This window comes from Pseudomonas sp. SMV7 (assembly GCF_052041995.1).
In the GTDB taxonomy this organism is placed as follows: domain Bacteria; phylum Pseudomonadota; class Gammaproteobacteria; order Pseudomonadales; family Pseudomonadaceae; genus Aquipseudomonas.
Window position 1 is genome coordinate 225123 of the sequence record NZ_JBKGGT010000003.1, and the last position, 54727, is coordinate 279849.

At 61.0% G+C, this 54727-nt stretch carries 61 protein-coding genes (2 of these 61 only partly in view); 46 read left to right on the plus strand and 15 right to left on the minus strand.

What is annotated here, in order from left to right; translation table 11 throughout:
• On the minus strand, positions 1-251 hold the 5' portion of the coding sequence (locus ACLEJP_RS05775; protein WP_440804833.1) for an NAD(P)-dependent oxidoreductase. 367 nt of this gene lie to the left of the window's left edge; 251 of the gene's 618 nt are visible here — the first part of the coding sequence; the start codon lies at positions 249-251; its stop codon lies off the left edge, out of view.
• Positions 252-303: 52 nt separating this feature from the next.
• Between ACLEJP_RS05775 and ACLEJP_RS05780 the strand changes: the two genes are divergently transcribed.
• Positions 304-636: a DOPA 4,5-dioxygenase family protein gene (locus ACLEJP_RS05780; RefSeq protein ID WP_296235134.1), complete on the plus strand. Its 333-nt coding sequence runs from the start codon at positions 304-306 to the stop codon at positions 634-636.
• A gap of 120 nt (positions 637-756) precedes the next feature.
• Here the strand turns inward: ACLEJP_RS05780 and trpA are convergent, their stop codons facing one another.
• Together trpA and trpB are read right to left on the minus strand one after the other, a co-directional pair.
• Positions 757-1566: a tryptophan synthase subunit alpha gene (trpA, locus tag ACLEJP_RS05785; protein ID WP_440804834.1), complete on the minus strand. Its 810-nt coding sequence runs from the start codon at positions 1564-1566 to the stop codon at positions 757-759.
• Positions 1563-2780, minus strand: coding sequence for a tryptophan synthase subunit beta (trpB, locus tag ACLEJP_RS05790; RefSeq protein ID WP_440804835.1), 1218 nt, complete (start codon positions 2778-2780; stop codon positions 1563-1565). The genes trpA and trpB overlap by 4 nt, the downstream gene beginning before the upstream one ends.
• Positions 2781-2890: 110 nt before the next feature.
• Between trpB and ACLEJP_RS05795 the strand changes: the two genes are divergently transcribed.
• Positions 2891-3787, plus strand: a complete 897-nt coding sequence (locus ACLEJP_RS05795; RefSeq protein WP_440804836.1) for a LysR family transcriptional regulator — start codon at positions 2891-2893, stop codon at positions 3785-3787.
• Here ACLEJP_RS05795 and ACLEJP_RS05800 read toward each other — a convergent pair.
• Positions 3784-4107, minus strand: a complete 324-nt coding sequence (locus ACLEJP_RS05800; RefSeq protein ID WP_440804837.1) for a DUF883 family protein — start codon at positions 4105-4107, stop codon at positions 3784-3786. The two genes, ACLEJP_RS05795 and ACLEJP_RS05800, sit on opposite strands and share 4 nt — an antisense overlap.
• Positions 4108-4257: 150 nt before the next feature.
• On the opposite strand from ACLEJP_RS05800, the gene ACLEJP_RS05805 reads away from it, so the two are divergent.
• A complete protein-coding gene (locus ACLEJP_RS05805; protein ID WP_170027603.1) occupies positions 4258-4473 on the plus strand; it encodes a dodecin in 216 nt (71 codons plus the stop codon).
• A 100-nt stretch (positions 4474-4573) separates the two neighbouring features.
• Positions 4574-4795, plus strand: coding sequence for a DUF1161 domain-containing protein (locus ACLEJP_RS05810; RefSeq protein ID WP_440804838.1), 222 nt, complete (start codon positions 4574-4576; stop codon positions 4793-4795).
• A gap of 121 nt (positions 4796-4916) precedes the next feature.
• Here the strand turns inward: ACLEJP_RS05810 and ACLEJP_RS05815 are convergent, their stop codons facing one another.
• Positions 4917-5921, minus strand: coding sequence for an LLM class flavin-dependent oxidoreductase (locus ACLEJP_RS05815; RefSeq protein ID WP_440804839.1), 1005 nt, complete (start codon positions 5919-5921; stop codon positions 4917-4919).
• A gap of 155 nt (positions 5922-6076) precedes the next feature.
• Here ACLEJP_RS05815 and ACLEJP_RS05820 point away from each other — a divergent pair, with 155 nt between their 5' ends.
• The gene (locus tag ACLEJP_RS05820; protein WP_440804841.1) at positions 6077-6502 is read left to right on the plus strand and encodes an OsmC family protein; all 426 of its coding nucleotides are present in this window, start codon (positions 6077-6079) and stop codon (positions 6500-6502) included.
• Positions 6503-6575: 73 nt separating this feature from the next.
• The gene (locus ACLEJP_RS05825; RefSeq protein WP_440804842.1) at positions 6576-6809 is read left to right on the plus strand and encodes a DUF1161 domain-containing protein; all 234 of its coding nucleotides are present in this window, start codon (positions 6576-6578) and stop codon (positions 6807-6809) included.
• 36 nt (positions 6810-6845) lie between these two features.
• On the opposite strand, the gene ACLEJP_RS05830 is transcribed toward ACLEJP_RS05825, so the two are convergent.
• Together ACLEJP_RS05830 and ACLEJP_RS05835 are read right to left on the minus strand one after the other, a co-directional pair.
• On the minus strand, positions 6846-7259 hold the full coding sequence (locus tag ACLEJP_RS05830; protein ID WP_440804843.1) for a PA0061/PA0062 family lipoprotein: 414 nt from the start codon (positions 7257-7259) through the stop codon (positions 6846-6848).
• Between the two features lie 55 nt (positions 7260-7314).
• Positions 7315-7728, minus strand: coding sequence for a PA0061/PA0062 family lipoprotein (locus ACLEJP_RS05835; RefSeq protein WP_440804844.1), 414 nt, complete (start codon positions 7726-7728; stop codon positions 7315-7317).
• A 66-nt stretch (positions 7729-7794) separates the two neighbouring features.
• Here ACLEJP_RS05835 and ACLEJP_RS05840 point away from each other — a divergent pair, with 66 nt between their 5' ends.
• Entirely contained in the window at positions 7795-8931 is a 1137-nt protein-coding gene (locus tag ACLEJP_RS05840) for an aminopeptidase (RefSeq protein ID WP_440804845.1), read from the plus strand.
• A gap of 45 nt (positions 8932-8976) precedes the next feature.
• On the opposite strand, the gene ACLEJP_RS05845 is transcribed toward ACLEJP_RS05840, so the two are convergent.
• Both ACLEJP_RS05845 and ACLEJP_RS05850 read right to left on the minus strand, forming a co-directional pair.
• Entirely contained in the window at positions 8977-9627 is a 651-nt protein-coding gene (locus ACLEJP_RS05845; protein ID WP_440804846.1) for an HAD family hydrolase, read from the minus strand.
• Positions 9628-9749: 122 nt separating this feature from the next.
• Positions 9750-10298, minus strand: coding sequence for a gamma carbonic anhydrase family protein (locus ACLEJP_RS05850; RefSeq protein WP_440804848.1), 549 nt, complete (start codon positions 10296-10298; stop codon positions 9750-9752).
• 66 nt (positions 10299-10364) lie between these two features.
• Here ACLEJP_RS05850 and prlC point away from each other — a divergent pair, with 66 nt between their 5' ends.
• From prlC to ACLEJP_RS05995, 29 genes are all read left to right on the plus strand, one after another.
• Positions 10365-12452: an oligopeptidase A gene (gene prlC / locus ACLEJP_RS05855; protein ID WP_440804850.1), complete on the plus strand. Its 2088-nt coding sequence runs from the start codon at positions 10365-10367 to the stop codon at positions 12450-12452.
• On the plus strand, positions 12449-12730 hold the full coding sequence (locus ACLEJP_RS05860) for a YheV family putative zinc ribbon protein (protein WP_225779870.1): 282 nt from the start codon (positions 12449-12451) through the stop codon (positions 12728-12730). Before prlC ends, ACLEJP_RS05860 begins: the two co-directional genes overlap by 4 nt.
• Positions 12731-13158: 428 nt before the next feature.
• The gene (locus ACLEJP_RS05865; RefSeq protein ID WP_440804852.1) at positions 13159-14217 is read left to right on the plus strand and encodes a PA0069 family radical SAM protein; all 1059 of its coding nucleotides are present in this window, start codon (positions 13159-13161) and stop codon (positions 14215-14217) included.
• A 462-nt stretch (positions 14218-14679) separates the two neighbouring features.
• Entirely contained in the window at positions 14680-15636 is a 957-nt protein-coding gene (gene trbB, locus ACLEJP_RS05870) for a P-type conjugative transfer ATPase TrbB (RefSeq protein WP_440804854.1), read from the plus strand.
• A 14-nt stretch (positions 15637-15650) separates the two neighbouring features.
• Complete coding sequence (gene trbC, locus ACLEJP_RS05875; protein ID WP_440804856.1) at positions 15651-16046, plus strand: conjugal transfer system pilin TrbC; 396 nt, start codon at positions 15651-15653, stop codon at positions 16044-16046.
• A gap of 3 nt (positions 16047-16049) precedes the next feature.
• Positions 16050-16361 carry a conjugal transfer protein TrbD gene (locus ACLEJP_RS05880; RefSeq protein WP_186671603.1) on the plus strand — a complete coding sequence of 104 codons (312 nt, stop codon included), beginning with the start codon at positions 16050-16052 and terminating at the stop codon, positions 16359-16361.
• Complete coding sequence (locus ACLEJP_RS05885; RefSeq protein WP_440804858.1) at positions 16358-18916, plus strand: VirB4 family type IV secretion/conjugal transfer ATPase; 2559 nt, start codon at positions 16358-16360, stop codon at positions 18914-18916. The genes ACLEJP_RS05880 and ACLEJP_RS05885 overlap by 4 nt, the downstream gene beginning before the upstream one ends.
• The gene (locus ACLEJP_RS05890; RefSeq protein WP_186671599.1) at positions 18913-19677 is read left to right on the plus strand and encodes a conjugal transfer protein TrbF; all 765 of its coding nucleotides are present in this window, start codon (positions 18913-18915) and stop codon (positions 19675-19677) included. The genes ACLEJP_RS05885 and ACLEJP_RS05890 overlap by 4 nt, the downstream gene beginning before the upstream one ends.
• 10 nt (positions 19678-19687) lie before the next feature.
• Positions 19688-20578 carry a P-type conjugative transfer protein TrbG gene (gene trbG, locus ACLEJP_RS05895; protein ID WP_186671597.1) on the plus strand — a complete coding sequence of 297 codons (891 nt, stop codon included), beginning with the start codon at positions 19688-19690 and terminating at the stop codon, positions 20576-20578.
• A gap of 1 nt (position 20579) precedes the next feature.
• Positions 20580-21023 (plus strand): conjugal transfer protein TrbH, encoded by a 444-nt coding sequence (locus ACLEJP_RS05900; protein WP_186671595.1) that lies wholly within the window; start codon positions 20580-20582, stop codon positions 21021-21023.
• 6 nt (positions 21024-21029) lie between these two features.
• Complete coding sequence (locus tag ACLEJP_RS05905; RefSeq protein WP_440804861.1) at positions 21030-22421, plus strand: TrbI/VirB10 family protein; 1392 nt, start codon at positions 21030-21032, stop codon at positions 22419-22421.
• A 23-nt stretch (positions 22422-22444) separates the two neighbouring features.
• Positions 22445-23257, plus strand: a complete 813-nt coding sequence (gene trbJ, locus ACLEJP_RS05910) for a P-type conjugative transfer protein TrbJ (protein WP_440804863.1) — start codon at positions 22445-22447, stop codon at positions 23255-23257.
• Complete coding sequence (locus tag ACLEJP_RS05915; protein WP_156510856.1) at positions 23254-23427, plus strand: hypothetical protein; 174 nt, start codon at positions 23254-23256, stop codon at positions 23425-23427. Before trbJ ends, ACLEJP_RS05915 begins: the two co-directional genes overlap by 4 nt.
• The gene (trbL, locus tag ACLEJP_RS05920; RefSeq protein WP_440804865.1) at positions 23424-25109 is read left to right on the plus strand and encodes a P-type conjugative transfer protein TrbL; all 1686 of its coding nucleotides are present in this window, start codon (positions 23424-23426) and stop codon (positions 25107-25109) included. The genes ACLEJP_RS05915 and trbL overlap by 4 nt, the downstream gene beginning before the upstream one ends.
• A gap of 13 nt (positions 25110-25122) precedes the next feature.
• Positions 25123-25425, plus strand: coding sequence for a TrbM/KikA/MpfK family conjugal transfer protein (locus ACLEJP_RS05925; RefSeq protein ID WP_440804867.1), 303 nt, complete (start codon positions 25123-25125; stop codon positions 25423-25425).
• Between the two features lie 12 nt (positions 25426-25437).
• A complete protein-coding gene (locus ACLEJP_RS05930; protein ID WP_440804869.1) occupies positions 25438-26040 on the plus strand; it encodes a transglycosylase SLT domain-containing protein in 603 nt (200 codons plus the stop codon).
• Positions 26041-26236: 196 nt separating this feature from the next.
• Positions 26237-26863: a hypothetical protein gene (locus tag ACLEJP_RS05935; RefSeq protein ID WP_440804871.1), complete on the plus strand. Its 627-nt coding sequence runs from the start codon at positions 26237-26239 to the stop codon at positions 26861-26863.
• A gap of 64 nt (positions 26864-26927) precedes the next feature.
• On the plus strand, positions 26928-28622 hold the full coding sequence (locus ACLEJP_RS05940) for a phospholipase effector Tle1 domain-containing protein (RefSeq protein WP_440804873.1): 1695 nt from the start codon (positions 26928-26930) through the stop codon (positions 28620-28622).
• Between the two features lie 371 nt (positions 28623-28993).
• On the plus strand, positions 28994-29452 hold the full coding sequence (locus tag ACLEJP_RS05945) for a hypothetical protein (RefSeq protein WP_440804874.1): 459 nt from the start codon (positions 28994-28996) through the stop codon (positions 29450-29452).
• A 70-nt stretch (positions 29453-29522) separates the two neighbouring features.
• Positions 29523-31217: a phospholipase effector Tle1 domain-containing protein gene (locus tag ACLEJP_RS05950; RefSeq protein ID WP_440804876.1), complete on the plus strand. Its 1695-nt coding sequence runs from the start codon at positions 29523-29525 to the stop codon at positions 31215-31217.
• A 296-nt stretch (positions 31218-31513) separates the two neighbouring features.
• On the plus strand, positions 31514-31969 hold the full coding sequence (locus ACLEJP_RS05955; RefSeq protein WP_440804878.1) for a hypothetical protein: 456 nt from the start codon (positions 31514-31516) through the stop codon (positions 31967-31969).
• 62 nt (positions 31970-32031) lie between these two features.
• Complete coding sequence (locus ACLEJP_RS05960; protein WP_440804880.1) at positions 32032-33717, plus strand: phospholipase effector Tle1 domain-containing protein; 1686 nt, start codon at positions 32032-32034, stop codon at positions 33715-33717.
• 130 nt (positions 33718-33847) lie between these two features.
• On the plus strand, positions 33848-34468 hold the full coding sequence (locus ACLEJP_RS05965; RefSeq protein ID WP_440804882.1) for a hypothetical protein: 621 nt from the start codon (positions 33848-33850) through the stop codon (positions 34466-34468).
• 179 nt (positions 34469-34647) lie between these two features.
• A complete protein-coding gene (locus ACLEJP_RS05970) occupies positions 34648-35418 on the plus strand; it encodes a TraX family protein (protein ID WP_440804884.1) in 771 nt (256 codons plus the stop codon).
• A gap of 11 nt (positions 35419-35429) precedes the next feature.
• Entirely contained in the window at positions 35430-35969 is a 540-nt protein-coding gene (locus ACLEJP_RS05975; protein ID WP_440804886.1) for an IncP plasmid survival protein KfrC family protein, read from the plus strand.
• 43 nt (positions 35970-36012) lie between these two features.
• Positions 36013-37851 (plus strand): type IV secretory system conjugative DNA transfer family protein, encoded by a 1839-nt coding sequence (locus ACLEJP_RS05980; protein ID WP_440804888.1) that lies wholly within the window; start codon positions 36013-36015, stop codon positions 37849-37851.
• Entirely contained in the window at positions 37848-38387 is a 540-nt protein-coding gene (gene traF, locus ACLEJP_RS05985) for a conjugative transfer signal peptidase TraF (protein WP_440804890.1), read from the plus strand. Before ACLEJP_RS05980 ends, traF begins: the two co-directional genes overlap by 4 nt.
• A gap of 287 nt (positions 38388-38674) precedes the next feature.
• The gene (locus ACLEJP_RS05990) at positions 38675-39394 is read left to right on the plus strand and encodes a carbonic anhydrase (protein WP_440804892.1); all 720 of its coding nucleotides are present in this window, start codon (positions 38675-38677) and stop codon (positions 39392-39394) included.
• Between the two features lie 193 nt (positions 39395-39587).
• Positions 39588-41105 carry a SulP family inorganic anion transporter gene (locus ACLEJP_RS05995; protein WP_440804894.1) on the plus strand — a complete coding sequence of 506 codons (1518 nt, stop codon included), beginning with the start codon at positions 39588-39590 and terminating at the stop codon, positions 41103-41105.
• Between the two features lie 2 nt (positions 41106-41107).
• Here the strand turns inward: ACLEJP_RS05995 and ACLEJP_RS06000 are convergent, their stop codons facing one another.
• Both ACLEJP_RS06000 and ACLEJP_RS06005 read right to left on the minus strand, forming a co-directional pair.
• Complete coding sequence (locus ACLEJP_RS06000) at positions 41108-42196, minus strand: hypothetical protein (protein WP_440804896.1); 1089 nt, start codon at positions 42194-42196, stop codon at positions 41108-41110.
• Positions 42197-42298: 102 nt separating this feature from the next.
• Positions 42299-42943 carry a hypothetical protein gene (locus tag ACLEJP_RS06005; RefSeq protein ID WP_440804898.1) on the minus strand — a complete coding sequence of 215 codons (645 nt, stop codon included), beginning with the start codon at positions 42941-42943 and terminating at the stop codon, positions 42299-42301.
• A gap of 370 nt (positions 42944-43313) precedes the next feature.
• Here ACLEJP_RS06005 and coxB point away from each other — a divergent pair, with 370 nt between their 5' ends.
• From coxB to ACLEJP_RS06025, 4 genes are read left to right on the plus strand one after another with little or no spacing between them, the layout of a single operon-like run.
• On the plus strand, positions 43314-44441 hold the full coding sequence (gene coxB / locus ACLEJP_RS06010; RefSeq protein WP_225779876.1) for a cytochrome c oxidase subunit II: 1128 nt from the start codon (positions 43314-43316) through the stop codon (positions 44439-44441).
• Positions 44442-44484: 43 nt separating this feature from the next.
• Complete coding sequence (gene ctaD / locus ACLEJP_RS06015; RefSeq protein ID WP_225779877.1) at positions 44485-46074, plus strand: cytochrome c oxidase subunit I; 1590 nt, start codon at positions 44485-44487, stop codon at positions 46072-46074.
• A 10-nt stretch (positions 46075-46084) separates the two neighbouring features.
• Positions 46085-46651 carry a cytochrome c oxidase assembly protein gene (locus tag ACLEJP_RS06020; RefSeq protein ID WP_440804899.1) on the plus strand — a complete coding sequence of 189 codons (567 nt, stop codon included), beginning with the start codon at positions 46085-46087 and terminating at the stop codon, positions 46649-46651.
• 16 nt (positions 46652-46667) lie between these two features.
• Complete coding sequence (locus ACLEJP_RS06025) at positions 46668-47555, plus strand: cytochrome c oxidase subunit 3 (RefSeq protein WP_440804901.1); 888 nt, start codon at positions 46668-46670, stop codon at positions 47553-47555.
• 46 nt (positions 47556-47601) lie between these two features.
• On the opposite strand, the gene ACLEJP_RS06030 is transcribed toward ACLEJP_RS06025, so the two are convergent.
• A complete protein-coding gene (locus ACLEJP_RS06030; RefSeq protein ID WP_225779880.1) occupies positions 47602-47805 on the minus strand; it encodes a twin transmembrane helix small protein in 204 nt (67 codons plus the stop codon).
• Positions 47806-47869: 64 nt separating this feature from the next.
• On the opposite strand from ACLEJP_RS06030, the gene ACLEJP_RS06035 reads away from it, so the two are divergent.
• Genes ACLEJP_RS06035 through ACLEJP_RS06055 form a run of 5 tightly spaced genes read left to right on the plus strand, consistent with a single transcriptional unit; the run spans position 47870 to position 51753 of the window.
• Entirely contained in the window at positions 47870-48607 is a 738-nt protein-coding gene (locus ACLEJP_RS06035; RefSeq protein WP_440804902.1) for an SURF1 family protein, read from the plus strand.
• Entirely contained in the window at positions 48576-49157 is a 582-nt protein-coding gene (locus ACLEJP_RS06040; protein WP_440804903.1) for a hypothetical protein, read from the plus strand. The genes ACLEJP_RS06035 and ACLEJP_RS06040 overlap by 32 nt, the downstream gene beginning before the upstream one ends.
• A gap of 9 nt (positions 49158-49166) precedes the next feature.
• Complete coding sequence (locus ACLEJP_RS06045) at positions 49167-50240, plus strand: COX15/CtaA family protein (protein WP_440804904.1); 1074 nt, start codon at positions 49167-49169, stop codon at positions 50238-50240.
• The gene (gene cyoE, locus ACLEJP_RS06050; protein WP_440804905.1) at positions 50225-51124 is read left to right on the plus strand and encodes a heme o synthase; all 900 of its coding nucleotides are present in this window, start codon (positions 50225-50227) and stop codon (positions 51122-51124) included. Before ACLEJP_RS06045 ends, cyoE begins: the two co-directional genes overlap by 16 nt.
• Complete coding sequence (locus ACLEJP_RS06055; protein ID WP_440804906.1) at positions 51121-51753, plus strand: SCO family protein; 633 nt, start codon at positions 51121-51123, stop codon at positions 51751-51753. The genes cyoE and ACLEJP_RS06055 overlap by 4 nt, the downstream gene beginning before the upstream one ends.
• 122 nt (positions 51754-51875) lie before the next feature.
• On the opposite strand, the gene ACLEJP_RS06060 is transcribed toward ACLEJP_RS06055, so the two are convergent.
• From ACLEJP_RS06060 to ACLEJP_RS06070, 3 genes are all read right to left on the minus strand, one after another.
• Complete coding sequence (locus ACLEJP_RS06060; protein WP_225779885.1) at positions 51876-52646, minus strand: MetQ/NlpA family ABC transporter substrate-binding protein; 771 nt, start codon at positions 52644-52646, stop codon at positions 51876-51878.
• Positions 52647-52710: 64 nt separating this feature from the next.
• Positions 52711-53382 carry a methionine ABC transporter permease gene (locus ACLEJP_RS06065; RefSeq protein ID WP_011531522.1) on the minus strand — a complete coding sequence of 224 codons (672 nt, stop codon included), beginning with the start codon at positions 53380-53382 and terminating at the stop codon, positions 52711-52713.
• Positions 53382-54389, minus strand: coding sequence for a methionine ABC transporter ATP-binding protein (locus ACLEJP_RS06070; RefSeq protein ID WP_225779886.1), 1008 nt, complete (start codon positions 54387-54389; stop codon positions 53382-53384). The genes ACLEJP_RS06065 and ACLEJP_RS06070 overlap by 1 nt, the downstream gene beginning before the upstream one ends.
• Positions 54390-54613: 224 nt before the next feature.
• On the opposite strand from ACLEJP_RS06070, the gene katE reads away from it, so the two are divergent.
• Positions 54614-54727, plus strand: the 5' portion of a protein-coding gene (gene katE, locus ACLEJP_RS06075; protein WP_440804909.1) for a catalase HPII. It continues 2022 nt past the right edge of the window; 114 of the gene's 2136 nt are visible here — the first part of the coding sequence; the start codon lies at positions 54614-54616; its stop codon lies off the right edge, out of view.

Genomic DNA, 54727 nt, shown 5'->3' on the forward strand with positions numbered 1-54727 from the left:
CCCGGCGCCAGTGTCGATAACAGGGCAATCACCGCCGAACCGCCTGCCGCACCCTGTTCCGCCTGGTCGGCATCGCCCAGCCCGCCTATCTTGAAATGCAGGCCCGGGCGCGGCGCGTGGCGGTTCAGGTCATTCACCACGGCCGTGACTTCGTGCTGGCGCGACAGCAGCTCTACCATCAAGGCATAGCCCAGGCTGTTTTCAGGCCCGAACAGGACCAGCTTGAACACGGGCGTTTCGGCGTTTTTCACGGCATCACTCCCTTTGCAGGTGGTGAGGTTTGGACCGTAATCAGGAGTTATCGTGCAAAGAATCAAGGGTTACCACGCCCACGTGTATTACGACGCAGCGACCATGGCGCAGGCCCGTGAGTTGTGCGAGGAGGCTGCGCGACTGTTCCCGGTGACCATGGGGCGCATGCATCAGAAGCCGGTGGGGCCGCACCCGGACTGGAGCTGCCAGTTGGCGTTCGGGCCGGAGGTGGTAGGGGTGGTGTTGCCTTGGTTGGCGTTGTATCGCAAGGGGCTGGTGGTGTTCATGCACCCGCTGACCGGGGATGAACTGGCGGACCATCGGGACCATGCGATCTGGATGGGGGCTGTAAGGCCTTTGGATCTGTCTATTTTTGGGGGCTGAGGCTCTGTTGCTTACGAGGGCCTCTTCGCGGGCACGCCCGCTCCCACAGGGATATCACAGGGCCTGAGTACGGCGCTGTACCTGTGGGAGCGGGTATGCCCGCGAAGAGGGCGACGCAGATCAGCGGCGAGCGCCGCGCACCCCTTCAGCCAGTGCCGAGCACAGGCTCAGCACATCGTTCACTGCCTGCTCGGCACTCTTGGCCTGGGCGATCTTGTCGACCAGCGCCGAACCCACCACCACACCGTCCGCCAGGCGGGCGATGTTCGCCGCCTGCTCCGGCGTACGAATGCCGAAGCCTACGCTGATCGGCAGGTCGGTATGCCGACGCAGGCGGGCAATGGCCTCGGTCACGTGTTCGGTGGTCGCCGAGCCGGCACCGGTCACACCGGCCACCGACACGTAGTAGACGAACCCGGAGCTGCGCTCCAGCACGCGCGGCAGGCGCGCATCGTCGGTGGTCGGGGTGGTCAGGCGGATGAAGTCGATGCCTGCGGCCTGGGCCGGGGTGGCCAGTTCGGCGTCGTGCTCTGGCGGCAGGTCGACGATGATCAGGCCATCGACGCCCGCTTGCCTGGCTTCGGCCACGAACTGTTCCACGCCAAAGCGGTGGATCGGGTTGTAGTAGCCCATCAATACGATCGGGGTGGTCTGGTTTTCCACACGGAAATCGCGAACCATCTGCAGGGTCTTGGCCAGCGTCTGGCCGGCTTCCAGGGCCCGCAGGGTGGCCAGCTGGATGGCCACGCCATCGGCCATCGGGTCAGTGAATGGCATGCCCAGTTCGATCACGTCGGCGCCGGCTGCCGGCAGGCCCTTCAGGATCTGCAGCGAGGCGTCATAGCCAGGGTCGCCCGCAGTAATGAAGGTGACCAGTGCCGAGCGGCCTTCGGCCTTCAGCTCGGCGAAGCGTTGTTCAAGACGGCTCATGCCTGTTTCTCCTGGGCGGCCATGTGGTTCATGACGGTTTGCATGTCTTTGTCGCCGCGGCCCGAGAGGCACACGACCATCAGGTGGTCCTTGGGCAGCTTCGGTGCACGCTTGATCGCTTCGGCCAGCGCATGGGAGCTTTCCAGGGCCGGGATGATGCCTTCGAGGCGGCAGGTGGCGTGGAACGCATCCAGCGCCTCATCGTCGGTGATGCTGACGTATTCCACACGTTTCACTTCGTGCAGGTAGGCGTGCTCCGGGCCGATGCCCGGGTAGTCCAGGCCGGCGGAAATCGAGTGGGCGTCGGTGATCTGGCCATCCGCATCCTGCAGCAGGTAGGTGCGGTTGCCATGCAGCACGCCTGGGACGCCGCCGTTGAGGCTGGCAGCATGCTTGTCGGTATGCACACCGTGGCCACCAGCTTCGACGCCGATGATCTGCACGCTCGGTTCTTCAAGGAATTCATGGAACAGGCCCATGGCGTTGGAGCCGCCGCCGACGCAGGCGACCAGGCTGTCCGGCAGGCGGCCTTCCTTCTCTTGCAACTGGGCGCGGGTTTCCTTGCCGATGATCGACTGGAAGTCGCGGACCATTGCCGGGTACGGGTGTGGGCCGGCCACGGTACCGATCAGGTAGAAGGTGTCTTCGACGTTGGTGACCCAGTCGCGCAGGGCCTCGTTCATGGCGTCTTTCAGGGTACCGGTACCTGCGGTGACCGGAACAATTTCGGCGCCCAGCAGCTTCATGCGGAATACGTTGGCCTGCTGGCGCTCGATGTCGGTGGCGCCCATGTAGATCACGCAAGGCAGGCCGAAGCGGGCCGCGACGGTAGCGGTCGCCACGCCGTGCATGCCGGCACCGGTTTCGGCGATCAGGCGCTTCTTGCCCATGCGCTTGGCCAGCAGTACCTGGCCGATGCAGTTGTTCACCTTGTGCGCGCCGGTGTGGTTCAACTCTTCACGCTTGAAGAAGATCTTGGCGCCGCCGCAGTGTTCGGTCAGGCGCTCGGCGAAGTACAGCGGGTTGGGGCGGCCAATGTAGTCGCGCTGGAAATACGCCAGCTCTTCAAGGAATTTCGGGTCAGCCTTGGCTGACTCGTATTCGCGGGCCAGGTCCAGCACCAGAGGCATCAGGGTTTCGGCCACGTAGCGGCCGCCGAACGAGCCGAACAGGCCGTTGGCGTCGGGGCCGGGGCGGTATTGGGACTGGGTCATGGGGCGCTCCAGGGCGTAATGGATGAGTGATGGGCTTTACTCTAACCACGACAGGCCCGGCTGAAAACCGATAAGATTGCGCAAACTTGTCAGGAAAACTCACAGGTACCATGGCCCACGACCTCCCTCCCCTCAATGCCCTGCGGGCCTTCGAGGCCACCGCCCGGCTGAATAGTGTCAGCCAGGCGGCTGAAGCGCTGCACGTTACCCATGGCGCAGTCAGCCGGCAACTCAAGGTGCTTGAGGAGCACTTGGGCGTTGCCCTGTTCATCAAGGATGGACGCGGCATCAAACTCACAGATGCCGGTGTGCGTCTGCGTGATGCCAGCGGCGAAGCGTTCGACCGGCTGCGCGGCGTATGTGCCGAACTCAGCCGAGACGTGAGTGAGGCACCATTCGTCCTGGGTTGCTCAGGCAGCTTGTTGGCGCGCTGGTTCATACCGCGGCTGGGGCGGCTGAAAGCCGATTTGCCCGAGCTGCGCCTGCACCTGTCGGCAGGCGAAGGCGACCTCGACCCGCGGCGGCCGGGGTTGGATGCGCTGTTGGTGTACGCCGAACCGCCATGGCCGGCGGACATGCAAGTGCACATGCTGGCCGAGGAGCGCATCGGGCCGGTGCTCAGCCCGCATTATTCCGGTTTCGAGCGCTTGCAGGGGGCGCCTGCCAGCGCCCTGCTCGACGAAGCCCTGCTGCACACCACCTCGCGCCCGCAGGCTTGGCCGACCTGGGCGGCGGAACAAGGGCTGAATCCGGCGGCACTGCAGCATGGGCAGGCCTTCGAGCATTTGTATTACCTGCTGGAAGCGGCGGTGGCAGGCTTGGGCGTAGCCATTGCACCACAGCCGCTGGTCGCCGATGACCTGCGGGCCGGGCGCCTGAATGCGCCTTGGGGCTTTTCCCCCACTACTGCAGTGCTGGCGTTGTGGGTGCCCCGGCGCGCCGCGGACGGGCGCGCCGAGCAGCTGGCGCAGTGGCTACGTGCCGAACTGGCCAGCCAAGGCGCCTAGTTGCGCTTGCACAGCAGGTAGGCCGCCAGCAGGCCCAGTGCACCGATGGCGACGCCTGCCGTGGTGTAGGGGTGCTGCTGGGCGTAGTCACGGGTAGCGATGCCGGTCTGGCGGGTACGTTGCTTCACTTCTTCGTAGGCATCGCTCAACAGGCTCCGAGAATGACGAAGGGCGCTTTCGGCGCTGCTGCGGATGGCCTTGACCGACTTCTGGGACTCTTCCGAAGCGTCATGCTTGAGGCTTTCCAGGCTCTTCAGCAGGCTTTCGATCTCGGCTTCCATGCTTTCCAGGGACGCTTTACGCAGCGAATTGCGGTGCATGTTGACTCTCCTTCGCGTTGTGGGCTGTAGAGGTTGCGACTGCCAAGCGAAGCGAAAGTGCGATCGAACTTTCCACATTCGTGCCGGCTCGCAGGTAAACGCTGCCTGCGCTGCTAGGCTCAATCACACCGTCATCCAAGGAGAGTGCTCATGACCGACCATCACACGTACAAGAAGATCGAGCTGGTAGGGTCTTCGACCACCAGCATAGAAGAGGCGATCAACAATGCCCTCGCCGAAGCCGGCAAGAGCATCAAGCACTTGGAGTGGTTCGAGGTGGTCGACACCCGTGGCCATATTCGCGACAACAAGGCGGCGCACTTCCAGGTCACGCTGAAGGTCGGCTTCCGTATCGCCAACAGCTGAAATGTTACCGGGCTGGATGAGTCCGGCAGGATGGGATATTCAAGAAGCGGGCGCCTCGGCAGGCGCCCTTTCTGATCGGGTCTGCACAAGGAAGCAATCGATGAACAAACTGATTCTGGCGCTGGGGCTGATGGGCCTGGCCAGTGGTGCGTTGGCAGCAGGCAAGCCCTGCGAGGAGCTGAAGGCGGAGATTGCCGCCAAGCTGGATGCCAAGGGGGTTCAGGGATACACCCTGGAGGTCGTGGAGAAGGGCGAACCGGCGGGCAAGGTGATTGGTAGCTGCGAGGCCGGCACCAAGGAGATCGTGTACCGCCGTGGCTGATGGCATGGCGTCATCGCCGGCCAGATAGGCGCTGACCGTGGCGCTTTCGGTGTAGGCGCGGCCGTGTGTCGAGAAGGGCCGCGCCTGCAACTGACCGCGCCGGGTTTGCCGGCGCCGAAGGTCACTCGGCCCTGAGGGCCTGCGCCAGCAGTTCATAGGACCGCACCCGGTCGGCATGCTCATACAGGTCACAGGTAAAGATCAGCTCGTCCGCCCCGGTCTGCTCCAGCAGCACTTCCACTTTGGCCCGCACTTTCTGCGGGCTACCAATCATCGCCAGGCCCAGGAAGCTGCCCACCGCATCCCGCTCATGCGGTAGCCACAGGCCATCCATGCTTGCCACCGGCGGCTTCTGCATCAGGCTCTGCCCGCGTATCAGCGCCAGGATGCGCTGATACACCGAGGTGGCCAGGTATTCGGCCTTTTCATCGGTTTCAGCCACGACCATGGGAATGCCCAGCATCACGTACGGCTTGTCCAGCGTGGTCGAGGGCTTGAAGTGGTTGCGGTACACGCGAATCGCCTCGTGCATGTAGCGTGGTGCGAAGTGCGAGGCGAAGGCGTAGGGCATGCCGCGCATGCCGGCCAACTGGGCACTGAACAGGCTGGAGCCAAGCAGCCACATGGGCACATCGGTATCGTGCCCTGGCACCGCGATGACTTTCTGGTCATCGGTACGCGGGCCGAGATAACGCGACAGCTCCTCGACATCGTCCGGGAAGTCGTCCGGGCCGCCAGCACGGTCGCGGCGCAGGGCGTAGGCGGTCATCTGGTCGGAACCCGGTGCGCGGCCCAGGCCAAGGTCGATGCGCCCCGGGTACAGGCTGGCCAGGGTGCCGAACTGTTCGGCGATCACCAGCGGTGCATGGTTGGGCAGCATGACCCCGCCGGAACCCACGCGAATGCTCGAAGTACCGCCGGCCAGGTAGCCGATCAATACAGCAGTAGCCGAGCTGGCGATGCCGTCCATGTTGTGGTGCTCAGCCACCCAGAAGCGGTGGTAGCCAAAGCGTTCGACGTGTTGCGCCAGGTCCAGCGAGTTGCGTAGCGACTGCGCCGGGCCGGCGTCGGCGCGCACCGGCACCAGGTCGAGGGTGGATATTTTCAGGTCACGCAGCTGTGTCATGGAGCCTCCGCAGAAGTGGTTGGCCAGAGGCCTTTTTGACTCTGTATGGGCGCATTCGTTGGATTCAATGCCTGCGGTCAGATTGCGCTGAACTTGCCCGGCGCGACAGGCCTCTGAACCGGTAGACGTCTGTAACCCATTGACCAGGAGGGAGCATGAAAAAGACAGCATCGGCGATCTGGCAAGGTGGCCTGAAGGACGGCAAGGGCCTGCTTTCCACGGAAAGCGGGGCGCTCAAGCAGAACCCCTATGGCTTCAATACCCGTTTCGAAGGGTCGCCCGGAACCAACCCGGAGGAGCTGATCGGAGCGGCACATGCTGGCTGTTTCTCGATGGCGCTGTCGATGATGCTGGGTGACGCGGGGCTGACCGCCGAGCGGATCGACACGGCTGCCGAGGTGACACTCGACAAGCAACCTGATGGCTTTGCCATTACCGCCGTACACCTGGTGTTGCGGGCCAAGGTGCCCGGGGCAAGCGAGGCGCAGTTCCTGGATATCGCCAACAAGGCCAAGGCCGGCTGCCCAGTGTCCAAGGTGCTGAACGCCAAGATCAGCCTGGATGCGGCGCTGGTGGGTTGAAGCGGTGCAATGGGGGCAGTTTGCTGTAGGCTAGACCGCGTCGGCAGCATGCTGCCCTTTGAGGAGCCGTTTCATGATACGCGTAGCAATCGCCGTGTTGGCTTCCCTGGTCGCCACCTCTGCGTTGGCGGCGGTAAAGCCGTGCGAGGAGCTCAAGGCCGAGATCGAGGCCAAGATACAGGCCCAGGGGGTTGCCTCCTACACCTTGGAGATCGTGCCCAATAGCGAGGTCAAGGACCCGAACATGGTCGTCGGGACCTGCGATGGCGGGACCAGGAAGATCATCTACCAGAAGAATGATCAGTAGCTTCGCAACCTCGGGGCTGCGCTGCAGCTCCGAGGTTCAGGGGATGCAGAACACTTCGCTGGGTTCGTTGACCACCACCTTGCGGTTGCCGTCATACAACAGCACCTGCGGCTCCATCACCGGCGCCCTTGCCTCCAGGCGGTAGCGTTCACCGGCCTTGAAGTCGTCGAAGCGCACGGTCAGGTAGCAGGTGCGGTCTCTGGGGTCGGTAGTGATGCCGCCTGAGTAGATCTCGTAATCGAAACGCACGACCAGCTCGTGTTTGCCGGGCGTTACCTGGAAGTAACGGCCATCATCCAGACGCTTGCCGTCGAGGCGGTCGGCCATGATTACCCTGCCTGGGGTCATGGTGTAGAGGTCGACCCAGGCCTGCTTGGGGTCGACGGGCGGCAAGGGGCTGGCGCAGGCCCCCAGGGTACTGAGAGCGATCAGCATCATCGGCTGGCGCATGGCAAGACTCCCGCTTGCGATTCACAAGGTACAAGCATAGCGCCATTTATGCGTGTCAGCTGTGCTGGCAGCCCGCAGGCAAGCCCTGCCCGACCAGCTTTTGCTGGTGATCGTAGAGCTTGATCCAGGGGCGGAAACCGATGCTGCCCGCCTGCAGCTGGTAGCGCTGGCCGGCGCTGAAGTCCTTGAAGGTCAGCTTGACCTGGCAATCGCGCCACAGCGGCTCTTCGACCGGGCCGATATTGCTGGGGGTGACCGGAAACTGGTAGCGCACGGTCAGCTCGTGGCTGCCAGGCGGTACTTCGAAATAACGGCTGTCGGCCCAGTCTCGTTCATCGACTTGCAGCGCATGCAGCGAGGTATTGTCGTACGGGGTGAGGTCGATCCAGGCCTGGTTCGGGTCTGGGTCTGGCAGGGTCGAGCAGGCGGATATCAGCAACAGTGAGCCGGCGACCAACAGTGCACGCATGGCGAAACTCCCCCTTGGCGAGATAGTCTTGGAGTGAAACGGCCTAGAGCGAGTCTGACGTACCGGATGCTTCGATTTTTTCTTGTTCAGCGCTCGGGCCATGGGGCACTCGACCGCATTTTCACCCGTTTGGTTCCCACGCTTGCCGCGCTCCTGCTGAACGGTTGCGCCAGTGTGGCCTATTACGGGCAGTTGGCCGAAGGCCAGTGGCAACTGCTGCGCGCCCGTCAGTCGGTGGAGCGGGTAGTGGCCGACCCTGCTACCCCGCCGCAATTGCGTGAGCGCCTGACGCATGCCGAGCAGGCACGCGTGTTTGCCAGCCAGCAGCTGAAGCTGCCGGACAACCGCAGCTACCGGGTCTATGTGGAACTTGGCCGGCCCTATGTGGTGTGGAATGTGTTCGCCACCCCCGAGCTGTCACTGCAGCCGGTCACGCACTGCTTTCCGATCGCAGGCTGTGTAGCGTATCGCGGCTACTACCAGCTCGGTGCCGCGCGTGGAGCGGCAGCGTTGATGCGCCAGGACGGCATGGATGTTTACGTGAGTGGCGTGGAAGCCTACTCGACCCTGGGCTGGTTCGATGACCCGATCCTGTCGTCGATGGTGGGCTGGGGTGATGAGCGCCTGGCCACGCTGATTTTCCATGAACTGGCACACCAGCGCTTCTATGTGCAGGACGACACCGCGTTCAACGAGTCATTCGCCTCCTTCGTCGAGCAGGAAGGTACGCGGCAATGGCGCATGGCGCGTGGGCTTGCAGCGGTTGATCGGACCCAGGGGCAGCAACGTGACCAGTTCACCCGGCTGGTGCTGGCCAGCCGCGAGCGATTGCAGGCCATTTATGCCGGGCCGTTGGATGATGCGCACAAGCGAAAGGCCAAGCAGGCTGAGTTCGCACGGCTAAGGCGGGAGTATCGGCAGCTGCGTGATGGCCAGTGGGGCGGTGACAAGCGTTACGACGCCTGGATGTATGGGCCGATGAACAATGCCAAGCTGTTGCCGTTCGGGTTGTATGACCAGTGGGTGCCAGCGTTCGCGGCGCTGTTTCGCGAGGTGGGTGGGGACTGGGCGCGGTTCTATGAGCGGGTGGAGCAGTTGGGAAGGCTGCCGATCGAGGAGCGGAAGGCGGCGTTGCAGCGGTTGATGGTTGACCCATCAGGTGTTGCGGCCCATCGCGATGCAAAGCCTATGCGGTCCTGGTAGGAGCGGCCTTGCGTCGCGATGGGCTGTACAGCAGCCCCATCGCCCTCAAGCCTGGAGAAACGCCCGATGCATTTCAGCCAAGGTTGCAAAGTGATAGGCGGGTTCCTCCGCCATCAACTCCTCCTGGCTGCCAAACCCATACCCCACCGCCACTGCCTGCAAGCCGTTGCTGCGTGCACCGATCAGGTCATGCTTGCGGTCACCGATCATCAGCGTCTGCGCCGGGTCGAGCCCTTCTTCGTCCAGCAGATGGCGAATCAGCTCGACCTTGTTGGTGCGCGTGCCGTCCAGTTCACTGCCGTAGATCACCTTGAAATGGTGGTCGAAGGCGAAGTGGCGGGCAATTTCACGGGCGAATTCCCAAGGTTTGGAGGTGGCGATATACAGTGTGCGCCCTTGTTTGTTCAGGGCTGCGAGCAGTTCCGGCACACCTTCGAACACCAGGTTTTCATACAGGCCGGTGACGCGGAAGCGTTCCCGGTAGAAATTCACCGCTTCCCAGGCCTTGGCCTCGTCGAAGCTGTAGAACTGCATGAACGCCTGCAGCAAGGGCGGACCGATGAAGTGCTCGAGGCGGGCCAGGTCCGGCTCGTCGATGCCCAGCTTGGCCAGGGCGTACTGGATCGAGCGGGTGATGCCCAGGCGTGGGTCGGTCAGCGTACCGTCGAGGTCGAAGAGGATGTTCTGCTGGTGCATTTACATAGGTTCCACTTGAGTGCTGCGTGGCCTTCTTCGCGGGCTCGCCCGCTCCCACAGGTACAGCGCTGGCCTTGAAGACTCCACTAGACCTGTGGGAGCGGGCAAGCCCGCGAATGCGGTCATTCTGGTTGATCGAAGCCTTCGGCCAGGTGCTGGTCCTTGAGCTTCACATAGTTGCTGGCGCTGTAGGCAAAGAACGCATGCTCCTTGTCATTCAGCAGCCGGGCCTGTTTCGCCGGGCTGCCCATGTACAGGTAGCCGCTGACCAGGCGTTTGCCCGGCGGTACCAGGCTGCCGGCGCCAATGATCACTTCGTCCTCGACGATGGCGCCATCCATGATGGTGCTGCCCATGCCGACCAGGATGCGGTTGCCCAGGGTGCAGCCATGCAACATGACCTTGTGGCCGATGGTCACCTCGTCGCCGATGATCAGCGGGAAACCGTCAGGGTTGAACGGGCTGGCGTGGGTGATGTGCAGGACACTGCCGTCCTGCACGCTGGTGCGTGCGCCGATGCGGATACGGTGCATGTCGCCGCGCACCACGGTCAGCGGCCACACCGAGCTGTCCTCGCCGATCTCCACGTCGCCCAGCACCACCGCCGAACGGTCGACGAAGGCCCGTGGTCCAACTTTCGGAGTGTGTTGCTGGAAGCTTCGGATGGCCATGATAGCGTCTCTCATCTGTGCCGATAGGCAGGCTGCCTGCTGCGGTCGGCGTCGATTGTAATTAAGATGGGGGAGTGTTTCTTCTGCCAAGGTATCCAAACCGTGAGTGCGAACAACCCGCTTCTGCAGTCCTACGATCTGCCGCCCTTCTCGCAAATCCGTGCCGAACACGTATTGCCGGCGATCGAAGCGATCCTGGCCGACAACCGTAAAGCCATTGCCGAGATCCTCGAAAAGCAAGGCAAGAACCCCACCTGGGCCGGCCTGGTGCTGGCCATGGACGAACTGAACGACCGCCTGGGCGCCGCCTGGAGCCCGGTCAGCCACCTCAATGCAGTGTGCAACAGCCCGGAGCTGCGCGAGGCCTATGAGTCGTGCCTGCCGGCGCTCAGCGCCTACTCTACCGAACTCGGGCAGAACCGTGCGCTGTTCGAAGCCTACCAGGCGCTGATCGACAGCCCGGAGGCCGCCGGCTTCGACGTGGCGCAAAAGACTATCCTCGAGCATGCCCTGCGTGACTTCCGCCTGTCGGGTATCGACCTGCCGGCGGACAAGCAGCAGCGCTACGCCGAAGTACAGAGCAAGCTCAGCGAGCTGGGCAGCCGCTTCTCCAACCAGTTGCTCGACGCCACCCAGGCCTGGACCAAGCACGTGACCGACGAAGCCGCACTCGCCGGCCTGACCGACTCGGCCAAGGCGCAGATGGCGGCAGCAGCCCAGGCCAAGGGGCTCGACGGCTGGCTGATCACCCTCGAGTTCCCCAGCTACTACGCGGTGATGACCTACGCCGACGACCGCGCCCTGCGCGAAGAGCTGTATGCCGCCTACTGCACCCGTGCCTCGGACCAGGGCCCGAATGCCGGCCAGTTCGACAATGGCCCGGTGATGCAGGAAATCCTCGCCCTGCGCCAGGAGCTGGCCGAACTGCTGGGCTACAGGAATTATGCCGAGCTGAGCCTGGCCACCAAGATGGCCGAGTCCAGCGACCAGGTGCTGAGCTTCCTGCGCGACCTGGCCAAGCGTTCCAAGCCGTTCGCCGCACAGGACCTGGCGCAGCTCAAGGCCTATGCCGCCGAGCAGGGCTGCCCGGAACTGGCCAGCTGGGACGCCGGTTACTTCGGCGAAAAACTGCGCGAGCAGCGCTACAGTGTGTCGCAGGAAGCCCTGCGCGCCTACTTCCCGATCGACAAGGTGCTGGGTGGCCTGTTCAGCATCGTGCAGCGCCTGTACGGCATTGAAATCGCTGAACTCAAGGGTTTCGACAGCTGGCACCCGGACGTGCGCCTGTTCGAGATCAAGGAAAACGGCCAGCACGTCGGCCGCTTCTTCTTCGACCTGTACGCGCGCGCCAACAAGCGTGGTGGTGCCTGGATGGACGGCGCGCGTGACCGCCGCCGCACCGCCGATGGCCGGTTGCAGAGCCCGGTGGCCAACCTGGTCTGCAACTTCACTCCGGCAGCCCCGGGCAAGCCGGCCTTGTTGACCCACGACGAAGTGACCACGCTGTTCCACGAATTCGGTCACGGCCTGCACCACCTGCTGACCCGCATCGAGCATGCCGGTGTTTCCGGCATCAACGGCGTGGCCTGGGACGCTGTCGAGCTGCCCAGCCAGTTCATGGAAAACTGGTGCTGGGAGCCTGAAGGCCTGGCGCTGATCTCCGGCCATTTCGAAACCGGTGCGCCGCTGCCGCAAGACCTGCTGGACAAGATGCTGGCGGCGAAGAACTTCCAGTCGGGCATGATGATGGTACGTCAGCTGGAGTTCTCGCTGTTCGACTTCGAACTGCACGCCAGCCATGGCGATGGTCGTAGTGTGCTGCAGGTGCTCGAGGGCGTACGCGACGAGGTTTCGGTGATGCGCCCACCTGCGTACAACCGCTTCCCGAACAGCTTTGCTCACATCTTCGCGGGCGGTTATGCGGCCGGTTACTACAGTTACAAGTGGGCCGAAGTGCTGTCGGCCGATGCCTTCTCGCGCTTCGAGGAAGAGGGCGTGCTGAATGCCGAGACCGGTCGCGCCTTCCGCGAGGCGATCCTGGCGCGTGGCGGTTCGCTCGAGCCGATGGTGCTGTTCGTCGACTTCCGTGGCCGGGAACCTTCCATCGATGCCTTGCTGCGCCACAGTGGCCTGAGCGAGGACGCTGCAGCATGAGTGAGGTAGCCGTGAACAAGACCAAGAAGCGCTTCATTGCCGGGGCGGTGTGCCCGGCATGCAGCGAGACCGACAAGCTGATGATGTGGAACGAAGACGGCGTACCGCACCGCGAGTGCGTAGCCTGCGGCTTTACCGACACCCTCAACGAGCAGGGCCTGTCAGTGCCGAAGGAGCTTGGCACGCGGGTCAACCAGCAGGCACCGAAAGCGGCGCCGGCGAAGGTCCAGACCGTGCAGTTCTTTCCCAACCCGAAGCTGAAGAAACCGGCTGAATAAAGCCTTCGTGCCGCCCGGGCGCAATGCCCGGTTGGTAGATCGTCAGGCCATCTATCGTGCACCGGCCATGCAAGTTCTCCTGCTCTTTTCCACGAGCAAGGCGCGGAAGAGATTGCACGTGACCTGAACATGGCCCTGTTCGACCTGGACCTACGCCAAACGATGGCGGGACGCTTGAGAAAACCATGGAGGTCCGACCAGGGCTGCTCGACCGCGCCACTGGCCGTGAATTGCAGGAGGCGTTGTTCTCTTCCGGGGCATCGCTGCCGCTGCACGAAGGTATCGAACGAAGCATTTCTTGGCCAAACGGCGAGCCATGCGCCTTACCAGCGCTGGCACGGCCTGGGCTGAGGTCCGCTGACCAGAGGTGCTGGATAGTTCATTGCTGGCACTATACTGTATATAAATACAGTATACGGGGCAGAGCCATGATTTACCCAGCACCGCCAAAGGGCCGCGGTACGGCACACAATCCGCACAACCGCTTTGCCCCCAGCCACTCGGTGGCGGAGGATGACGGCTGGTACCAGGAGGTGCCGCAAACCCAGGGCACCGAAGTGCGGGTCGAGGCGGCCAAATCGGTGATCAGCCGTAATACCTCCCCCGATTTGCCGTTCGATCGGTCCATCAATCCCTATCGGGGTTGCGAGCACGGGTGCATCTACTGCTACGCCCGCCCCTCGCATGCCTACTGGGACCTTTCGCCCGGCCTGGATTTCGAGACCAAACTGATCGCCAAGACCAACGCTGCCGAGGTACTTGCGCAACAACTGAGCAAGCCGGGTTATGTGTGCGCGCCAATCAATCTGGGCTCCAATACCGATCCGTACCAGCCGATCGAGCGGGAACAGATGTTGACCCGGCGCCTGCTCGAAGTGCTGCTGCGCTTTCGCCATCCGGTGACCATCGTCACCAAGGGCGCGCTTGTTCTGCGTGACCTCGACCTGCTGGCTGAAATGGCCAGGCAGGGGCTGGCGCGGGTAATGATCAGCCTCACCACCCTGGACGACGACCTCAAGCGAGTACTCGAGCCCCGTGCCGCCTCACCCAAGGCCAGGTTGCGCGCCATCCGCGTATTGCGCGAAGCCGGCGTGCCGGTGGGCGTGCTGTGTTCACCAATGATTCCGATGATCAACGACAGTGAACTGGAGCGCCTGCTGGAAGCGGCCCAGGAGGCAGGTGCACAGAGTGCCACCTATATGATGCTGCGGCTGCCGCTGGAAGTGGCGCCGCTGTTCGAACAATGGCTGCAGGACCATTACCCGCAGAGGGCCGCCCACGTGCTGAGCCTGATTCGCCAGAGCCGCGGCGGCGAATTGTACGACAGCCGCTTCGGCACGCGAATGCGTGGTGAAGGGGTATTTGCCGAGTTGCTGGCGCAACGCTTCGCCAAGGCAATGCGTAGGCTGAATTTTGAGGGAAGAGAGGTGCAAACACTCGATTGTACGAAGTTCTCTCCCCCAGGAAGCCAATTGGCGCTGTTCTGATTTAGATGCAGGTCTTGAATAGGCTACGGGGCGTCAATCTGCTTCTACCGGATGGCTGAACAATATTTGCGCGCACAGGTAGGAATGCGTCGCGGTCGAGTGTGAATTGCATCACGGTTTATGACTGTAAAGTGATGGCATTTATGTGTCAGCACGATGCGTGCTGGTGATGGAAGCCTGATTCAGAGCGGTTTACATCAGTTTTAGCAGGCCTGGATAGTGGCATTTTAGTGCTATTCTTGTAGGAGAAAGCTTACATGGAAGTAAGAGATTTACTATTTCGTTAACAATTGTTGCTCGGGTAATCTCCGCGCCCTTACAAGGTGCCTCGCTCACAGTCGGTAAAGTTCTTGCTGGTATCGCCAGTTCAACTGTGCGCCGAGTTTGATGATTTGCAGGCGCAGGGAGCTTGAATGTCCTTCCCGTGAATAGGGCAGGCCTCATTTTCATGGACGATTAAGTGTGGAAACTGCAGAAACTGCCAGCCTGAAAGAACGCGCCAGGAAAAAACTGGAGCGCGATGCCGGCCCGCTCATCATCGACGCGCTGAACGATCCGCAAACCGTCGAGCTGATGTGCAATGGCGACGGCAAACTCTGGCTTGAGCAGTTGGGCCAGCCGATGAAACACATCGGCGATCTGCGCCCGGCGCAGGCCGAGTCGATCATCAAGACCGTGGCCGGCTTCCATGGCAAGGAAGTGACCCGCAGCAAGCCGCTTCTCGAAGGTGAGTGGCCGCTTGACGGCTCGCGCTTCGCAGGCCAGCTCCCGCCGGTAGTGCGCGCGGCCACTTTCGCTATCCGCAAAAAGGCAGTGGCCATCTATACCCTGGACCAGTACGTCGAGTCGTCGATCATGACGCCTGTCCAGTGCGATGCGATCAAGCGCGCCATCCGCGAGCACCGCAACATCCTGGTGATCGGCGGTACCGGTACCGGCAAGACCACCCTGGTCAACGCGGTCATCAATGAAATGGTCGTCGAATTTCCCGCCGAGCGCGTGTTCATCATCGAGGACACCGGCGAGATTCAATGCGCGGCCAAGAATTTCGTGCAGTACCACACCACCGTTGACGTGAGCATGACCCACCTGCTCAAAACTTCGCTGCGCATGCGCCCCGATCGCATCCTGGTCGGCGAAGTACGTGGCGAAGAGGCACTCGACCTGATTGATGCCTGGAACACCGGCCATCCTGGTGGCGCAGCTACCTTGCACGCCAACAGCGCCAGCGAGGGGCTGACGCGTCTGAAATCCCTTGTTTCCCGCAACAAATCGGCCCCGGCCGAGATCGAGCCGCTGATTGGCGAAGCGGTTCACGTCGTCATTTCAATCGCCAGAACACCTGAAGGCCGTCGCATCCAGGAGATCCTCGAGGTTTCCGGATATGAGAACGGCCGTTACCTCATGCGCAACCTTTAAGGAAAATATCGCACATGCAAGCCAACATCTCGCTGTTCCGTTTCAACGCTCAATCGTTTGGCTATCTGGCCCTCGGCTTCTTCATGCTGGCCGTGATGGTGGCTCCGGATAACGCCTTCGCTGCGTCCAGCACCGGCGGTTCGCTGCCCTATGAAAGCTGGCTGACCTCGCTGCGTCAATCGGTTACCGGCCCTGTAGCTTTTGCTTTGTCGATCATCGGCATCGTGGTTGCCGGTGGCGTTCTGATCTTTGGTGGTGACCTCAATGGCTTCTTCCGTACGCTGATCTTCCTGGTGCTGGTAATGGCACTTATCGTTGGTGCCAACAACATCATGACCAGCTTCTTCGGTACCAGTGCCGAACTGGCACAGCTGCTGCCGCAGCATGGCTTGGTACAAGGTCAGGTCTGAATCATGGCCCTGCGCACGATTCCCATTCGGCGGGCCGGAAACCGGGACAACCTGTTCATGGGCGGGGATCGCGAGCTGGTGATGTTTTCCGGGTTGCTCGCCTTCGCGCTGATTTTCAGTGCCCAGGAAGTGCGGGCGACCGTGGTCGGCCTGGTGTTGTGGTTCGGTGCCTTGTTCGTGCTCCGCGTCATGGCCAAGTCCGATCCGAAAATGCGCCACGTCTACCTGCGCCATCGCCGCTACAAGTCCTATTACCCGGCGCGTAGCACGCCGTTCAGGGACAATCCTCCAAGTCAGGGAAGTCAATACAAATGATCGAAGGTATTGCGTATGCCATCGCTGCCCTCGGTGTTTTGCTGGTACTGTTGCTGGTTCAGCGCCTGCTACAAGTAGATGCCGAACTCAAGCTGAAAAAGCATCGTTCGAAAGATGCCGGCCTTGCCGACTTGCTGAACCATGCGGCGATGGTCGACGACGGCGTCATCGTGGGCAAGAACGGCGCTTTCATGGCCGCCTGGCTGTACCGCGGTGATGACAACGCCAGCAGCACCGAAGCCCAGCGCGAACTGGTTTCGCTGCGCATCAACCAGGCCCTGGCTGGCCTGGGTAACGGTTGGATGATCCACGTCGATGCAGTGCGCCGTCCGGCATCGAACTATTCCGCGAAGGGTGTCTCGCACTTCGGTGACAACCTGACTGCAGCGATGGACGAAGAGCGTCGAGCGTACTTCGAGTCGCTGGGGACCATGTACGAAGGCTATTTCGTACTGACCCTCACCTATTTCCCACCGATGCTCGCCCAACAGAAATTCGTTGAGCTGATGTTCGACGACGACACCGCGCCACCAGACGCCAAGATACGTACACGTAACCTGATCGAGCAATTCAAGCGTGATTGTCTCAGTGTCGAAGGCAGCCTTTCCTCAGTGCTCAAGCTGACGCGCCTGAAAGGCAACCGCATGGTTACCGAGGAAGGTGCCGAGATCACCCATGACGACCTGCTCAGCTGGGTGCAGTTCTGTGTCACTGGCATAAGCCAGCCGGTCCTGTTGCCAAGCAATCCGATGTACCTCGATGCTGTCATCGGCGGCAAGGAACTTTGGGGGGGCGTAGTACCCAAAATTGGTCGTAACTTCGTCCAGGTAGTGGCCATCGAAGGGTTCCCGCTGGAGTCAGCCCCAGGCATTCTCGCGGCGCTGGCTGAACTGCCTTGCGAATACCGCTGGTCCAGCCGCTTCATTTTCATGGACACCCATGAGGCGGTCCAGCACCTGGAAAAGTACCGCAAGAAGTGGAAGCAGAAAGTTCGCGGCTTCTTCGACCAGGTATTCAATACCAACAATGGCAACATCGACCAGGACGCCCTGGCCATGGTGCAGGACGCCGCTGACGCGATCGCCGAGGTCAATAGCGGCCTGGTTGCGCAGGGGTACTACACCAGTGTGGTGGTGCTCATGAATGAGGACCGTGCCCAGCTGGAAGAAGCTGCCCGCAAGGTCGAGAAAGCCATCGAGCGCATGGGCTTCGCCGCCCGCATCGAATCGATCAACACGCTCGACGCCTACCTCGGCAGCCTGCCTGGGCACGGTGTGGAAAACGTGCGGCGGCCGCTGATCAACACTCTCAACCTGGCCGACCTGCTGCCTACCAGCAGCATCTGGACCGGCAGTGCCGATGCCCCCTGCCCGCTCTACCCGCCCCTGTCACCCGCGCTGATGCACTGCGTGACCAGCGGTGCCACACCTTTCCGCCTGAACCTGCACGTGCGTGACCTGGGCCATACCTTCATGTTCGGCCCGACCGGTGCTGGCAAGTCGACGCACCTGGCACTGATCGCTGCCCAGCTGCGTCGCTACCAGGGCATGTCGATATTCGCCTTCGACAAGGGTATGTCCATGTACCCGCTGGCGGCCGGTATCCGTGCTGAAAGCGGAGGTCAGTCCGGCCGTCACTTCACTGTGGCGGCGGACGACGAGCGCCTGGCCTTCTGCCCGTTGCAATTCCTGGAAACCAAGGGTGACCGCGCCTGGGCGATGGAGTGGCTGGACACGGTGCTTGCGCTCAATGGCCTGGAAACCACCGCCGCGCAGCGCAACGAGATCGGCCATGCGGTGATGACCATGTACCGCGACGGCTCCCGCACCCTGTCCGAATTCTGCATCATCGTGCAGGACGAGGCCGTGCGTGAAACCCTGCGTCAGTACACCGTCGACGGCACGATGGGCCACTTGCTCGATGCCGAGGAGGACGGCCTGGCGCTGTCCGACTTCACCGTGTTCGAGATCGAGGAGCTGATGAACCTGGGCGACAAGTACGCCTTGCCGGTGCTGCTGTACCTGTTCCGCCGCATTGAATGCTCACTCAAGGGCCAGCCCGCGGTAATCATCCTCGACGAAGCCTGGCTGATGCTCGGCCACCCGGCCTTCCGCGAAAAAATCCGCGAGTGGCTCAAGGTATTGCGTAAGGCCAACTGCCTGGTACTGATGGCCACCCAGAGCCTGTCGGACGCGGCCAACTCGGGGATCCTCGACGTCATCGTCGAGTCGACCGCCACCAAGATCTTCCTGCCCAACGTCTATGCCCGCGACGAGGACACCGCTGCCCTCTACCGGCGCATGGGGCTGAATGCCCGACAGATCGAAATCCTCGCCACGGCAATTCCCAAGCGCCAGTACTACTACGTGTCGGAGAACGGTCGACGTCTCTACGACCTGGCCCTGGGCCCGCTGGCGCTGGCTTTCGTCGGCTCCTCGGACAAAGAGTCGGTGGCCGCCATCAAGCGCCTGGAAGCCAAGTACGGTGATGGCTGGGTGGCTGAGTGGCTGGCAGCCAGGGGCCTCAGATTGAACGACTATGGAGTGGCCGCATGAGCCTCGCTGAAAGCATCAAGGGGATGGTCAAGAAACGCCCCGCCAAAGCTTCCGCCACGAACGGTGAAAGCAATACGTCCGGCCCCAAGGGCGCCGTGCTGGACAACCCGTACCTGACCGCCCGTCGTACCTGGAACGACCACGTTGGCAGCGTGGTGACCTCGCGCCAGTCCTGGCAAGTGGTAGGCATCCTTTCGATGATGGTCGCCCTCGCCGGTGTCGGCGGCATCATCCATATCGGTAGCCAGTCCAAGTTCGTGCCTTACGTCGTGGAAGTCGACAAGCTCGGCCAACCGATGGCAGTCGCACCGGCCCAGGTGGCCCAGCCGGTCGACCTGCGGGTGGTCAAGTCGCAGGTGGCCTTGTTTATTGCGGATGCCCGTACCGTTACCCCGGACGTTGCGCTTCTGCGCAAGTCGATCTTCCGCCTGTATGCCTTGCTGGCGCCTAACGACGCGGCGACGCAGAAGATGAACGAGTGGCTCAATGGCACCAAGGAATCAAGCCCGTTCCTGCGCGCTGCCGAGGAAACCGTCAGCGTGGATATCCGCTCGGTCATGCAGCAGACCCCGGAAACCTGGCAGGTCGATTGGGAAGAAGTCACTCGTGACCGCCAGGGCCTGATCAAGAGCAAGGCCAACTGGCGTGCCCTGGTGACCACCTACACCGCCGAACCCACTACCCAGACCAGCGAAGAGCAAATACGGATGAACCCGATCGGGACGTACGTGCGCGACTTCTCCTGGTCCAAGCAACTCTGAAGGACCGACCATGAACCGCTACCTTTGCGCCATCCTCGCGGCACTCCTGCCCGCGTTCGCGCAGGCCGCGCCAGGAACAAGCCAGGCCGATCTGTACTTCTCCGACGCCAATCCAACCCTGACGCCGCAAGAGAAGGCCGCGTTGGCCATTTCCCAGCGTTGGCAGCAGGCCAGCGCTACCGGCATCAAGCCAGTGGACGGCGGCGACGGCACCGCCCGTTTCATTTACGGCGCCCAGCAGCCGAGTATCGTCTGCGCCGTGCTGCAGGTCTGCGACATCGCCCTGCAGGCCGGTGAGCAGGTCAACTCGATCAACCTCGGCGACACAGCGCGCTGGACGGTCGAGCCGGCCATCACCGGCATGGGCGAGAGCGAGGTCCAGCACCTGATCATCAAGCCGATGGACGTGGGGCTGGAAACTTCCCTGGTGGTCACTACCAACCGCCGCACCTACCACTTCAAGCTGCGCTCGCACCGTACCCAGTACATGCCGCAAGTTGCCTTCACCTATCCGGAAGAGGCACTGGCGAAATGGAACCTGATCAAGAACCGCGAAGCGACCGAGCGCAAGAAGGCGACCATTCCGGAAACCGGTGAGTACCTGGGTAACCTGAACTTCGACTACACCGTCAGCGGCGATACCTCGTGGAAGCCGGTGCGGGTCTACAACGATGGCAGCAAGACCATCATCCAGATGCCGCGCAGCATGGCCCAGACCGAAGCGCCATCGCTGTTGGTGGTGCGCAAGGACGGTGGCTGGTTCCGCGATGACGAAACCGTGATGGTCAACTACCGCATCCAGGGCGACCGCTACATCGTCGATACCGTCTTTGACAAGGCCATCCTGATTGCCGGTGTCGGCAAGTCCCAGGACCGTATCACCATTCAGCGGGGTAAATGATATGCGCGCATGGATTGCACTGTTCGCCCCCCTCTGGCTCGCCGCTTGCGCAAGCGGCCCATATGGCAACTTCGCCGAGCGCACCACGCCGGCGATCAACCAGCAGCTGGCCGGTGCCACCGTGCGCCAGCTGGCCGTGGTTCACCCACCGGCCAGCACGCGCCTGCGGATCAACCAGGAAACCCCCGATGGCTATGGCGCCTCGCTGGTGAGCACGCTGCGCGCTGCCGGCTTCTCGGTGCAGGAATTCGACCCCAAGGCCCAGCCTGCGCCAATGCCGGCCGGTACGGTTGCGCCGCTGCCAGTCAACTATATCGTCGATGCGCCCAAGGACAGCGAGCTGTTCCGCGTCACCCTGCTGGTCGGGCGCGAATCCCTGAGCCGCGTCTACGCGGTACAGAACGGCCGCCTGTTGGCCGCAGGTGCCTGGGTGCGCAAGGAGTGACGAGCGATGAGTAACATGAACGACGCCATGTCTCCGGATGCGTCCCCTGGCAAGCTGAACCGCAACGCCGGTGTGCGCCGGGTCAACAACTGGCCGATGTACATCATTGGCGGTGCCGCCATGACCTTCTTGCTGATCATGTTGCTGGTTGCAGCCGACCGCGCAGAGAATCAGAACAAGCCAGTGGAAAAGGAAGCTGAAAAAGCGGGCAACAGCAGCCTGTTCGCGAAGCAGATCAACGGTATCGATTCGGATGGCATCATCCCGAGCAAGGCTGAGCCGCCGGTCATGCCGGCGTTGGACAACACGCAAGCCCAGCCGGCCGGCCTGCAGGTTGTGCGACCGACCAACCTCGACGCACCGCCCATGCCACCGCGTGAAATGCTGTCAGACGTCAATGCCGAAGAAATCGAGCGCATTCGGCGCATGAAGATGCAGCAGCTCCAGGAAGCCGTTCAGGCACGCAGCACCGTGCAGGTCACGGCGCCACGCAGCGCGGGCTCGAGTGCTGCTGGCGGTGGTGGTGGCCCGCTCAGTCAGCAGGACGCCCTGGCCCGTATCGCTGCCGCGCGTCAGCGCCTGGATGAACAATCACGCAGTGATCCGAATGCGGCCTTCAAAGCCCGACTGGCCGAGTTGCGCTCTGCTGGCATTGGTGCGGGCGCGGGAGGCGGTGCTGGAGCAGAAAGCGACTCGCCATTCCTGATGCAGGCCTCGGCCAGCAGCGGCAAGGACTACAAGCAGTTCGGCAGCAACCCCGGCGAAGATCGCTGGCGACTGGATGCCAGCCCTGAGGCGCCACGCAGCCCCTATGAACTGCGTGCAGGCTTTGTTATCCCAGCCATGCTGGTGTCCGGTATCAATTCCGATCTGCCTGGGCAGATCATGGCCCAGATATCGCAGGCGGTGTACGACACGGCCACCGGCAAGCACTTGCTGCTTCCGCAAGGCTCGCGCTTGGTCGGCAGCTACTCCAGCGATGTCGCTTACGGCCAGAAACGCGTGCTGGTCGCGTGGCAGCGCATCATCTTCCCTGATGGCAAGGCGATGGACATCGGCTCGATGCCTGGCGCAGACATGGCCGGTTACTCCGGTTTCGAAGATAAGGTCAATAACCACTACGTACGGATCTTCGGGTCGGCCCTGTTGATGTCCGGTATCGTTGCCGGTATCAGCCTCAGCCAGGACCGCGCCAGCAGCGACAGCTCCGACCGCGAGACGGCCAGCAGCGCCATGAGTGAAGCGCTCGGCCAGCAACTCGGTCAGGTCACCGCGCAGATGATTGCGAAGAACCTGAACATTGCGCCCACGCTGGAGATTCGTCCGGGGTATCGCTTCAACGTGATGGTAACCAAGGACCTGACGTTCTCGAAGCCTTACCAGTCCTTCGATTACTGATGAAACACGCCAAGGAGAGGAACATGAAGTCTACGACGTTAGTGAAACCTGCGATTGCGCTGTTGGCCGGTATTGGATTCACCTTACAGGCTCAAGCCGGTATTCCTGTTATCGACGGGGCGAACGTTGCCCTGAATCAGGTCACAATGGCTGAAAGCATCGCTCAGACACTGAAGCAGATCGAAGAGTACAAAATGCAGTCAGATCAGTTTCTGACTCAGGTACAGCAGTTCACGACGCAAAAGGAACAGTACGCCAACATGTTGCAGAACACTGCGGCACCTGTGACGAACATCTGGGGGCAAGCGCAGGACACTATAAAAAAGCTAACAGCCGCTACCGACACTTTGGAGTACTACAAGCAACAGGCCGGTAGCCTGGAGCAGTACTTGAGCAAATTCCAAGACCTCGACTATTACAGAAATAGCCCATGCTTCACTGCATCGGGCTGCTCTGATGCCGAGCGGGCTAATCTGGAAAAGAGCCAGGAACAGGCTAGCCGTAGTCAGAAAAAGGCCAATGACGCTATGTTTCAAGGCCTCGAACAACAGCAGGCCAATATCCGGCGCGATTCTGACAGGCTTCAGGACCTACAACGAGATGCGCAAGATGCGAAGGGGCAGATGCAAGCCATCGGCTATGCCAACCAGTTGGCAAGTCAACAAGCCAACCAGTTATTGCAAATACGTGCTTTGCTGATGGCTCAACAGAACGCACTCGCCACCAAGATGCAAGCTGAAGCCGACAAGGATGCCCAGCATCAGGCGGCTAGCGAGCAGTTCTGGGACATGGGAGGCGCAACCAATCGCAGCAAAAGCAAGGGGTATACACCATGAAACACGCTATTAATATCGCCGTTCTCGTTGTCTTGTCCGCTGTAATGCTGAGCGGCTGTTGGGATTCTGAAGTTGAAAAGAAGGCCAAGGAGCAAGAACAGCAGTCTAAAGATTTCTGGGACATGGGCGGTCCTACTGACCGCAGCAAGAGCAAGGGTTACACACCATGAGACAGCGCGTCCTCTGGTGGGTGGCTTTGCTGTCTTTGCTATTGCTTTCGCAAACGGCAGCGGCAGCCGACTCAGGGGTCCTGAACGATGTGGTCGATAAGTTCAAGCAAGCTACCAATGGTTGGGCCAGCGTCATCCAGGGTTATGCAACCTGGTTGTTCTGGACCTTGGCCACCATTTCCCTTGTTTGGACCTTCGGCTTCATGGCGCTACGTAAAGCAGATATCGGTGAGTTCTTTGCTGAATTTCTTCGATTCTGCATTTTTACAGGTTTTTACCTGTGGTTACTGCGCAACGGACCAGAATATGCCATGAGTATTATCCGCTCGATGATGACCATCGGGGCCAAGGCTGGTGGGGTGGCGGAGCTCAATCCCTCTACGCCAGTAGATATTGCTTTCGATATTCTGGAGCGGTCATTCAAGAGCTTGAGCATGCGCCACCCTATCGATAGCATTGGGATCATTCTGGTTTCCCTGATCATTCTGGTGTGCTTGGCCACAGTGGCTGCCAATGTTCTTCTTGTCCTAGTAACCGCGTGGATTATGGCCTACGCCGGCATGTTTGTGCTTGGCTTCGGTGGCTCGCGCTGGACGTCCGAGATCGCCATTGGCTATTTCCGTACCGTGGCCGGGCTTGGAATGAAGCTACTGACCATGACCCTGATGATCGGGATTGCTACGTCTGTAGTTAATGGCCACTTAGCAGACATAGCCAACGGTGCGTCGATCAGCCAGCTTCTGGTCATTTGCGTTGTGGCCCTTGTGCTCGCCATGCTGATTCACAGTTTGCCCAATATGGTTGCCGGCTTGATCCCTGGCGGTGGCGGCGCAGCAAGTTCTGTTGGCTCGTTCAGCACAGGCGCCGTTGCCGGCGCTGCCGCTGGCGCTGCCTCAACGGCCGTGTCCATGGCGAGCAATATGGCCGGTGCGGCGCAATCCATGTATTCGGCATTCAAAGGTTCGCAATCCAGTGTGGCAGCAGGCACAGATATCGCTTCGCGTATCTCCGGAATGCTGGGCGGTGGTGGCAGTGCTGGCGGTAACAGCAGCGCGGGTAGCAATAGTGCAGGTACCAATAATAGTGCTGGCGGAGCCACCCCATTGAGTGGCGTCATGGGGTTGGCATCGGTAGCTTCTGGGAGCCTTGGGGGGCGGGCGGACTCTGCGCTCTCTTCGATGTCAGCGATGGCAGGTGAAGCGTCCGCCGCTGGTGAGCAAAACTCTGATGCCGGTTCGGAGGGTTCTGCTGGCGCTGGCTCCGAGGCCAGTGCGGGTGGGTCGATGCAGGATAGTCCAGGAGGATCCACGGAAAGCGCATCCGCCGGCAGTTCCGAGGCTTTGGCTCAAGCGGCTGGCGGGAGCGGTCGCGCCGAGACAGTTGGGTCATCCAGCGGTGCGACTCAAACCAAGGGTGCCGCTGGAAGGAGCGACGGTGGCCTATCCAGCAAGGCAGGTACTGCTGGTCGTATCGCTCTCGATATGGGCGCCAGTCTGCTTTCCGGCATGGGACAGATGGCCCAGTCGCGCATCGACAAGAGCTTCGCAGGGAAACTGGCTGCCGAAATTTCCAAACCCGGCTCCGGCAACGCGATCAGGCTGGACACTGCTTCATCTAACCGCAGTTTTGACCCAGCTGCCGAGGTGGCAGCCTATCGCGACAGCAAACAGGAAAAAGCGTAGACAAGGAGTTCGCATGGCCGTTGCAAAACTACTATCGGCAGCTGTACTGACCGCCACATTCGCCATCGCCCTCCCCGCCGAAGCCCGCGATCCATGCGCCACGGTGTTGTGCATGTGGGGCAAGCTCAAGGGCGCCGGCGTGGTGGAAAACTGTGACGGTCCGGTCGCCGACTACTTCAGCATCGTCAAAAGGAAGAAAGGCAAGATCAAGCTGAGCCAGACGGCCAACGCCCGCCAGTCCTTCCTTGACAGCTGCCCGAAGGCCGACCCGAGCGCGACCAAGTCGATCAACAACAAGTTCGGCAAGGTCATCTGAGGCGCGCCCGGGATGCCTTTCGTTGCCGACGCACCGCCCCCGGCCCTCAGCGAGCCGGTCGCCTGTTCGATCATGGCCGCCGTGAAGTACGAGCTGCCGGTGAACATCGTGCTCGCTGTGGCCGCCCAGGAGGGCGGCAAGCCTGGCCAGTGGGTGCGCAACCGCAACGGCACCTACGACGTGGGGCCCATGCAGTTCAATACCTCGTACCTGCGCGAACTCTCGCGCTATGGCATCACCCCCGAGGATGTCGAACAGGGTGGCTGCTACTCCTACGACCTGGCGGCCTGGCGCCTGCGTGGCCATGTGCGTAACGACCGCGGCGACCTGTGGACGCGGGTGGCCAACTATCATTCGCGCACGCCAGCGATCAATGCGCACTACCGCCAGCAGGTGATGCGTCGCGCGGCCTGGTGGGCCGACTGGCTCGATGAGCGATTCGCCACGCAGCAGGTGGCACAAGGCGCGGTCTTCTCCGGTGTGCCGAGCGAGGCTCCGGTTACGGCTGTCGAAACGGCACCGTTGGAGGCGGCTGCCATGCGGCAGCCGGTCATACCGCAACCCACCTCAACGTCTGCTTATGTGCCCCGTGGGCTGGTGACGGAGAGCAGGTGAGGGATCAGGTGATGGCGGATGACACAGAGCGCAATCCTGCATGGCGCGGTCACGAAGCGGCCGTTACTGTGGCCCAAATTAACTGGTGGCCCCTGGCCGCGGTTTTCTCGGTATTCTTCGCCCACGCAAGGCGACTTGAGCTGCGACTCAGCATCAAACAGGGACCCTCCAGGAGGCGAATGCAGGGAGACCAAGATTGAACGATGCAACTTTCGACGCGAAGGCACTCGAATTGGTTAACGCCGATTGCCGCATCAAGGATCCTTGGTCACGGCTTCGCCTGGGATCGCTCATACCTCTGGTGCTGGGTGTGTGTGTGCTTCTACCTGCCACTTCATCTGCGCTTCAAGCCAAGGAGATTTCCATGCCAGAAAATAACGGTCAGTACCAACCCTATACCACTGACATGAAACTGCCTGAAGGCATGTTTCCGCCTATGCAGGGCTACACCAACGCGGAACTTGCGACCGCAGCGTGCCAGAGTGTCGAGCGAGTGTTCAAGGAAAACAATTTAGACCCGACACTTGCGCGGGAATCCCTTTTCGACCTTTTTAATCATCTGACCGCTGCCTATCAGTCCAAGGCTGTGGATTACCAGATTTCGACGTGGTACCAAAAACCATATGATGATCCATCGGCCCGAGCTGAAAGCGTCAAGGCGATGGCCAAGGAATTCAACGCGTTCACCATACGTGCGGCTGGTGACGCGCTGATCAAATCGCCCCTGAACAATTTGAGCCGGGATTTTAAACGAAGCTACCTGGAAAGCGCGGGCAATAGTATCCAGAGCCTGATAGAAACCTTGAACAATCCTGCCATTTGAGGACTTCAAACGGGCACGCCAAAGCGCTACTACTCGCTAAAGGCTGATTTCATAGGGATATGATATGAGCGAAAAGTTACATTTAACGGTGTATTTCGATGGCACTGGAAACAACAAGGATGTGGATACGCCCAAGAATGCGCATAGCAACGTTGCCCGGCTCTACGAGGCGGATCAGGCCAAGGGTACCAACCTTGCACAGAATTCGGGTCACGAACCCCAGCAATACGACGCTCGTGATCGCTCTGGTCGATCCGAAAAAATCTATTTCGATGGGGTTGGCAGCCAGCCCAATGTTACTCTGCGCTCCCTGGCTGAAGGTGGGACTGGCTTGGGTAGCCAGACGCGTATCGATCAGGCCTACGACGCCATTGTCGCGTTCCATAATAAATACCCAGATCAGAAAGTAGACGTGAATATTGTTGGATTCAGCCGTGGGGCTGCCCAGAGTCGTGCCCTGGCCAATCAATTTATCGAGCGCGGCGTACCTAGAACCGACGATTTTGGAAAGCCCACAGGTGGCTTTCTGATTCCGCCGGGTGATGCTCACATCAATAAACTTGCCATTTTCGACACGGTGGCCTCGTATGGTTACGCCAAGTCCGATATCCATCTGGGGAAAAAACTGGAGATAGGCAAGAACGTGGACTCCACCACCCACATGGTGGCAATGAATGAATATCGTGAAACGTTCCGTCTCACGAGTGCACTGCGTAAGGACGATAACTCACGAATCGAAGAGCTAAAATTTGCTGGGGCGCATTCTCAGGTGGGCGGCGGCTATCCCGATGACGTACTGGCGGCTGGTCCTTATGCGGAAATGTACAACCGTCTGCAGATGGCCGGTGTACAAATGGGGCAGATGCAGCAAGCTGACATACAGAACATCCACAAGTACAACAACATCATTAATAGTCCTGAAAAGGTGCAGCAGGCGTTAATCGATTCACGTTTGCGATACGGCGACAAGGCTTTCAGCCAAAACGCTGATGGCACTTTTCAGAAGGTCGATAATACGCCTTTCCCTATGGAGCGTGGCTATTTCAATGCCCGGGAACGACAGCGCCAGCCATTCGACCACCAAACGTCGGGTCGGGGGGTTCTTTTTGAAAATGATGACAGCCTTAGCCGCCTCCAGATCGCAAGGACGGCTGAGTACTTTGGGAGTTGGTTGAACGACCTTGGACGGCAGGTGTTATCCAGCGTTACTCGATTCGTCGGGAAGGACGAGCCGAAACTGGCGTTGGACGAGATGCTGGATCGTTCCGAGCAGAAGCTCGCTGATAGTAAAGCCGTTACATTAGAGCAAAGTGCTGCATTGTCCGCCGAGCTCAAGTCCTCTCGTCCCAGCGCACAATTTATTGAAAGCTTGAACCTCCGGACAGTGCCAATCCCTGGGCAGCACGTTCAAGGGCAACAGAAGGACTCGCAAACCCAAAAACGCAGCGATTCGTTCAAGGCTATGGAACAGAAGGCTCTCGGTCTCAATCCGTTGGCCAAGATAGACGAAGCTTCGGAGAGTGGCCACAGGGCCATCAGCGGAGTAGTCGTCGACATGGACCAACATCACATCCTGCAGAAGGTCGGCCAGACCGACCAGTTCGTCATACATGACCGTCGCGATATCGACCCGAACCGCATTTTCCAGGTGGGCAGGAGTACTGCGATAGTGCATAACAAAGGCATCGGCGATCTGGCTGGAACCTTCATGCCAAAAATCGAGCCGGATCCAGCACTGGCAAATGTCATGCGGCGCTGAGTGGCCGAGATGATACGTACAAAAGCCAATGGTGCAGAAGGCGATGTCCGCAGGCCTGGTCGTTTCCTGGGTAAGCAGAAATGCTGTTCTAGTCCACCAGCGGTGCCGTTTGATTGTCACCTCTGTGTTCTTCTGCCAATGAAAGGCGTTTAGGCAGCTAATGGTACCGAGCCGCCGATAATCACGTTTAAGGGAGATAAAGAGTGAAAAGTGCAACCATCGATGCGAAAGCACCCAGTTCGGGTAACGTCTGTTGCTGCTCCAAGAGTATCTGGTCGCGGCTGCGTCTGGGCTCGCTCATCCCTTTGGCACTGGGGGCTTGTGTGCTCCTGCCTGCCACTTCATCTTCGCTTCAAGCCAAGGAGATTTCCATGCAAGACAATCAAGGCCACGATCAACCCTCCACCCCGGGCATGAAGTTGCCTGATGGTATGTTTCCGCCCATGCCAGGCTACACCAATGCAGACCTTGTCGCGGCAGCCCAGGTGCGTGTGGAGGCATTCATGAAGGAGCAGGGTGTCGATCCGACCCTGATGCGGGAGTCGTTGATCGCTCTGGCGTCTCATCTGACCACGCAGTTCGAGGAGGAACGCGTCGAGTACGAGGTAGCCAACTGGTATCAGAAGCCTTATGACGACCCGTCCGCACGTGCCCGTAGTGTCAAGCAAATGGGTGAAGATTTTGGCGCTGCAGCCGTCGACGCGGCAGCCGATTCGCTGAAAGGCTCGCCGTTGTTGCTCGAGGGCAAGGATTTCTACAAGGCATACATTGGTGCGGCCGGTGATGGCGTGCATGACCTTATCGTGACCCTGAACAAAAAGAGTTCCTGAGGAAACGTCGGCGCGGCGACGCGCCGGTGGATTTACGTTTTAGCCACGTGGCACTTCATAGGGATATGACATGGGCGATGCATTGCGCTTCACGGTGTATTTCGACGGCACCGGCAACAACAAAGATCTGAATACACCTGAGGGCACGCAAACCAACGTAGCCCGGCTATTCGACCTGGATACGGCCAAAGGCACCAATCTGGCGCGGAATTCGGGGCATGTCCCGCAGCAATACGATGCCCAGGACCGCTCCGGCCAATCGGAAAAGGTCTACTTCGACGGGGTTGGCAGTCAAGGCAAGACCTCGGCGCGCTCAGCCCTGGAGGGCGGCACTGGGTTGGGTGGCCAGGAGCGTATCGACCAGGCGTACGACGCCATCGTTGCGTTCCACAACAAGTACCCAGACCAGAAGATCGACGTGAATATCGTCGGCTTCAGCCGTGGGGCCGCACAGTCCCGAGCACTGGCCAACGAATTCATCGAGCGCGGCGTACCCAAGCTGGATGAGCAGGGCAAGGCGACCGGCGATTTCCTGATTCCCCCCGGCCAGGCCCATGTGAACAAGCTGGGCATCTTCGATACCGTGGCTTCCTATGGCAACGCGATGTCGGATACCCACCTGGGCAAGAACCTGGAGATCGGCAAGAACGTCGACTCGACTACGCACCTGGTGGCGGCGAACGAGTACCGTGACACCTTTCGCCTGACCAGCGCCCTGCGCAATGACGACAATTCCCGCATCGAGGAATTGAAGTTTCCCGGTGCGCACTCGCAGGTTGGCGGTGGCTACAAGGACGACGTACTGGCGGCTGGCCCCTTGGCGGTGATGTATGACCGCCTGCAATCGGCTGGCATCGAGATGAAGCCGATGCAGCAGGAAGACTTGCAGCGCATCGGTCAGTACAACGAAGTGATCAAGAGCCCGGAGAAAGTCCAGGAGGCGCTGATCGATTCGCGGTTGATCCATGGTAAAGACGCGTTCACCCGTGGTGCTGACGGCGCTTTTCAGACTGTCGATAACACGCCCTTCCCGATGGAGCGTGGCACGATCAATATCTTTGATCGCCAGGCCCATCCTTTCGATCACCAGACGAATGGTCGGGGAATCATTTTCGAGAATGACGACTCCTTGAGCAAGAGTGGCATTCAACGGGGCGCCGAGTCGGTTGGAAGCTGGTTCGCTGAAAAAGGCTCCCAGCTCAAGGATCGTGCGTCCGAGTACCTCGGCTCGCGCAGCCGTTCCGAGCGGCAGGCAGCACGGGCAGATTCGTTCGAGCAGGAATTGGCCAAGTACCGGGAGGCTGCAACCCAGCAGAGCCAGGACATGGCCAAAACGATGACAGGTTCGCGACCTGATCAAAGCTTTATCAGCAGCCTGAACCTGCAACCTGTGCCAGTCCCCAAGGATCTCAAACAGGGTCAGCAGCAAGACCCTCAGGCGCAGCAACGCAGTGACTCGTTCAAGGCCATGGAACAGAAGGCCCTTGGCCTCAACCCGTCGGCCAGCGTTGGCGAAGCCTCGCAAACCGGGCGCAAGGCCACCAGCGGAATGGTTGTCGACATGGACGAGCATCACATCCTGCAAAAGGTCGGCCAGACCGACCAGTTCGTCATTCATGACCGCCGCGATGTTGACCCCAGCCGCAACTTCCAGGTGGGCAAGAGCACCGCGATCGTGCATGACAAAGGTATCGGCGATCTGGCCGGCACCCTCGCCCCGAAAATGGAATTGGGTGCAACATTGGCCAATGCCATGCGACGCTAATCAACCGGAATGGAATATTGCGCTGGGTGATAGCAATCTCAATATGCTTCGCCGCTTTACGCTACGCGCGGGGGCCGCTACAACACATAAAAAGGGATGCGCCGAAAGGCGTATTCAAGGAGGCAGGGATTGAACGGTACCACCATCGGTACGGATAGATCCCTTTCGGCAGCGGCCGTTGCCGCATCAAGGACCTCCGGTCGCGGTTGTGCCTGGGTTCGCTCATACTTCTCGTACTGGGAGCCTGGATGCTTCTGCCTACCACGCCATCTGCGCTTCAAGCCAAGGAGATTCTTATGCAAGACCGCAAGTACCAATCTTATGCCCCGGGCATGAAACTGCCTGAGGGTGTTTTTCCCCCAATTCAGGGCTATACCCACGAAGACCTGATTGGTGCAGCTGCAAAGCGTGCAGAAGTTGTCCTGAAAGCTGATGGTGTTGATCCGACCTTGGCACGTGAATCACTCTTCGCATTGGCCAAACATCTCAATGAGGATTTTGAGGATAAGTTGGTCGAGTACCGCATTGCGAAGATGTATGAGGAATCTGGAAATGCTCCTGCTGAGCGTAGCCAGATTGTGTCGCAGATGGCCGAAAGCTGTGGTGCTCTGGCAATGCGTGCGGCCACTGAGTCGCTAAGGGGGTCCCCCCTGCTCAGCAAAAGCGACGAGTTTTTGGACCGTTTTACCAGAAGTGTGGGTGACGGGGTCTATGATTTGATCGTGACGCTAAACAAGCCTGGTACCCGATAGCAACTGTCATCTTGGACAACTCACCACGTCAAAACGACGGTTGTGATTCATAGGGATATGAAATGAGCGACTGGATGCGTTTCACGGTGTATTTCGACGGCACCGGGAACAACAAAGATCAGCATGCGCCCGACGGCACGCAGACCAACGTGGCCCGCCTGTATGACCTGGATATGGCCAAGGGTACCAACTTGGCGCGTAATTCTGGGCATACTCCACAGCAATATAATCCTCATGAACGGTCTGGCCAGTCCGAGAAAATCTATTTTGATGGGGTCGGCAGCCAAGCCAAAACGTCTGCGCGTTTCCTGCTCGAAGCTGCCACGGGGCGGGGGGCACAGGAGCGTATCGAGCAAGCCTACGATGCCATAGTTGCCTTTCACAACAAGTACCCAGACCAGAAGATAGATGTGAATATCGTTGGTTTCAGTCGTGGAGCGTCACAATCACGAGCGCTGGCTAACGAATTGATCGAGCGTGGCGTGCCGAAACTGAATGGGCTAGGAGATCCTACAGGTGAGTTCCTAATTCCGCCGGGCCAGGCGCATATAAACAAGCTGGGTATCTTTGACACCGTCGCTACCGATGGTATGTACAATACCGATACTCATATGAGCAAGAATCTGGAAATCAGTAGGAACGTCGATTCAACCACGCACTTGATAGCGATGAACGAGTACCGCGATACATTTCGACTTACTAGCGCGCTGCGTAACGACGATAACGCCCGTATTGAGGAATTGAAGTTTGCTGGTGCGCACTCGCAGGTAGGCGGTGGCTATCAGGACGACATATTGGCGGCCGGGCCGCTGGCAGTGATGTATGACCGGCTGAAGTTAGCCGGGATCGATATGAAGCCGATGCATCAAGAAGATGTGAAGCGTATTCAGCAATATAACGAGCTTATCAAGGCCCCCGAGCAAGTGCAGCAAGCATTGATTGACTCACGGCTATGGAGGGGTGAAAAGGCGTTCAGTAAGGACATTGATGGCTCTTATCATACGGTTAATAACACGCCGTTCCCGATGGAAAGGGGAATGATCAATGTGTTCGGCCGTCAAAGACGGCCCTTCGAGCATGAGATCAAGGGGCGTGGCGTGATCTTTGAAAATGACGATCGGCTCAGCCGCGACGGTATCTCCAGGGCTCTGGAAAGCGTAAGCGAACGTTTGAAATCAATGGGGCAGGAGACGCTGTCTGCATCATTACGCGTACTGGGCCTGGAAACACGAGAGCAGGTAGCCAATGGAAACAAAGGGGTGTACGCAGAGCTTCGAGCGGAAAGAAAGGCAAAGTCCCGCGAACAAGTTTCAATGCTATCTGACGAACTCAAGGCATCGCGGCCCAATGCTCCCTACATCAAGAGCCTGAGCTTGCAACCTGTCCCAGTCCCGCAAAGTGCGCAACATGGCCAGCAGCAAGACCCTAAGACCCAGCAACGCAGTGACTCACTTCTTGCCATGGAAAAGAAAGCCCGTAGCTTCAACCCGTCGGCCTGCGTAGTCGAGGCCGGGCGCAAGGCCATCAGCGGGCTGGTTGTTGACATGGACGAGCATCACATCCTGCAGAGAGTCGGCCAGACCGACCTGTTCGTTATCCATGATCGCCGCGACGTCGACCCGGGCCGAAACCTCCAAGTGGGCAAGAGCACCTCGATCATGCATATCGAAGGTATCGGCGATCGGGCCGGTACCCTCGCCCCGAAAATGGTGTCGGATGCAGCATTGGTCAATGTTATGCGGCGTTGAGTGACCGGGATGAAACCTTTGCGCCTGGTCACTGGTATCCCAGAATTCTTTGCGTTTTACGCTAGGCGGTGGATACCGCGACAACACATCAAACAGGGATACGTCGAAAGATTTTTCAGGGAGACCCGAATTGAACGGTACCATCATCGGTGCAGAAGCATCCATTTTCGGCGGCGCCTGTTGCCACACCACGGGACCAAGGTCGCGGTTGCGCCAGGGAGCGCTCATGCCTCTAGTGCTGGGAGCCTGCATGTTCCTGCCTACCATGCCGTCCGCGCTTCAAGCCAAGGAAATCTTCATGCAAGACAGCAAGTACCAACCTTATGCCCCGGGCATGAAACTGCCTGAGGGTGTTTTTCCCCCTATGCATGGCTACACCCACAAAGATCTGATCGAGGCTGCCGGCAAGCGGGTCGAGTCCGTTTTAATAGTCAATGAAGTCGATCCGATGCTGGCCAAGGAAACGCTCTTCGCCTTGGCCGACCACTTGAACCGGGCCTTCCATTCGCAGAACATCGAGTATCAGATTGCTACGTGGTTCAAGAAACCGTACGACGATCCTGCTGCCCGCGCACAGAGTGTTACTGATATGGGTGAAAGTTTTGGTGCTCTCGCCATCCGTGTCGCAGGCGACGCGTTGAAGGGCTCCCCATTGCTACACAAGAGTGACGCTTTCCTTAGCGCCTTCATCAATGGTGCCGGTGACGGGGTCCATGATTTGATCGTGACGCTGAACCAACCAAATGCCTGATGGTGACTTGGAATTTGTTTCGGAAAGCTCACCCCGCCAAAACAGCGGTGTAATTCATAGGGATATGCAATGAGCGACACAATGCGTTTCTCGGTGCGTTTCGACGGCCCCGGGAACAACAAAGGTCTGAATACGTTCGGTGTCACGTTGGACGTGAGCCCGTCCCAGGCGATGCGCCGGTGAGTGAGCGTCGTCTGGTTGGTGAAATTGCAGCGCAACAAGGGCAGAAGACCTTCGCCCTGCCTCGCCTGCAATTGGCTGACGGTGCCCTGGAGGCATTGAAATGGCTGGCGTTGCTGTTGATGACCGGCGACCACGTCAACAAGTACCTGTTCAACGAGACCTTGCCTTACCTGTTCGAGGCCGGGCGGTTGGCTATGCCGTTGTTCGTGACGGTGCTGGCCTGCAATCTGGCGCGCCCGGGTGTCGGGGCAAAGGGCGCCTACCGCCGCACCGCGATGCGCCTGTGTCTGTTCGGTGTGTTGGCGACACCGCCGTTCATCGCACTGGGTGGGCTGCTGTATGGCGCCTATCCGCTGAACATTCTCTTTACCCTGCTGGTAGTCACCGTGGTGACCGCTGCTTGTGAGCGTGCGGCGGCTGGGCAAGCACGTTACTGGGCTGTGGCGCTTTGTGTGTTCGTGGTCGGCGGAGCGCTGGTCGAATTCTGGTGGCCGGCCGTGCTGCTGGGGTTGTGCGTAGGTTGGTACGTGCGGCGTCCGAATGCCATGGCTGGCGTGGGGGTCGTGGTTTCGTTGGCAGCGCTGTCGCCGATCAATGGCAACGCCTGGGCGTTCGCCGCCCTGCCCTTGCTGCTGGGCGTCGGTTGGTTGCAACCGAAGCTGCCACGCTGGCGTTGGCTGTTCTACGGCTACTACCCCCTGCATTTGCTGGTACTTTGGTTGATCCGCATCCCGATGGCCAAGGCCGGTTATTTATTCCTGATATGAAGCAGGTGCCCATGGACAATCCGAACAAGGCCAGGCCCCGGCTGGAAGATGCCGGGCAAGCCCTTGAAGCCCAGGCCCAGGCACTGGCGACCGAGCAGACCGCCCTGCTCGAAGGCAGCCCGGTGCAGGCGCGTTATACCCAGGCCCTGGGCGAGTACGTCGAGCAGAAGGCCGAACAGGCGCAAGCGCTCGAGCAGCGCCTGGAAAGCCTGGTGGAGCGCCAGCAGGCGCAACTGCAACAGAACCTGGCCGGCCGCCCGGGCTGGCTCGCCTTACCCTCCACCCGCGCCACCTGGGAGCAGTGCAACCAGCGCTGCCAGGCGCGCCTGCTACAACTGCAGAGCCGTCTCGAGCGGGTGCAGGAGCTGCATCATGGCATGGGCCTTTACAGTCCGCGCATCGAGGAGCTGGCGGTGCGCCGCCTGCGTGCCGAGCAGCCCGAACTGGCCGAGCAGTGGAACCTGCAGCGCCAGGCCGAGCGCTCCCTGACCGAAGCACAGCGGCGCAATCATGCCCAGGACCTGGGGCGCTCGCGTACCTCGTCGCCCTGAATCTGTATCTACTTTTCAATTCCTTCGTTCACGGAGCGAACCCATGAAACACAATAACGCCGTCGGCCCGCAGATACGCGGCGGACAAAGCAACAGCGGCAGTACCTGGCAGGCATTGTTGGCGATCTTCTTCCTGGTTGCCGGCCTGGCCACGGCGACTCAGTACTTCGCCTACCTGTTCCAGAACCACACCGCGCTGGGCGCCAATCTGAATGGCGTTTATGCACCGTGGATGATCCTGGTATGGGCTGCCAACTGGTCGGGCCAGTATCAGGACTCGCTGATGCGCGCCGGCTCCCTTGGCATGCTGGTCAGCGGCGTGGGCATGATGGCGGTAATGATCATCCGGCTGATCAACAGCAACAGTGCCAGGGCTAACGCGTTCCTGCATGGTTCGGCGCGTTGGGGCGAGCGCAAGGACATCGAGAGTGCCGGTTTGCTGGCTGACGAGGGTGTGTATGTGGGGGCCTGGCTGGACAAGCGTAACAAGCTGCATTACCTGCGTCATAACGGCCCAGAGCACATCCTTACATTCGCCCCGACCCGCAGCGGCAAGGGCGTCGGCCTGGTGATTCCGACCTTGTTGTCGTGGAAGCACAGCGCAGTGATTACCGACCTCAAAGGCGAGTTATGGGCGCTGACCGCCGGCTGGCGGCAGAAGCATGCCGGCAACCGGGTGCTGCGCTTCGAGCCGGCCACGGCAAACGGCTGCGTGGGCTGGAACCCGCTGGAGGAAATTCGCCTTGGCACCGAATTCGAGGTGGGTGACGTGCAGAACCTGGCCACACTGATCGTCGACCCGGACGGCAAGGGCCTCAACGACCACTGGCAAAAAACTTCGCAGGCGATGCTGGTGGGCTGCATCCTGCACCTGTGCTACCGCTCGCTGGATGAAGGTGGGGTAGCCAGTTTGCCGGCCCTGGACGCCATGCTCGCCGACCCGTCGCGGCCGATCAGTGAGCTGTGGGAGGAAATGACTCACTATGGGCACCTCGGTGGTGAAAACCACCCGCTGGTGGGCTCTGCCGCGCGCGACATGCTCGATCGCCCGGCGGAAGAGGCCGGCTCGGTGCTGTCCACGGCCAAATCGTACCTGTCGCTGTTCCGCGACCCAATCGTGGCGCGCAATGTCGCCCGCTCGGAATTCAAGATACGCGACCTGATGAACCACGACGACCCGGTCAGCCTGTTCATCATCACCCAGCCCAACGACAAGGCGCGCCTGCGCCCGCTGGTGCGCATCCTGGTGAACATGATAGTCCGCCTGCTGGCTGACAAGATGGACTTCGAGGACGGCCGGCCCAAGGCTCATTACAAACACCGCCTGCTGATGATGCTCGACGAGTTCCCGAGCCTGGGCAAGCTCGACATCATGCAGGAGTCGCTGGCCTTTGTGGCCGGCTACGGTATCAAGTGCTACCTGATCATCCAGGACTTGTCGCAGCTGCAGGAGTTCTACGGGCAGAACGAGAGCATCACCTCCAACTGCCATATTCAGAACGCCTACCCGCCGAACCGCGTGGAAACCGCAGAGCACCTGTCCAAGCTCACTGGGCAGACCACCATCGTCAAGGAGCAGATCACTACCAGCGGGCGCCGCTCCAGTGCGCTACTCGGCCAAGTGTCGCGCACCATCCAGGAAGTGCAGCGGCCACTGCTGACCACTGACGAGGCCCTGCGCATGCCTGGCCCGCGCAAGGACAGCCAGGGCAACATTGAAGAAGCCGGCGACATGGTGGTGTACTGCGCCGGTTACCCGGCGTTCTATGGCAAACAGCCGCTGTACTTCCAGGACCCGATCTTCCTCGCCCGCGCCAAGGTGCCGGCGCCGCGTGAAAGCGACCGCACCATTGACATACGTGGTACGGCGACGCCGGCATGAGGCGACCGCTGAGCGTGGCCGCCCTGCTGGCTATCCTGTTCCTGCTGCTATTGCCACTGGTACTGAATGGCGGCGCCCGGATCAACATCACCAGCAGCTTCCCGCCGGGCATCTACTGGGTAGTCGACAAGACGCCGGAAAAAGGCGACCTGGTCATGTTCTGCCCACCCCGGCGGCCGGTGTTTGACCTGGCGCACGCACGCGGTTACCTGAGCAGCGGGCCATGTCCAGGGGGATACATGCGCATGATCAAGCGCCTGGTAGCGGTTCCGGGTGACGAGGTGCTGATCGGCTCCGCAGGCGTCAGTGTCAATGGCCATCTGCAGGCCCGCAGCGAGCCATTGTCCAGGGACCCCAGCGGCCGCCGCATGCCGCACCCGGTATCTGCGCATTTCCGCCTGGCCGAGGGCGAGGTGCTGATGCTCTCCGATTACAGTCGCTTGTCGTTCGATGGTCGCTATTTTGGCGCCGTACCGCAGGTTCAGCTGGATGAGGTGATCCGGCCCTGGCTGGTGTGGAACAGCTCGTCCCGGTAAGCACCGTGGAACGCTACCCCCAGTGCTACTAATTGGAATGAATAATTGCACTAATGGTACTTGGCAGCTGATGGTTTTTTGCTATTATCGAATTCCCGCCTCTCTCATCTGGAACACCCGTTCTAGAGCCTCCGAATTAAGTTTCAGTTAAGTTTTCCCCGCTAGCGTAGGAAATCAGTCCACACCGACTGTGATCTATGGCCCGTGCGTGTCATCTAAAACCCTGCATAGCCAGAATCTTTCACCGGTAAAATGGATTTACCTACACACCGTCAAGAGGATGAATCATGCCCGTCAAGGACCCATCCAAGGTCGTTCCGCAGGTCCCCGCGGAGAGCGCCGATGCCGCCCTTAAGCACATCGTCGACGGCTTCCTGCGTTTTCACCATGACGTTTTCCCCGAGCAGCAAGAGCTGTTCAAGAAGCTCGCCACCGCGCAAACCCCGCGCGCCATGTTCATCACCTGTGCCGACTCGCGCATCGTTCCCGAGCTGATTACCCAGAGCTCGCCGGGCGACTTGTTCGTGACCCGTAACGTCGGCAACGTGGTACCGCCCTACGGTCAGATGAACGGCGGCGTTTCCAGTGCCATCGAGTACGCCGTGCTGGCGTTGAAAGTGCACCACATCATCGTCTGTGGCCACTCCGACTGCGGCGCCATGCGTGCGGTGCTCAACCCGCAGTCGCTGGCCAAGATGCCGACCGTTTCCGCCTGGTTGCGCCACGCCGAAGTGGCCCGCACCGTGGTCGAGAACAACTGCTCGTGCGGAAGCGAACACGAAACGATGCAGGTGCTGACCAAGGAAAACGTCATCGCCCAGCTGCATCACCTGCGCACCCACCCGTCGGTGGCTTCGCGCCTGGCAGCCGGTGAGCTGTTCATCCATGGCTGGGTCTACGACATCGAGACCAGCAAGATCGAAGCCTACGACGCCGCCAGCGATAGCTTCCTGCCGCTGGCCGCTGGCGAGCCGGTCCCCTGCGCTACTCCGAGAGGCCGCTACTAAGCGACCCATCCGCCTGCTGAAACCTTGATAGCCGGCTGCACCCTTCCGGGGTGTGGCGCGGCCTTCGGCTGCCTTTAATTCCCTGACTGCCCTGCCGGCATGCCTGCTGGCGGCCTGCGCCTGCGCGCTTGTCAGGGGCAAACGTGCCCATGGCCAGGGGAATGGCTGTGTGACAAAGAAAGGAGAAACAACGGTGAACATTACACAGTTGAAAGCGGCCCTGCCGCGTGAGTTGCTGGCGTCGGTAGTGGTCTTCCTGGTGGCCCTGCCGTTATGCATGGGTATTGCAATCGCTTCGGGGATGCCGCCGGCCAAAGGCTTGATTACCGGCATCATCGGCGGCGTCGTCGTGGGTTTCCTCGCTGGCTCGCCGCTGCAGGTGAGTGGCCCGGCCGCTGGCCTGGCCGTGCTGGTGTTCGAACTGGTGCGCCAGCATGGCATGGCCATGCTCGGGCCGATCTTGCTGCTGGCTGGCCTGCTGCAATTGCTGGCCGGGCGCCTGCGCCTGGGGTGCTGGTTCCGTGTCACCGCCCCAGCGGTTGTTTACGGCATGCTCGCAGGTATCGGTGTGCTGATCGTCCTGTCCCAGGTGCATGTGATGTTCGACACAACACCGCAGCCTTCGGGCCTGCAGAACCTGGTGGAATTTCCTTCGACCGTGGCGGCTGCCCTGCCGGTGGAGAATGCGGGCTCTGGTTGGCAAGCCGGTGCACTCGGGCTGGGTACCATCGCCATCATGTGGGGGTGGGAGCGCTTGCGGCCGCGCAAGCTGCGTTTCGTTCCCGGTGCCTTGTTGGGCGTGGCAGCGATGACGGTTATCGCCATGTGGCTGGCACTGCCGGTGAACCGGGTACAGGTGCCGACGGACCTGACCGAAGCCATCGACTGGATCCGCCCCGATGACCTCATGAAGCTGGCCGATCCTTCCCTGCTGGTTGCCGCTTTCGCATTGGCCTTCATCGCCAGCGCCGAAACCTTGTTGTCCGCCGCTGCGGTGGATCGCATGCATAGCGGGCAACGTTCAGACTTCGACCGTGAGCTCTCGGCACAAGGGATTGGCAACATGCTTTGCGGGTTGCTGGGCGCGCTGCCAATGACTGGCGTCATCGTACGCAGCTCGGCCAATGTGCAGGCAGGTGCACAAACACGGGCTTCGGCCATTCTGCATGGCGCATGGTTGTTGGCGTTCGTCGTGGCTCTGGGCAGCGTGCTGCAGCAGATTCCGGTGGCGAGCCTGGCGGGCGTGCTGGTGTACACCGGCGTGAAGCTGGTCGACTTCAAGGCCCTGCGCGGCCTGAGCCGCTACGGCAGGATGCCGATGTTCACCTACGTGGCGACAGCCGTGACGATCATCTTTACCGACCTGTTGACCGGGGTGTTGCTGGGCTTTGCCCTGACGCTGCTGAAGCTGGCCTTCAAGGCGGCACGCCTGAAGATCAGCCTCGCCCAGCTCGAGACCAGCGGCCATATGGAGTTACGCCTGAGCGGTGCGGCAACCTTCCTCAAGGTACCTGCCCTGACCCAGGTACTCGATAGCGTGCCTGCGGGGACTACGTTGCATGTGCCGCTGGCCAACCTGACCTACATCGACCACTCCTGCCTGGAGCTGCTGGAGGACTGGAGCAGAACCAGTGGCTCGATCCTGCGCATTGAACAACGAGGGCTCAAGCGCAGGGTGGAGGGACGTCTGCGAAGCGTGGCGGGTGCCTGAGGTCAGTTCTTCACCTCGATCAGCTCTGGTGAACCCGGCCAAGTACCGGTCAGGTTGACCGTACGGGTGCCACCCAGCCACTCGGTGGCGGGGGTGTTCCACTTCAGCGATTTGCGGTTATTCGCGCCGATGTTGACGAATTCCGCTGTCAGCACCATCTCGGTGGCTGTCAGCGGGATATCGCCAAAGCTCGCCGAGCTACCGCCGATTACGGTACTGGAATGTTCCACAGGGCCAGAGGGCGTCTGGTAGGCGAGCGTGACTTTGGTGGTGTAGGTAGTCAGAGACGAGGCCTTGCTGTCGACATGCAGGTTCAATACCCCAATCTTGCCGACCCAGCTCGGAATCAACACCCGGCTGCCTGCGTACGATGCGAAGTAATAGGCCACAGGCAGGGGGGCTGTTGCCACTTCACCGCTTTTGGCCGGCAGGGTGTGTGTCTCGACTTCACTTGAGTTGCTGATGAACAGATAACTCGCCTTGCCGTTGCCCGAAATGCCCTCTTCACCGAGCAAGCGGTTCAGGCCAGTCGCGCTGCCGGCAACGGTGAAGCTTGCCTTGCTCTTCTTTGACACCGCATTCAGGCCACTGCTGGCGTAGACCACCGAGGTGACGACGCCAAAACCTTCCGATATACCGGCGCTGGTTGCCATGTTCACCTTGCGTGCCTGGGCAAGCAGCCATTCGTACTGATCGTCCAGCACGCAGAGGTTGCAGATGCTGTGCTCACCGGCGATGGCAAACTCGGAGGTGATGGCATTTTCCTTGTCGAAGGTCCACTCCAATGCGGCATCCGGTTTGACCTCGACCCCCGTGACCGGATCGAGGATCACTCCCTGCCCTTTGGCGCTGACGCTCCTGCAGGTCACACCACTGGACTTGAAGTCCCACTTGCGGCTCTGCAGATTCTTGCTGACCTCGACGCCGGGCAGGGCATCGGCGACCAGCTTGAAGTCGCCGGAATCGGAATCGACGATGCCGACGGCGCCAGGCTTGATCGATGGGTTGAGGCCCCAGTTGCCCCATATCGTGCGATAGGTACCACGCAGCAGGTCCGTGAACACTCGGTTTCTTCTGATCGTCATTGTCATCACCTTGAAATAGGAAAGCGCCGCCTTCAGACGGCGGGATGACAGTAGCGATGAGCCCGAACGGGTAGCAGAAGGACCGCCTTCCCCGGACGGTCGTGCGGGTCAGGCGCCTGTCTGGCCGAACGCCACGTTCAACTGACGGGACAGGCACGGCCAGCGCTTCCAGGCCGCGCCTGTCTGCGGGCTGCTCAGGGCTGCGCGATAGGCTTCCACCGACTCGCTGGCGAAGCTCTCGTCGTCGAGCATCTGATCCACCGAATGATGCACCACCTCATCCAGCTGGTTGGCGAAGGTTTCACCAATCAACTGGTGGGCGATCAGGTTGGCAACGGTGGTGTCGACCGGAATCAGCGGCTGCTGGAAGTGGCGGATGTACAGGTCGTTGACCTCCTCCACCAGGCGGTGCGCCAGGTAAGCCTCATCCAGCAGGCAGTCCAGCCCCACATGCCCCTGCATCACGCTGGGCGGCTGCAGGAAGTAAGCCTCGGCAATCTTCAGTACCGGGGTGATCTGCGATTCGATCCCGGCTTCGCGGGCCACCTCGTGGGCAGCCTCCAGCAGTTCCGGAACCTGGTCGATGTAGGCGCTGACGAAGCGCGCCAAAGTACCCTGGGCGTCCTGCTCAGGCAGTTGGATCAAGGGGTGCAGATGGGGCAGTTGCAGCTCGAGACGCTTTTTCAGTTGGCCGGTCCGGCCTTCGTGTTGGTGGGCTTGGCTTACCTGCTCGCGTACAGCAGCGATGTTCATGACAACTCCAGGGACATTACGTTTCAAACGGAAGACACTAAATTAGCTCGGTATACAGAATACCTAAGACGCATTTGTTATAAGTGGCGCAACGCTGCGCATGCTTAGGTATATCGAAATGCCATTATCGCGCCATGCGCTGTCAAGCGCGCGGTTTTCCGCACGGTTCGGCCATTTCATGAAGTTCATTTCACCGGTGTCGTTGCGTGCCATTGGTCGCTGTCTATACTCCCGGTGAACGTGATTCGTTGATGAGGCCCGACTGCTTTTAGCAGGGGCTCGGTCGTCGAAGCCAGGCAGTCTTGACCGCCGTTCCCTCTTGCCGCAGGCCACGCCTCCGGGACTACAAGAACGAGAAGGGGAACCCGCAATGATGCGACATCCACATGTCTGGATGGGCCTCCTGTTGTGGTCGGTTTTTGGTCAGGCCAACGCTGCCTGGACCGTGAACATGCACCCGGGGGCGACGGAAGTCTCCAACGCCGTCTTCGACCTGCACATGACCATCTTCTGGATCTGCGTGATCATCGGCGTCGTCGTGTTCGGCGCAATGTTCTGGTCCATGGTCATCCACCGCCGCTCCACCGGCCAGCAGGCTGCGCATTTCCATGAGCATACCTGGGTGGAGATCCTCTGGACCGTAGTCCCATTCCTGATTCTGGTGGCGATGGCGATCCCGGCCACCAAGACCCTGATCGACATCTACGACGCCAGTGAGTCGGACATCGACATACAGGTCACCGGCTACCAGTGGAAATGGCACTACAAATACCTTGGCCAGGACGTGGAGTTCTTCAGCAACCTGGCCACCCCTGCCGACCAGATCCATAACCAGGCTCCCAAGGACGAGCACTACCTGCTCGAAGTCGACCAGCCGCTGGTGCTGCCGGTCGGCGCCAAGGTGCGCTTCCTGGTGACCGCCGCCGACGTCATCCACTCCTGGTGGGTGCCGGCGTTCGCGGTCAAGCGTGATGCCATCCCCGGTTTCGTCAACGAAGCCTGGACCCGTATCGACAAGCCCGGCATCTACCGTGGCCAGTGCACCGAGCTGTGCGGCAAGGACCATGGCTTCATGCCGGTGGTGGTCGAGGTCAAGTCCAAGGCCGATTACGACACCTGGCTTGGCGAGCGCAAGGCCGAAGCCGCCAAGCTCAAGGAGCTGACCAGCAAGGAATGGACCCTGCAAGAGCTGGTGGAGCGTGGCGACAAGGTCTACCACACCACCTGCGTGGCCTGTCACCAGGCCGAAGGCCAGGGCTTGCCGCCGATGTTCCCGGCGCTCAAGGGCTCGAAGATCGCTACCGGGCCGAAGGAGGCCCACCTGGGCATCGTCTTCCATGGCAAGCCCGGCACTGCCATGGCCGCCTTCGGCAAGCAGCTTTCGGAAGTCGACATCGCCGCCGTGATCACCTACGAGCGTAACGCCTGGGGCAACAACAAAGGCGACATGGTCACGCCGAAGGACGTGTTGGCACTGAAGCAGGCAGAAGCGCAATGAACCGGGTTACGCGCGGCAATCAGTGGATTGCAGGAGACAGGACATGAGTGCAGTGATCGACGACCACGCCCACGGCCATGAGCATGCACACGGGCCAGCCAAGGGCCTGATGCGCTGGGTGCTGACCACCAACCACAAGGACATCGGCACGATGTACCTGTGGTTCAGCTTCATCATGTTCCTGCTCGGCGGCTCGTTCGCCATGGTGATCCGCGCCGAACTGTTCCAGCCCGGGTTGCAGATCGTGGAACCGGCGTTCTTCAACCAGATGACCACCATGCACGGCCTGATCATGGTGTTCGGCGCCGTGATGCCGGCTTTCGTCGGCCTGGCCAACTGGATGATCCCGCTGATGATTGGTGCGCCCGACATGGCCCTGCCACGGATGAACAACTTCAGTTTCTGGTTGTTGCCAGCGGCCTTCCTGTTGCTGGTGTCGACCCTGTTCAGCCCGGGAGGCGGGCCGAATTTCGGCTGGACCTTCTACGCCCCGCTGTCCACCACCTACGCCCCGGCCAGTGTCACCTTCTTCATCTTCGCCATCCACCTGATGGGTATCAGCTCGATCATGGGCGCGATCAACGTGATCGCCACCATCCTCAACCTGCGCGCGCCGGGCATGACCCTGATGAAGATGCCGCTGTTCGTCTGGACCTGGCTGATTACCGCGTTCCTGCTGATTGCAGTGATGCCGGTGCTGGCCGGTGTGGTGACCATGATGCTGATGGACATCCACTTCGGCACCAGCTTCTTCAGTGCCGCCGGTGGTGGTGACCCGGTGCTGTTCCAGCACGTGTTCTGGTTCTTCGGCCACCCCGAGGTATACATCATGATCCTGCCGGCCTTCGGCGCGGTCAGTTCGATCATCCCGGCGTTCTCGCGCAAGCCGCTGTTCGGCTACACCTCCATGGTGTACGCCACCGGCGCGATCGCCTTCCTGTCATTCATCGTCTGGGCCCATCACATGTTCGTGGTCGGCATCCCGGTGGTCGGCGAACTGTTCTTCATGTACGCAACCATGCTGATCGCCGTGCCCACCGGGGTGAAGGTGTTTAACTGGGTCAGCACCATGTGGGAGGGCTCGCTCACCTTCGAGACGCCGATGCTGTTTGCCATCGCCTTCGTCATCCTGTTCACCATCGGCGGCTTCAGCGGGTTGATGCTGGCCATCGCGCCGGCCGATTTCCAGTACCACGACACCTATTTCGTGGTGGCGCACTTCCACTACGTGCTGGTGCCCGGGGCCATCTTCGGGATCTTCGCCTCGGCCTACTACTGGCTGCCGAAATGGACCGGCCACATGTACGACGAAACCCTCGGTAAGCTGCACTTCTGGCTGTCGTTCATCGGCATGAACCTGGCGTTCTTCCCCATGCACTTCGTCGGGCTGGCCGGCATGCCGCGGCGAATTCCCGACTACAACCTGCAATTTGCCGACTTCAACATGGTGTCGTCGATCGGCGCCTTCATGTTCGGTGCCACGCAGATTTTCTTCCTGTTCATCGTCATCAAGTGCATCCGTGGCGGCGCGCCGGCGCCGGCCAAACCCTGGGATGGCGCTGAGGGCCTGGAGTGGTCGATTCCCTCGCCTGCGCCCTACCACACTTTCCAGACCCCACCGGAAGTGAAGTAGGAACGCTGCCATGAACGGCCTTTCGCTCAGACACCTGGTGCTGCGCCTGCTGATGCTGACGGTGGTGATGTTTGCCTTCGGCTTCGCCCTGGTGCCGATCTACGACGTGATGTGCAAGGCTTTCGGCATCAATGGCAAGACTGGCGGGCAGTATGAAGGCAGCCAGCTTGCCGACCCGACGCGTTCGGTGCGGGTGCAGTTCATGTCGACCAATGCCGGCGACATGGTCTGGGACTTCTACTCCACGGCGGATCAGCTGGAAGTCAACCCGGGCGCGGTGAACCAGATGATCTTCATCGCCCACAACCCGACCGATCGGCCAATGAGTGCCCAGGCCATCCCCAGCATTACCCCGGCCGAGGCTGCGGCGTACTTCCACAAGACCGAGTGCTTCTGCTTTACCCAGCAGGTGCTGCAGCCCGGCGAACGCATCGAGATGCCGGTGCGCTTCATCGTCGACCGCGACCTGCCGGCCAGCGTGAAGCACCTGACACTGGCCTACACCTTGTTCGACATCACCGCTCGCCACCCGCCGGTCGCGCACATCGCGGCGCAGGACGTCCAGGGCGCCCGTTAAGGGAAGGAGAACAGCAATGGCAAGTCACGAGCACTACTACGTCCCGGCGCAGAGCAAATGGCCGATCATCGCCACCATCGGCATGTTCATCACCGTGTTCGGCCTGGGTACCTGGTTCAACGACATGAAGGCCGGCCACCCTGAGTCGCACGGGCCGCTGATCTTCTTCGTTGGCGCATTGTTCCTGGCCTACATGTTGTTTGGCTGGTTCGGCTCGGTGGTGCGGGAGAGCCGCGCGGGGCTGTACAGCCCGCAGCTGGACCGTTCGTTCCGCTGGGGCATGAGTTGGTTCATCTTTTCCGAGGTGATGTTCTTCCTGGCGTTCTTCGGTGCGCTGTTCTATGTGCGCGTGCTGGCCGGCCCGTGGCTGGGGGGGGAAGGGGCCAAGGGGGTGGCGCACATGCTGTGGCCGACTTTCGACTTCACCTGGCCGCTACTGCACACGCCGGACCCGAAACTGTTCCCGCCGCCGAAGGAAGTGATCGACCCGTGGCACCTGCCGCTGATCAACACCATCCTGCTGGTGAGCTCCAGCGTGACCATCACCATTGCCCACCATGCGCTGCGCCGTGACCACCGTGGCGCGCTGAAATTGTGGATGGCGCTGACCATCATCCTCGGGGCCAGCTTCATTGCGCTGCAGGCCTACGAGTACCACGAGGCCTACACCAAGCTGGGGCTGACGCTGGGCTCGGGGATCTACGGCGCGACGTTCTTCATGCTGACCGGCTTCCACGGGGCCCACGTGACGCTGGGCACGATCATCCTGATCGTGATGTTCCTGCGCATCCTGCGTGGGCACTTCAACCCGGACAAGCACTTTGGTTTCGAGGCCGCCAGCTGGTACTGGCATTTCGTCGACGTGGTCTGGGTGGGGCTGTTCATCTTTGTATACGTGCTTTGACAACTGACTGCTCCCACGAGGCGGGGCCAGTCGAAGTGATACAGATTCAGAAGGGGGCGTGAGAAACCAGCTGACCACTGATGAAGCCCCAGGCGACCAGGCCGATGGTCAGGGCTGCCAGGGTCACCCGCACGGTCAGCGCCTTCAGCAGGCGGGTCGAGTTTTCCTCGTCCTTGACCAGAAACACCAGCCCACTGAACAGGCTGGCAATCGTGGCCAACAGCATCAGGACAATCGCGGCCTTGAGCATGGCGATACTCCCGGGGGGATGCGGTGATGTGGACAAGTATAGCGAGCGACCTGGCGAGGCACCGATGAGGCCGTTTCGCCCGGGCTGGGTACCCACCCTGGTGGTGCTTGCGCTACTGCCGGGGCTGGTCGCGCTGGGCTGCTGGCAGCTCGGCCGCGCCACGGAAAAGCGCCTGCTGCTGGCCACTTATGCCGAGCGCCGGGCCGAGGCGCCCCTGGCCATGGCACAGCTGACCGCAAACCCGGACAACGCCTTCCGCCGCGTGCACCTGTATGGCCGCTTCGACGGTGAACACAGCCTTTTGCTCGACAACCGCCTGCGCGATGGCCGGGCCGGTGTCGAGTTGCTGCAACCCTTCCATGACCAGGCCAGCGGCCTGTGGCTGCTGGTCAATCGTGGCTGGTTGCCATGGCCGGATCGCCGCGTGCCGGTGCACTTCGATACGCCAGCCCAGGCGCTGGCGCTGGATGCTGCGGTGTATGTCACGCCAGGCAGCACGTTCCAGTTGCACCCCGACCCGGCAGGCGGCCAGTGGCCGCATTTGCTGACCGCTGTCGATGCCGCACAGCTGTGGCAGCAGCTCGATCGCGAAGGCTTCGCCCATGAACTGCGCCTGGAACCTGGCCCGGCAGCCTATCGCCTGGACTGGCCGGTTGTCGCCATGGGCCCGGAAAAACACCTGGGGTACGCCGTGCAGTGGTTTGCCCTCGCGGCTGCGCTGGTGCTGCTCTACCTCTATTTCGGCTGGCACCACAACAAGGAGAAACGCCATGGCCACCGCCACTCCACTGGACGTGCCTGAACGCAGCAAACCCAGAGCCCGTGGGCGTTTGCAACTGATCCTGATCCTTCTGGTGGTGCTCGGGCCGATGATCCTTGCCACCAGCATGTACAAGCTGAAATTCTGGGTGCCGGATGGCCGCAGCTACCACGGCGTGATGATTGGCAACGGTGAAAGCCGTGCCGATCTTGGCGTGGCGGGCCAGGACGAACGCTGGCAATTGCTGGTAAGCGCCCCCGAAGCCTGTGCCGATGATTGCCAGCGCCTGGTGTACCTGGCCCGGCAGATCCAGGTGGGCCTGGGCCGTGACGCCAGCCGTGCCAGCCATGCGCTGGCCAGCGCCCAGCCGCTGAGCGCCGACTACCAGGTGCTGCTTGGCCGCGAGTATCCACAGTTGCAGCGTTACCCACTGGATGCGCAACGCTACCTGCAGAAGGTCGGCGAGGCCGGCCCGCAGCTGTGGATCGTCGACCCGCACGGCAACCTGGTGCTGCGCTACGACGCCAAGGTCAACGGCAAGCATGTGCTGGACGACCTGCGCCACCTGCTCAAGCTGTCCAACATCGGCTAGGAGCCTGCCATGGCCAGACCCGGATTCCGCCTTGCTGTGTTCGCCACCCTGCTGGCACTGCTGGTCGTCCTGCTTGGTGCCTATACCCGCCTGACCCACGCCGGCCTCGGTTGCCCAGACTGGCCAGGTTGCTATGGCTTCATCAGCGTGCCCAAGAGCGAAGCGCAGCTGGCCCATGCCGAGCTGCATTTTCCCGATCATCCGGTGGAAGCTGCCAAGGGTTGGGCGGAAATGGTGCATCGCTACTTCGCCGGCACGCTGGCGGTGGTCATCGCCCTGCTCGCCTTCCAGGCGGTGCGCCATCATAGCCGCGATGGGCAGCCTTATCGGCTGCCCTTGCTGTTGCTGGGCGTGGTGCTGGCCCAGGCCGCTTTCGGCATGTGGACCGTTACCCTGCAACTCTGGCCGCAAGTGGTGACTGCACACCTGCTGGGCGGCTTCACCACGCTGAGCTTGCTGTTCCTGTTATCCCTGCGTCTGTCCCGGGCGTTTGCGCCTTTGCCAAAATTGCCGCTGAGCCTGCGTCGGGTCGCTGCGCTGGCGTTGCTGGTAGTGATTGGCCAGGTCGCCCTTGGCGGTTGGGTCAGCTCCAATTACGCCGCCGTGGCCTGCATCGACTTGCCGACCTGTCACGGTGAGTGGTGGCCGGCAGCCGACTTCAGCAATGGCTTCCATCTGACCCAGCAGGTCGGCCCGAATTACCTGGGTGGCCAGCTCGACAGCGACGCGCGCACCGCTATCCACATCAGCCACCGCCTGGGAGCACTGGCGGTAACGCTTGTGCTGTTGCTGCTCAGCTGGAAGCTGCACCGCAACCAGCTCAATGGCCTGGCGCGCCTGGTATTGCTGGCATTGGCGCTGCAGGTGAGCCTGGGCCTGGCCAACGTGGTGTTCCACCTGCCTCTGGCAGTGGCCGTGGCGCACAACGCTGGCGGGGCGCTGCTGCTGCTGACCATGGTTTTCCTGAACTACCGCATCCGGGTGGCTGACCAAATTCATATCAGCCATGGCTGGCGCCTGACGCCGATGGCCGGCGCGGGCGTCGCCCCACACCCGAGGAATGCACTGTGGCGACGCTTCTGAAAGCACAGGGACAACGTGCCGGCTGGCGCGACTACCTGGAACTGACCAAGCCCAAGGTGGTGGTGCTGATGCTGATCACCTCGCTGGTGGGCATGTTGCTCGCCAGCCGTGCCGGGGTGGCCTGGCAGGTGCTGGTGTTCGGCAACCTCGGCATTGGCTTGTGCGCAGGCGGTGCGGCGGTGGTCAATCACGTCGTGGACCGGCGTATCGATGCCCTGATGGCGCGCACCCACAAGCGCCCTCTGGCCCAAGGGCGCGTCGAGCCGCTGCCGGCGCTGCTGTTTGCCTTGGGCCTGGCGCTGGCGGGCATGGCCTTGTTGCTGGTGTTCACCAACCCCCTTACGGCCTGGCTGACCCTGGCTTCGCTGGTGGGCTATGCGGTGATCTATACCGGCTTTCTCAAGCGTGCCACGCCACAGAACATCGTCATCGGCGGCCTGGCCGGGGCCGCCCCGCCGCTGCTTGGCTGGGTCGCGGTCACCGGGCACGTCAGTGCCGAACCGCTGTTGCTGGTGCTGATCATCTTTGCCTGGACGCCACCGCATTTCTGGGCCCTGGCCATTCACCGCAAAGCGGAATATGCCAAGGCCGACATCCCGATGCTGCCGGTGACCCACGGCGAGCGCTACACCAAGCTGCATATCCTGCTGTACACCCTGGTGCTGCTGGCGATCACCCTGCTGCCCTACGTCATCCACATGAGTGGCCCGCTGTACCTGGCCTGTGCCGTCCTGCTGGGTGCGCGCTTCCTGCAATGGGCCTGGGTGTTGTACCGTGGCAGCCGGCCGCACGCGGCGATCGGCACCTTCAAGTACTCTATCGGCTACCTGTTCGCGCTGTTCATCGCGTTGCTCGTTGACCACTACCTGTTGCTGAACCTATGACCCGAACCCAGAAAACTGTCTTCATCCTCGTTGCCCTGGTCGCGCTGATTCTGGGCCTGACCGTCAACAAGGTCCTCAATGGCCGCGGCCAACCCAACCCGACCGAGCTGATCGATGCCGGCATCATCCTGCTGCCGCAGAGCCGTGCCGTGGCCGACGTCACCATGACCAACCAGGATGGCCAGCCGGTGCGCCTGGATGACCTGAAAGGCAAATGGTCGCTGCTGTTCTTTGGCTACACGTATTGCCCGGATATCTGCCCGACCACCCTGGCCCAGCTGCGCCAGGTCAAGAGCGAGCTGCCCAAGGAGGCGGTCGATCGGCTGCAGGTGGTGCTGGTGAGCGTGGACCCGAACCGTGACACGCCGAACCAGCTGAAACAGTACCTGGGTTATTTCGACAAGGACTTCGTCGGGGTGGCGGGGTCGATCGAGGATACCCAGAAGCTGGCCAATGCCTTGAGCATTCCGTTCATTCCAGCGGATACCAGCAAGCCGGGGTATACCGTGGATCACAGCGGCAACCTGGCGGTTGTGGGGCCGGACGGGCGCCAGCGCGGGTTCATTCGGGCGCCGTTCAACAACCAGAAGCTTGTGGCGCAGTTGCCGGGGCTGGTGAAGCGGGACTGAGTGGGTCCCCTGAAAAGCTTCGCGGGCACGCCCGCTCCCACAGAGATATCACAAGGCCTGAGGCCAGCGATGTACCTGTGGGAGCGGGCGTGCCCGCGAAGAATCCAGCGCGATAGTTCGGATCAGAACGCCGGAACCACAGCGCCCTTGTACTTCTCGTTGATGAACTGCTTGACCTCAGGCGAGTGCAGCGCAGCGGCCAGCTTCTTCATCGCCTCCGAGTCCTTGTTGTCCGGGCGGGCAACCAGGATGTTCACGTACGGCGAATCGCTGCCTTCGATCACCAGGGCGTCTTTTTCCGGGTTCAGCTTGGCTTCCAGCGCATAGTTGGTGTTGATCAGGGCGGCATCGACCTGGGTCAGCACGCGCGGGATGGTGGCGGCTTCCAGCTCACGGAATTTCAGGCTTTTCGGGTTTTCGGCAACATCCTTCACGGTGGACAGGATGTTCTTGTTGTCCTTCAGCTTGATCACGCCGGCCTTGTCCAGCAGCAGCAGGGCGCGGCCACCGTTGGTAGCGTCGTTGGGGATGACCACGGTGGCGCCGGAGGACAGCTCGTCCAGCTTCTTGATCTTGGCCGAGTACACGCCCAGTGGCTCGATATGCACGCCAGTCACGCTGACCAGCTGGGTACCCTTGGCCTTGTTGAATTCATCCAGGTACGGCTGGTGCTGGAAGAAGTTGGCATCCAGGCGCTTTTCCGCCACTTGCACGTTCGGCTGGATGTAATCGGTGAATTCCTTGACCTTCAGCTCCACGCCCTCTTTTGCCAGGGCAGGTTTGACGAAGTTGAGGATCTCGGCGTGTGGCACCGGGGTGGCGGCGACGGTCAGGGACTCGGCGTGGGCCGAGAAGGCCGCGACAGCGGCGACAACAGCAAGCAGCTTCTTCATTGAGCACTCCTTGTGAGGGCCGCGACGGCCCCCGAACGGGTCGGCCAGGCCGACCCCATTGGGGTTATTTACGGGAAAAATGCACGACCAGTTTGTCGCCCACGCTTTGCAGTACTTGAACCAGTACCAGCAGCAGAACCACGGTTACCACCATCACATCGGTCTGGAAACGCTGGTAACCGAAGCGGATGGCCAGGTCGCCCAGGCCGCCGGCACCCACCACGCCGGCCATGGCGGTGTACGACACCAGGGTGATGGCGGTCACGGTAATGGCCGCGAAGATGCCCGGGCGGGCCTCCGGCAGCAATGCGTTGGTGATGATCTGGCGGGTGGTGGCGCCCATCGACTGGGTGGCTTCGATGATGCCGCGGTCTACTTCACGCAAGGCAGTTTCCACCAGGCGTGCGAAGAACGGTGTGGCACCGACGACCAGCGGCGGGATGGCACCCGCGACGCCCAGCGAAGTGCCGGTGATCAGCACGGTGATCGGGATCATCACGATCAACAGGATGATGAACGGCAGCGAACGCAGAATGTTCACGACCAGCGACAGCAATGCATAAACGCCCTTCTGCTCGAACATCTGCCTGGGCCCGCAGAGGAACAGCAGCACGCCCAGCGGCAAGCCCAGCAGCACGGTGAAGAACAGCGAGCCGAACAGCATGATCATGGTGTCGACGGTGGCCAGCCAGATTTCGGCCCAGTCGACGTTGGCGAAGAAATTCAGGGCGTCCATCAACGCAGTACCTCCATATGTACGTCAGCTGCCTTGAAGCGGGTGAACGCCGCTTCCATGTCACCGCCGATCAGGGCGAGGGTCAGCTGGCCATAGGGCACGTCCTTGATGCGGTCGATGCGCCCGGCGAGGATGCTGTAGTCCACGCCGGTCTCGCGGGCGACGGTGCCCAGCAGCGGCGCGTAGGTGGCATCGCCCTGGAAGGTCAGGCGTACGATGCGTCCTGGCACGTGGGCGAAGTCGTCGCGTTGCTCACCCTCGTCGACCTGCTCGTCTTCCTGGACAAAGCGCTTGGTGGTCGGGTGCTGCGGGTGCAGGAACACCTCGGCTACCGGGCCTTGCTCGACGATCTGGCCGGCATCCATCACCGCCACGCGGTCGCAGACCCGGCGGATCACGTCCATTTCGTGGGTGATCAGCACGATGGTCAGCTTCAGCTCGCGGTTGATCTCGGCCAGCAATTGCAGGACCGAGGCCGTGGTCTGCGGGTCGAGGGCGCTGGTGGCCTCGTCGCACAACAGGATTTTCGGGTTGGTGGACAAGGCGCGGGCGATGCCGACGCGCTGCTTCTGGCCACCGGACAGTTGTGCCGGGTACTTCCTGGCGTGGTCGGAAAGGCCGACCCGGGCCAGCAGCTCGGTGACCCGCTTGTCGATCTCGCTGCGCGACAGTTCGCCCGCCAGGGTCAGCGGCAGGCCGACGTTGTCGGCGACAGTCTTGGAGGCCAGCAGGTTGAAGTGCTGGAAAATCATCCCGACCTGCTGGCGGAAGCCGCGCAACTGGTTGGCGTTGAACGCGGTGACGTCTTCGCCGTCGACGATGATCTTGCCGCCGGAAGGCTCTTCCAGGCGGTTGATCAGGCGCAGCATGGTGCTCTTGCCGGCGCCGGAATGGCCGATCAGGCCGAACACCTGGCCATTCTCGATGGTCAGGGTGGTCGGATTCAGTGCGGGAATTTCCCTACCGGCAACGCGGTAGGTCTTGTGTACCTGTTGGAACTCGATCACGTAGCGAACCTTGTGGGGCGCATGGAAATTGGGGTCAGCGGTTGGCTGGGGTCGCGCATTTTAGCCTTTTCCAATAACTGTTCTTAGCATTTATTTCGTATTGCACCAATCCTTCGGGCATATCGCGACAACCGGTAAAGTCAATTGAACGCAACCAAGCGGCCTCCAGTCACTACTTGAACATGCCCTGCAGGGCAGCCTGAAGACGGATGAGGAGAGCCACGATGCCCAGCAAGAAGACGGATTCGCCAAAACACAGCCAGCTCGCCGGCACCGACACGCCAGACCGCGCCAACACCAATGCCAAGCTGCAAAGCCTGGAGGACGTGCGCAGTGAC

What these genes read in the sequence shown, in the direction of transcription:
- trbC (WP_440804856.1), top strand. Translation starts at nt 15,651, where the DNA reads ATGCAAGCCAACATCTCGCTGTTCCGTTTCAACGCTCAATCGTTTGGC.
- ACLEJP_RS05980 (WP_440804888.1), top strand. Translation starts at nt 36,013, where the DNA reads ATGAAACACAATAACGCCGTCGGCCCGCAGATACGCGGCGGACAAAGC.
- ACLEJP_RS06035 (WP_440804902.1), top strand. Translation starts at nt 47,870, where the DNA reads ATGAGGCCGTTTCGCCCGGGCTGGGTACCCACCCTGGTGGTGCTTGCG.
- ACLEJP_RS05805 (WP_170027603.1), top strand. Translation starts at nt 4,258, where the DNA reads ATGACCGACCATCACACGTACAAGAAGATCGAGCTGGTAGGGTCTTCG.
- ACLEJP_RS06000 (WP_440804896.1), bottom strand. Translation starts at nt 42,196, where the DNA reads ATGACAATGACGATCAGAAGAAACCGAGTGTTCACGGACCTGCTGCGT.
- prlC (WP_440804850.1), top strand. Translation starts at nt 10,365, where the DNA reads ATGGGGGAGTGTTTCTTCTGCCAAGGTATCCAAACCGTGAGTGCGAAC.
- ACLEJP_RS05950 (WP_440804876.1), top strand. Translation starts at nt 29,523, where the DNA reads ATGGGCGATGCATTGCGCTTCACGGTGTATTTCGACGGCACCGGCAAC.
- ctaD (WP_225779877.1), top strand. Translation starts at nt 44,485, where the DNA reads ATGAGTGCAGTGATCGACGACCACGCCCACGGCCATGAGCATGCACAC.
- ACLEJP_RS05905 (WP_440804861.1), top strand. Translation starts at nt 21,030, where the DNA reads ATGAGTAACATGAACGACGCCATGTCTCCGGATGCGTCCCCTGGCAAG.
- trpA (WP_440804834.1), bottom strand. Translation starts at nt 1,566, where the DNA reads ATGAGCCGTCTTGAACAACGCTTCGCCGAGCTGAAGGCCGAAGGCCGC.
- ACLEJP_RS05885 (WP_440804858.1), top strand. Translation starts at nt 16,358, where the DNA reads ATGATCGAAGGTATTGCGTATGCCATCGCTGCCCTCGGTGTTTTGCTG.
- ACLEJP_RS05815 (WP_440804839.1), bottom strand. Translation starts at nt 5,921, where the DNA reads ATGACACAGCTGCGTGACCTGAAAATATCCACCCTCGACCTGGTGCCG.
- ACLEJP_RS05990 (WP_440804892.1), top strand. Translation starts at nt 38,675, where the DNA reads ATGCCCGTCAAGGACCCATCCAAGGTCGTTCCGCAGGTCCCCGCGGAG.
- ACLEJP_RS05860 (WP_225779870.1), top strand. Translation starts at nt 12,449, where the DNA reads ATGAGTGAGGTAGCCGTGAACAAGACCAAGAAGCGCTTCATTGCCGGG.
- ACLEJP_RS05850 (WP_440804848.1), bottom strand. Translation starts at nt 10,298, where the DNA reads ATGGCCATCCGAAGCTTCCAGCAACACACTCCGAAAGTTGGACCACGG.
- ACLEJP_RS06045 (WP_440804904.1), top strand. Translation starts at nt 49,167, where the DNA reads ATGGCCAGACCCGGATTCCGCCTTGCTGTGTTCGCCACCCTGCTGGCA.
- ACLEJP_RS06040 (WP_440804903.1), top strand. Translation starts at nt 48,576, where the DNA reads ATGGCCACCGCCACTCCACTGGACGTGCCTGAACGCAGCAAACCCAGA.
- ACLEJP_RS06020 (WP_440804899.1), top strand. Translation starts at nt 46,085, where the DNA reads ATGAACGGCCTTTCGCTCAGACACCTGGTGCTGCGCCTGCTGATGCTG.
- trbG (WP_186671597.1), top strand. Translation starts at nt 19,688, where the DNA reads ATGAACCGCTACCTTTGCGCCATCCTCGCGGCACTCCTGCCCGCGTTC.
- ACLEJP_RS05975 (WP_440804886.1), top strand. Translation starts at nt 35,430, where the DNA reads ATGGACAATCCGAACAAGGCCAGGCCCCGGCTGGAAGATGCCGGGCAA.
- ACLEJP_RS05800 (WP_440804837.1), bottom strand. Translation starts at nt 4,107, where the DNA reads ATGCACCGCAATTCGCTGCGTAAAGCGTCCCTGGAAAGCATGGAAGCC.
- ACLEJP_RS05900 (WP_186671595.1), top strand. Translation starts at nt 20,580, where the DNA reads ATGCGCGCATGGATTGCACTGTTCGCCCCCCTCTGGCTCGCCGCTTGC.
- ACLEJP_RS06065 (WP_011531522.1), bottom strand. Translation starts at nt 53,382, where the DNA reads ATGGACGCCCTGAATTTCTTCGCCAACGTCGACTGGGCCGAAATCTGG.
- ACLEJP_RS06005 (WP_440804898.1), bottom strand. Translation starts at nt 42,943, where the DNA reads ATGAACATCGCTGCTGTACGCGAGCAGGTAAGCCAAGCCCACCAACAC.
- ACLEJP_RS06055 (WP_440804906.1), top strand. Translation starts at nt 51,121, where the DNA reads ATGACCCGAACCCAGAAAACTGTCTTCATCCTCGTTGCCCTGGTCGCG.
- trpB (WP_440804835.1), bottom strand. Translation starts at nt 2,780, where the DNA reads ATGACCCAGTCCCAATACCGCCCCGGCCCCGACGCCAACGGCCTGTTC.
- ACLEJP_RS05825 (WP_440804842.1), top strand. Translation starts at nt 6,576, where the DNA reads ATGATACGCGTAGCAATCGCCGTGTTGGCTTCCCTGGTCGCCACCTCT.
- ACLEJP_RS05795 (WP_440804836.1), top strand. Translation starts at nt 2,891, where the DNA reads ATGGCCCACGACCTCCCTCCCCTCAATGCCCTGCGGGCCTTCGAGGCC.
- ACLEJP_RS05845 (WP_440804846.1), bottom strand. Translation starts at nt 9,627, where the DNA reads ATGCACCAGCAGAACATCCTCTTCGACCTCGACGGTACGCTGACCGAC.
- traF (WP_440804890.1), top strand. Translation starts at nt 37,848, where the DNA reads ATGAGGCGACCGCTGAGCGTGGCCGCCCTGCTGGCTATCCTGTTCCTG.
- ACLEJP_RS05960 (WP_440804880.1), top strand. Translation starts at nt 32,032, where the DNA reads ATGAGCGACTGGATGCGTTTCACGGTGTATTTCGACGGCACCGGGAAC.
- ACLEJP_RS05865 (WP_440804852.1), top strand. Translation starts at nt 13,159, where the DNA reads ATGATTTACCCAGCACCGCCAAAGGGCCGCGGTACGGCACACAATCCG.
- ACLEJP_RS05890 (WP_186671599.1), top strand. Translation starts at nt 18,913, where the DNA reads ATGAGCCTCGCTGAAAGCATCAAGGGGATGGTCAAGAAACGCCCCGCC.
- ACLEJP_RS05945 (WP_440804874.1), top strand. Translation starts at nt 28,994, where the DNA reads ATGCAAGACAATCAAGGCCACGATCAACCCTCCACCCCGGGCATGAAG.
- ACLEJP_RS05830 (WP_440804843.1), bottom strand. Translation starts at nt 7,259, where the DNA reads ATGCGCCAGCCGATGATGCTGATCGCTCTCAGTACCCTGGGGGCCTGC.
- ACLEJP_RS05880 (WP_186671603.1), top strand. Translation starts at nt 16,050, where the DNA reads ATGGCCCTGCGCACGATTCCCATTCGGCGGGCCGGAAACCGGGACAAC.
- ACLEJP_RS05915 (WP_156510856.1), top strand. Translation starts at nt 23,254, where the DNA reads ATGAAACACGCTATTAATATCGCCGTTCTCGTTGTCTTGTCCGCTGTA.
- ACLEJP_RS06030 (WP_225779880.1), bottom strand. Translation starts at nt 47,805, where the DNA reads ATGCTCAAGGCCGCGATTGTCCTGATGCTGTTGGCCACGATTGCCAGC.
- ACLEJP_RS05810 (WP_440804838.1), top strand. Translation starts at nt 4,574, where the DNA reads ATGAACAAACTGATTCTGGCGCTGGGGCTGATGGGCCTGGCCAGTGGT.
- ACLEJP_RS05820 (WP_440804841.1), top strand. Translation starts at nt 6,077, where the DNA reads ATGAAAAAGACAGCATCGGCGATCTGGCAAGGTGGCCTGAAGGACGGC.
- ACLEJP_RS05930 (WP_440804869.1), top strand. Translation starts at nt 25,438, where the DNA reads ATGCCTTTCGTTGCCGACGCACCGCCCCCGGCCCTCAGCGAGCCGGTC.
- trbJ (WP_440804863.1), top strand. Translation starts at nt 22,445, where the DNA reads ATGAAGTCTACGACGTTAGTGAAACCTGCGATTGCGCTGTTGGCCGGT.
- ACLEJP_RS05925 (WP_440804867.1), top strand. Translation starts at nt 25,123, where the DNA reads ATGGCCGTTGCAAAACTACTATCGGCAGCTGTACTGACCGCCACATTC.
- ACLEJP_RS06060 (WP_225779885.1), bottom strand. Translation starts at nt 52,646, where the DNA reads ATGAAGAAGCTGCTTGCTGTTGTCGCCGCTGTCGCGGCCTTCTCGGCC.
- coxB (WP_225779876.1), top strand. Translation starts at nt 43,314, where the DNA reads ATGATGCGACATCCACATGTCTGGATGGGCCTCCTGTTGTGGTCGGTT.
- ACLEJP_RS05840 (WP_440804845.1), top strand. Translation starts at nt 7,795, where the DNA reads ATGCTTCGATTTTTTCTTGTTCAGCGCTCGGGCCATGGGGCACTCGAC.
- ACLEJP_RS05940 (WP_440804873.1), top strand. Translation starts at nt 26,928, where the DNA reads ATGAGCGAAAAGTTACATTTAACGGTGTATTTCGATGGCACTGGAAAC.
- ACLEJP_RS06025 (WP_440804901.1), top strand. Translation starts at nt 46,668, where the DNA reads ATGGCAAGTCACGAGCACTACTACGTCCCGGCGCAGAGCAAATGGCCG.
- trbL (WP_440804865.1), top strand. Translation starts at nt 23,424, where the DNA reads ATGAGACAGCGCGTCCTCTGGTGGGTGGCTTTGCTGTCTTTGCTATTG.
- ACLEJP_RS05835 (WP_440804844.1), bottom strand. Translation starts at nt 7,728, where the DNA reads ATGCGTGCACTGTTGGTCGCCGGCTCACTGTTGCTGATATCCGCCTGC.
- ACLEJP_RS05955 (WP_440804878.1), top strand. Translation starts at nt 31,514, where the DNA reads ATGCAAGACCGCAAGTACCAATCTTATGCCCCGGGCATGAAACTGCCT.